Genomic DNA, 55228 nt, shown 5'->3' with positions numbered 1-55228 from the left:
ACCACAGCGGCCGCGCCACCCAGACCCGAGGCACCGCCACGGGCGCGGCATTGGCCGCTGGCCGACTTGCCTGCGCTGCGGGCGGTTTCGGCGGCGGGCACACACATGCCGCGGCGACGGTCGAACACCAGACGATGGACGTGCTTGTTCATGGCGGGAACCTGTGGAGAGTCGTTCAGAAAGCCTGGCGAACGCTGAGTTCCCAGCGTGGCTCACGGCGCGTCGCGCGTTCATCGCCGCCGCTGGAGGCAGCACGCACCGTTTCGTAGATGGGCATGGCGACATCCAGCGAGGCGTTCAGGCCCTCGCCGTTGCTCAGCCGCCAGCCCAGGCCATAGCTGCCCATGTGCACGCGGGCGCGCTGCCCCTCCAGCGCGTTCTTCAACATCAGGCTGCCGCGATCCACAAAGACCAGCGAGCCCAGGCGCCAGCTGCCCGACTGCCACAACGGCGGGCTGGCCCCTTCGACCCGCAGGCTCCAGCCCTGGTCACCGGCCTGCTCGTAGTCGTAGTAGCCGCGCACGCTGTCGATGCCGCCCAGCGCGAACTGCTCACCCGATGCGACCGGGCCGGAAGCCAGCTGGGCATCGGCACTCAGATCGACCTGCCAGCCGCCACCCACTGCGCGGCGGTGCGTCATGCCGAATCGCCAGACCAGAAAGTCGGGGTTGGCGCCTGCGCGCTTGCATTCGAACTGGTCGAGCCGGCGGCCATCGCAGTCGACTTCACGCCCGGCCCAGCTGCGGCTTGAGCCGGCCAGCGCGGTGCGCACGGTGCTCTGGTCGCCCCCACCGTGATCCCAGGCGAGGTCGTATGCCAGGTTGAGCACCGGGTACTTCAGCGCCGGCTTCTGTGTCGAGAAGCCGGATCCCGTCACCGACCGATCTCGGTTGTGCTTGCGGTCCAGCCCCAGCGACCAGCTGTGGCTGACAGGCCATTGCCATGCCGGCAGTTCGTGCCGCCACCGCAGGCTGTAGAAGGTACCGCGCGTGATCGTGACACCGCCCACCGAGGTGCCGGCACGCGTGTCACTGGCGCTGTTGGTCACAGCCAGGCTGAGGCTGTCAGCGCGGCTCAGCGGCAGGTCGTACACCGCCGAGACGACGTTGGCATCGCTCGGCCGGGTCGGCGCCACTTGCCAGCTCAGGCCGAGGCTGTGGCCGCGTTGAAAGAGGTTGCCGTACGACGCGACGGCTTCCAGCCGTCCGCGCTCGGTGTTGTAGGCCTGCCGGGAATTGAGCTCCACCGAGCCCTGAGCCGGCCGCTTGTCTTCGACCTTCAGTTCGACGTCGATGCGATCGGGTTGATCGCTGGCCCCGATCACCGGCGTGATCTGGCGCGCCGGGGTCTGCAATTCGGCTAGCTCATCCTGCACGGCCGGGAAGTAGGGCAGTTGTCCCGCCGCCAGACTGGGCACGCCTTCACGGATCCGGCTGGGCAGGTGATGCTTTGCCCCGGTGACGCGCACCTGCTCCACACGGGCCTCGGTTACCTCCAGCCTGACCTCGCCGGTGTCCACCCGCTGGTCCGGCAAACTCACCACCACCGACAGGAATCCGGCGTCCTGGTAAGCCTTCTCGAGCGCCTCACGGGCGGCTTCGATGTCCTTGAAGCGGCGGCCTGGGCCGAGGTAGGGCGTCAGGATCTGGCTCACCACCCCATCAGACAGCGCAGAATTGCCCTCCACGACGTACTCCATGACGTCGAAGACCGGTCCACTCCCGGCGTCCTGGGTTGCGCCCTGCGCCCATGCAACGGGCACATGGGCGATCACGCCCAGACTCAACAACACAGGGGCCCACGCACAGGACAGATTTTTCATTTCTACCAACAACAGAAAGCGACAGTCCCCTGGCGAGGGGACTGTCGTCATGCAAGGTGCCTGGCCCCGATTGGGTACCAGGCGTCAGGGCATGTCCCTCGATCAGCGACGGGTGTAAGGCACAGCCGAGTTGCCACCGCGGCCGTACTTCGACTCGACACCGGTCAGGAACAGGCCGGGGGTCGAAGCGCCAGCGGGCAGGGCGCCGTTCATCGCATCGACGATCGGGGCACAGGTGCCTTCGGGGCAGTACGCCACGGTCTCGTAGACGAAGTCGTAGCGGCCGGCGATGGCGCTGGCGGTCTGCGACGATTCGGCGACGCCTTCGGCGAAGGCCACGTCGTTGAGCTTCACGAAACGGTAGGTGTCGGTGCCGCCCAGCGGGTTGTTCTCGGCCGACAGCACGCCAAAGCGGAAGTCGGTGGAGGTGGCCGGGGTGGTGTCGTTCAGGCAGGCGCGCACGTTGCTTGAGCTGGCGTTCAGGATCGAGGAGTAACGCGAGCCGACGGAAGCGCCCGAGCTCACGACCTGCACCTTGCCGCCGACATCGGCCGTGGCTTCATAGTTCAGGAAGTACAGCTGAGCAGCCTGCTGCGTGCCCGAGGTCTGGGGGCGCATGCAGTAGCTGATTTTGGTGGTGTTGCCCGGGATCAGCAGGCCGCCGCCCAGCGACTTGGCGCCGCTCGCAGCCGTGTTGCTGTTGATGAGGGTGGCGATGTCAGCCTTGCTGATCGACGGCTGGCAGGCGGCCGTGGCGTTGCCGATGGCACACGAGGATGGCACCTGGCCGGTCGTCTTCTGGTACGTCTGCAGGGCTTCGTACAGGCGCTTGTTCACGGCCACGCCGAAGACCTGGCTGAAGCCGGCCGGCGTGAAGTCTCCCGCGTTGTAGCTGGGGTTGAAGTGGTTGCCTTCGACGTCCAGGTAGCCGCCGTCGGACGTGGCCGACTCGTTGGTGCCCGTGCAGTTGCGCATGCTGCCCGCACCCATGAAGGACAGCGAGCCCGTGCCGGCGCCGGCGATGGGGGTGCACGTTGCGGTGAGCGCATTGATGAAGCCAACCTTGACGTTGCCGCCTGCGGTGGCGTTGATGACGGCGTTCTCCGAGCCGCCCGACACGTTCACGCGGACTTCGTCCTCGCTGATGCCTTCGAAGTCGACATCGCACTTGCCGGTGAACACGTTGCCCAGCGAACCGGTGGAATCACCGATCTTGTAGAGGGTGTAGGTGCCGCCGGCGTTCTCGCACAGCACCTTGGCGGCACGCGCCACGTTGATGGAGGAAGCAGAGGCGCCGGTCAGACGGGCCGGGCCGGCCGCCAGGGCCTGGGACACGCCGCACACGGCCAGCGTGGCGATCATCAGCTTGGACAGGTTCATGATGGTTCTCGATTTCAGGAAGAAGCGGGCTTGACAAGACCGGGCGGGCAGGCCGCCCGGTCGACTGCTTTCAGGTTCTTATGCGAGCGTGATCGGACAAGCCGATCAGCGGGCAGCGCGGCGACGAGCCACGCCGACGGCCAGCAGGCCGATCAGGGCCAAGGCGTAGGTTTCGGGCTCGGGCACAGCGGCCGTGACGGTCGGCGTGGTCCAGCTCAGGGTGTTGTTCACTGCATCGAAGTGGAAGGTGCCCTTGTCGTTCAGCAGGTCGGCCTTGTTCTCGGCGTCGGCCTGGTTGCCGATGGCCCACTCGTCGCCTTCACCGTCCAGCAGCCACAGGTTGGTCTTCTTGTCCAGGGCCGTGCCCATCTGCCACTTCAGGTTGGCTTGCCAGTTAACGCCAAACTGGGCCATGCGGGGCACGAAGCCGGCGTCGGCGCCGTTGTCGGCGTAGTAGGAACCGTTGTCGATGCCCACGTTCGGGGCCAGCAGCTTGGCGGCCGCGTCAACCAGGTCCGAACCACGGGCGGCGGCGTTGCTGTTGAAGCCGGCATCCTGGCCATTCAGCTGAGTCTGGGTCGGCGTACCCGAGGTCAGCGCCAGGTCGGGGGCGATCAGGACTTCGCCTTCTTGATGTCGAATGCCTGCCGCGGCGATGCCCCAGCGCGCTTCATTCTGCTGGGTGCCGCCCAGGAAGGAGGACACGGCGGAGAAGTCGTTCTTCGCGGCCACGGTCTTGCCGTTGAAGGTGATCGTGTTGGCGCTGAAGTTCCAGACCACCGAGACATTGGTGCGCGACAGCGCGCCTTCGGCGATCGTCTGGCCGCCGGCGGTGGTGTAGCCCGGCACGAAGTCGCTCAGGTTGAAGCCGAGGTCCACAAAGGCCGAGCTCTTCGACGTACCGGTGTTGTCGAACGCAACGAACAGGACCGAGCTGTTGAAGTCGGTCCAGCCGGAATTCACCGAGGCCTGTGCGGCACCCGACAGGGCCAGTGCGGCCAGGGCGATCAGTTTGAGTTTCATGTGCTTGCTCCGTGAAAGGGTGGTTCCCGTTGATCGGGAGGGTGAAAGTCGACAAAGGTGCTGCGATCCCGTCTGCAGCCCCTTCAGCGCCAGCGCAGTATTCGGAGCCGGCGTGACACCGCGATGGGGGGCGCCATGAGCCGGAATGCACATGGCGCCGCGCCGATCGGGCCATCCATGAGCCAAGCGGCACAAGGGTCGGCACCAGGGCGCGGACCCCGAGTCGGCCCGCTGATCCGAACGGCCCATGCAACGGGATGCGCAGTGAAGACGACGGTCAGCAGCCCCCCCGGAAGCAAGGGGGTCCCAAGAAGCGACAAGCCCCGCGGGATGCGGGGCTTCATCAGGCAAACTGGCTTCCAGTGCAGACTACGGTGCGGTGGCCAGCTGCGGCAGGGGCTCACGCATCTGCGCCAGCAGCAGCGCGGTCAGCGGGCTGGTGGGGCGTGCGCCTTGTGCCATCAGCGCATCGGCCACATGCGCCTGCCGCCCAAGCGCCGCCGCATGCAACGCATCGCGTCCGTGCTTGTCAGGCGCCGTCATGGCCACCCCATGCTGCAACAGCAGCCTCACACCTTCCAGCCGACCGCGGTAAGCGGCCTCGGCCAGAGGGTGCCGCCCTTCGGCGTTGTAGAGCCGCTGCCATTGCGCGGCCGGCCGAGCGGCCAACAGCAGTTGCGCCGCCCCCAGCTGCCCTCCAGCCAAGGCCAGATGCAGCGGCGTCTGGCCGCGCTGGCTGAGCGCCATCGGCTCGGCCCCCTGCCGCAACAGCTCGCGCACCATGGTGTCCTGTCCGATGTAGGCCGCCAGCCCCAGCGGCGTCATCCCTTCATGGCCGCGCGATTCAATGGGTGCGCCGCGTCGCAGCATCTCGCGCACCAAGGGCACGTCGCCCAGCCGAATGGCCAGCGTCAGGGGTGTGCGCCACGCTTCGTCCACCACATCGAGTCGCGGGTTTGCCGAGCGCAGGTGCTTGAGTGCACCGGCACCGTCGCTGCGCAACAAGTGGGTCATCAGCGCCTGCTCGGCGGCCGGCAAACCCGCCGACCTCGGTGCTGTCAGCGGGCCGCCGCGCCCCACATCGGCCAGAGACGCATCGCGGGCCGCAAGGGGCGCCCCGGCTGCCGCCGCCCGCCCGCGCACAGCCACGCCATCGGTGGCATCGGACAGTGCATCGATCGATTGCGCCTGCGCGCACGAAACGCCCAGCACCGCGGGCAGCAGCACGCCGCGCGCGAGCGCGCAAAAACACAGCTTGTCTTTCATCGTCACACCGAAGAGCGAGGGTCTGTTGCGTCCCGCAATGGCATCGCATCGGCGCTGCCCTGTGTGGCGCCGAGCGCATTCATGCTCATCGCCTTGGCCACGGCCTGAGCCCGGTTGGCCGCACCCAGCTTGCGCAGGATCTTCTGCACATGGTTCTTCACGGTCAGCCCGCTGATGCCCAATTGCTCGCCGATCTGCTGGTTGCTCATGCCATCGCGCACCCAACGCAGGATCTCCCGCTCGCGTTCAGTGATGGCCGGCTGGCGCCCCGTCAGGTGGCCAATGGCCAGGTCCATGCCCGCCGGCACATCGCGGGATGGCGAGATCAACCGCTCGGTTACCGCTACGCGCTGATACGTCAGGTGCAGACACGGCAGCAGCATGCCGAAAGAGGCCACGGCGAAATCGTCGTAATCAGCTTCATGGCGCATCAGGATGAAGAGGCTTTCCAGCTCGTCCGCCCGTCCGGGCCGGGTCGTGCCATGCACCAGCATCTGCCGGTAGCCCACATCGCGAAGGCGCGCGCCCAACGAACCTTCCTGCAACTCGGCAGGCGTCGGGATGCTGACCTTGACCGCCTGCTGCTGCCCCCTTTGCCAGGCGTGCAGCGCCTGCTGAATCAGCACCGACCGCGAGTCCAGCAAGCCGACAATGATGTCGGCCGGCATCGGTAGGCTGTTAAACAGGTCAAACGACAGGGCGCGGGTTTCGCGGTCATATGCACCGCACAGCGCAATCGTGTGGGGCAGCCAGCGCTGAAGGTCGCCCTGGCTCCAGACAAAGAACTGGTGTCTGCGGCACACCTGAGGCGCGCCTTCCATGACACGCAGCAGGTACTCGGACTGCTCCGGCGCGAAGGGGTTGGGTTGCATGGCGGCCGTGTGAAGAATTCACAGCAGCATAGAGAGCGCCGATGACGATTTGTTGACTTCTGTGAACGGCATGTCGCGATCGGTACACAACGTGTCTCAAGGTGCGCTGATGTCGAACCGCCACGCTGCATAGCTCTCGATGCCGGCCGGCGCCAGCAGCGGGCGCTGCGTCGACAGACTGAAAACGCCCACGATGGCGCCGTCTCCCGGCTGGCGGAGCAGGCCCCACTCTCCCCGGGTCACGGGATCGGGCCACACGCGTCGCAGGTGGCGCACGGTCTGGCCCGTGCGCTGATCCTCCAGCAGATCCTCCAGCCGCAGGGGCAGACGCCGCACGCCGTCGGCCACCGGCACCTGGCTGTACGACGTCAGCGCAGCGCGGATCTGCTCACCGCGCCACTGAAGCTCGGTGTCAGCCTGCCGCCGTGCGTCCATGTGCCACGAGCGGCCCGCCGCGGCCAGCATGAAGCCACCGATGGCCACCCACCACAGCAGCAAAACATAGGTGAACCCCCGATCGCGCCGCAATGTGCACCTCACCACTGTCCATACGGCAGGCCATTCTGGCCCCGCCCGGTCGCGCCACTGCGCACATCGGCCATGCCCCCAGCCACCGCGCTGTCCGCAGGCGGCGGCAGCATCTGCCAGCTGTGGCGGGATCCGGTCAACGGGTCTTCGGGAATCTGCCGCAGGTAACCTCGCTGCACCAGCTCATCGAGTGATTCGGGATACTGGCCGCGGTCCGCGGTGTACTTGTCGATGGCATCACGCATGACATTGAGCGAGGTGCGCAGGCTCACTTCACGAGCCTGGTCCACCGTGCGGTGGTAGCGCGGCGTGGCGAGGCTGGCCAGCAACGCGATGATGGCAAACACCACGATCAACTCGATCAGCGTGAAGCCTCGCTGGCCTGGCATGCGGGAGTGTCTCACCATGATCGGTACGGCGTGCCATCCAGCCCGTTTCCGGGCGTGCGGGCGTAAACGTCGAACACATCGGTGCCCGGCATGGGCGCATCCGGCGGGCTGGCGTAGCTGCGCAGTCCCCACGTGCGCTCGGCCGGCACATCGGGTGCCGCAAAAGGGTCGCGCGGCAGGCGCCTGAGAAAGTAGATGCGCACCCCTTTCGGGTTGCTGGCATCCGGCACGCCCGTCACCAGCACCTCAAGGGAAGGGGGCCAGCCGGTGTCGTCGCTGCGCTTTTCGATGCGCCCCTGCTCCCACGCCCGGTGGTAGGCGTCAAGCGCCGAACGGAGGGTGCGCAGGCCTTCACGCAGTTCCGTCTCCTGCTGACGGCGCTTGTGCAGGGCCGCGAGCGGCATGGCCGCGCTGGCCAGGATGCCGGCAATCATCACGACCACGATCATCTCGATGAGCGTGAAGCCGCGCGCCGATGCGGGCCGGTGGTCAACGTTCATGGTCCGCATCGGCCGGGTCGTCCTGCGGGGCCACGGGCCCGGCCGATGCCGGCGCCACGGTGCCGCCCCTCACGCGCATCTTCAGCGGCGTGCCACCCAGATCCAGGCCGATCTCGGTGTCGGCCTGCCGCACGTCTTCCCGCACCTTGAAGGTCAGGGTCACCTGTTCCTGGCCCTGCAACGCGACGCCCAGGCCTCCCGTCTTCGTGGCGCCGACGGGCTCGACGACGCTCAGGTCCACCATCAGGTTGGCCGACAACGGCACCGCCCCGTTGTTGCGCACAGACACCGAGAACGTCGCCCCCGGCATCACCTCCTCCGGCCCGGACAGCTGGGCCGGCTCGGCCGCCATGCCGCCTCGGGAGGCAGCGCCCGACGGATCGTCGCGCTGACCCGCGGGCGCCCCCGACACGCCACCGCGACCGGTGGTGCCCCGGGCGTCCCCCTGACGCAGCATCAGCGGCACCGCGCCCGGCTGCGCCTCCGTGCCCGAAGGCATCAGCGCCGACGCCGACGCCGGCTGCACGATGTTGCGCAGCACGCGGGGCGTCACCAGCAGCACCACCTCGGTCTTGTCCCGCGTGTTGGAAACGGTGCCGAACAGATGGCGCAGCAGCGGTACATCGACCAACCCCGGAATGCCCGTCGCGCTACGGCTTTCTGAGTCATTGAGCAGGCCGGCCAGCACCTGGGTCTCTCCGTCGCGCAGGCGCAAGGTGGTCGAGGCCTGGCGCGTACCGACCTGGTAGGCCAGCGAACCATCGTTGCGGGTGGTCTTGTCGGTGACGCTGCTGACTTCCAGCGCCACCTTCATCGTCACATCTCCGTCAAGCTGCACCTGCGGCTCGATGTCGAGCTTCAGGCCCACGTCGATGTAGCTGACCGACGACGTGACGCCCACGTTGGCGGTGCTGGTGGTCGTGAAGACGGGCAGCTTCTCGCCCAGCAGGATCTTGGCCTTCTCCCGATTGCGGGCCCGGATCTTGGGGTTGGCCAGCAGGTTGGTGGCGCCCCGCGTCGCCTTCAGCGTGGCCAGCGCCAAGGGGTTCGCCGTGCTCCAACGCAGATCGGTCAACGAGGTGATGGAGGCCACACTGTCGGGCACGCCGTAGCTTGCGGTGGACGGCCAGCTCAGTCCCAGCTGGTCCACATCCTTGGCGGACACCTCCAGCACCTCCAGCTCCAGCATCACTTCCGGGTCCGGCACGTCCAGGTTTTCCACCAGCCGCTCGACGATGCGCATCACCTCCGGGGTGTCCCGCACGACCAGCAGGTTCAGGCGTTCGTCCACGAACACGTCCCGGGTCTTGGCGATCGTGCGGATCAGCGTCTGAGCCTGTTTCGGGTCGGCATTGACAAGGTAGAACGAGCGGGTGACAGTGTCCAGCAGGTCGCGCTGCTTCTGCTGTGTGCCGGGAAACACCAGCACCGTGTTGTCGTTCAGCAGTTTGGCCCCGAGCTGCTGCGTGCTGAGGATCACGCGCAAGGCCTCGTCGACCAGCGTCTGCCGCAGGAACAGCGTCACCTTCGCCTCGCTGCGCACGTCCTTGTCGAACACGAAGTTGACACCCGCCGCCCGCGACAAGGCCTCGAACACGTTCTTCAGCGGCGCGTCGCGGAACTCGAGCGTCACCGGCTGCGTGGCCGATGCGAGCGCCCGGGTGGCCTGCACCCGCGTCTGCGCTTCCCGTGCCGACTGGATGCGGGCCAGCAGGGCACGGGCATCCGAACGGGCCGGGTCCTCGGCCAGCAAGGCGCGCAGCGCAGCTTCTGCGCGCTCCGGTGCCTGCGCATCGAAGGCTGCCTGTGCCTCGGTCATCAGGCGCTGCTGACGCTGGCGTCGGCTCACTTCGTCGCGCAGGGCGGCCGTGCGTGGGTGCTCCGGCGCGGCCGCCTGCATGCGGCGCAGCACATCGGCCACCTCGTCCAAACGCCCCGCCTGGCGCGCCTTCTCGGCCTGCACCGCAAGCTGCGACACGGCCATCTCCCGCTGCTGGAACCAGGCCTGCCGCACGGACGAATCGCCCGGCGTGGCCGCAATGGCCGACTGCAGCAAGGTCGCTGCGGCCTCATGCTGCCCCGCCCTCGCCAGATCCTGGGCCTGCCTCACCACGGGGGTGGTACACGCGCCGAGCGCGACCAGGCCAGCCAGTGCCACGGTCAGCAGCGTCCGGCGGGCCGGCATCGGGGACATCACACACAGCTTCATGTTCATCTCATCGTGGTCGTCTGGGCCTGCATCAGCGGCAGGTAGGTCAGACGCAGGGTTCGGTCTTCGATGCGGTCCACCCGCCACTGACCTTCGATCAACTCGCCCTCGGACACCACCCAGGTCGACACAGGGCCGGCCACGATGGCGCGTTGACGCGCACGCGGCGCCGAAGCCGCGTTCACCGTGTCTTCGAAGCGGCCGATCCAGCGGTGAGGGAAGGGGGGCGCCTGCGGGGGCGGGGGCGCGGTCTCGGGTGGGGGCGGCGGAGGCGGCGGAACCACCGCCCGCCAGGCGCTGCCCGGCGTCTGGCCCGGCGCCGGACCCGACGCAGCCACCCGATGCTGCCAGCGCACCACCGCAGCCAGCAGGCGGGCATCGTCCGCAGACGGTGCCGAAGCTGTGCCAGCCGCTGCACGCGCCCGATCGGGGGCAGGACGTTCATTGCCGGGTCGGTCCACGGCCGGCTCGGCGCCCGGGGCGGGTGGCCGGCCGTCACCACGGGCCGCGGCGGGATCGCGCTGGCGCGCCGCCGGCAACGCCGCGTCATCGTCCTGCATCGACAGCCAGAGGGTCAGCCCCAGCACCACCGCCAGCACCCACATCAACGGCTGCCGCATCACGGTCTCCCCGCCAGGCGCCACCACAGCGACACGCTGACCTGAGCCTGCACCATGTCGCTGGCGGGATCACGCCGCTCCAGCGTCAAGGCATCGATCCCCACGGACGGCATCGGCTGCAGGCACGCAACCCATCGGCGCACCGCGCTGTACGGCCCCTGTATCGGCATCGCCATCCGCTGGCGCCACAAGCCCTCTGCCCCGGTGATGGGGACGCGCTCGCCACGGTATTGCAGGCTGTCGATCTGCAAGCCTTCGCGGGCGGCGCACTGCAGCACACCGTCCTGCAACGCCACCCGATCGGCCTGCACCGGCAGGGATTGCCAGAGCAGCGCCCACGCGGCCTCGGGCGCAGCGGGCGCCTTCGGGCCGCTCGTCTCGGCACCCGCTGTCGTACGTGAGGCAGACACCGTCTGCAGACGATGACGCAACGCCCGGTTGTCGGATGCGGCCTGATCCACTTCGGCCTGCTGTGCCGGCATCAGCGTGGACTGGGCCCACAACGCCCCCCCGATGAAAACGATGCCCGCGGCGCCGGGCAGCCCCAGCAAGGCCCATGCATCTCGCAACACCTTCATCGCCCCGCCTCCGGCCATGTGGCGTCCACCCGCCACACATGCTCGCCTTGCCCGTCGGACACCGGTTGGGGCAGTCGCTGGCGCCCCCGCAGCTGGGCCTGTGGCCCCAGACTGTCCACCCACCGCAGCGCCGTGCGGTCGTCCGGGACAGCCGCCTGCAGCTGCGCTGCGCCCGCCTCGCCCGCCCCTTCGGCACGCCCGACCTGCAGCCTCAACCCGGTGAGGACGACCCGCGCGCGGGTTGCCCGCTCGTCGGCACCATCCAGCGTGGCCAACCAGTCGTGCGCCAGCACCTCGGCCATCTCGGCGGCGTGCCGCCATTCGCTGCGCGACATCTGCGGCGCAGCGGACCGCGCCTGGCCAGTCGATGAGCCCGTGGGCGCTTGCATCTCAAGGCGTGCAGAGAGCTCGGCCTTGCGCACAGCGCGCCCCAGACGCTGGCCTTCCGCCTGCGTGTCGGCATGTGCCTGCTGCAGCGAGGCCACCTCGTCGCTCACTTGCAAGGCCATCAACAGCCCGACGCCCAGCAGGGCCCAACCCCAGACACTCGCACGGCGCCGAGGGCCCACAAAGTCGATGGCATCGGCCCAGGCGGGCCTCACATGCAGGAAGGACCACCGCGTCACGGCGCATCTCCCGCGGCAAACGGCAGCAGCCGTCCGCTGATCAGGCAGGTGTCGGCGTCCACACCCATCCGTTGCAACAGGTCGATGCCGGGTTCATGCCCCAGCCCGTCCGCGCACACGTCCTGCCGCTCGGACCAGACCGACCAGGCCGGCGGCGTCGTGTCCGTGCCCGCCTGCCATTGCCACACCGTCCTCAGGCCCGGCTCGCTCGCCACCCAGGTCACCGCCCCCCCGGGCGCGGCGATCACCGTGTCCGACCACGACTGCGCCGGCGCCACCCACCAGGGCACCAGGCGCTCGATGCGCACGCCATGCCGGGAAGCCATGTCGAGCAGCTCGTCCAGCACACGGCGCGGCAGCCCGCACACCAGCGAGGGGCCATCACCCGGCAAGGCTCGCCACAACAGCTCGTCCACCAGTTGCACCGGAGACAAGCCAGTGGCCTGAGCCCACACCTCGCGGGCCGCGTCGATGCGGTCCTGAGCCTCGCGCCCGGCATCAGGCCCCACCAGCGTCAGAAAGAAATGGCCAGACAAGGCCAGCTCGCAACGCGCACCCGGGTTGGCTGCACACCACGCGTGCCATGCGCTCAGCATGTCGGTCAGGTCCGGCATGGCCATCGCCCCGTCGCCCGTGCCTGCCGGCTCGGCAGGCCGTCTCATGGCCTGCGCACCGGGCCCCAGCCAGACGGCCTCGGGTCGCCAAGCCGTGCGGACCTGCCCGCGCGCTTTGCGCCACGACTGGCTCACCCACTGAGCGAGCCCGCCCGATCGCCCGGCCTCTTGTCCAAATGAAGACGACATGCCTACTCCGCCAGTGTCACGCGCTGCAGCTCGTCCAGCGTCGACTCGCCTCGCAGCACGCACGCCAGGCCCGACTCCCGCAGCAACCGGGTCCCGCGAGACCGCGCATGGCCCTTGATCTGCGTGAGCGGGGCCCGCGCCACGATGAGGTCGCGCAGGGTGTCGTCCATCAACAGGATCTCGGTGATGGCCTTGCGGCCGCGGTAGCCGGTGCCCCGGCAAGCCGGACACCCCACCGCGCGATGGAAGTGGCCGGCGGTGTCGGGTGGCAGGTGCGCCGCACGCAGCGCCACCGCGTCGGGCGGGCAGGGCACTGCGCACTGTGTGCACAGGCGCCGCATCAGCCGCTGTGCCACCACGCCATTCAGCGCCGACACCATGTTGTAGAGGTCCACCCCCATGTGCATGAAGCGGCCCACCACATCGAACACATTGTTCGCGTGGATGGTGGACAGAACCAAATGCCCCGTGAGGGCAGCCTGTGAGGCAATCTGAGCCGTCTCGGCGTCCCGGATCTCGCCCACCATCACCCGGTCCGGGTCGTGGCGCAGGACGCTGCGCAAGCCGCGCGCAAAGGTGAGGCCCTTCTTCTCGTTCACCGGAATCTGCACCACCCCGCCCAGCTGGTACTCCACCGGGTCTTCAATGGTGATGATCTTGTCCGTCCCATCGTTGATCTCCTGAACGACGGCGTACAGCGTCGTGGTCTTGCCACTGCCCGTCGGGCCGGTCACCAGCAGCATGCCGTAGGGCTTGCGCGCCAACGCCCGCACCACCGCGCTGTCCTGCGCATCAAAGCCGAGGCCTTCCAGGCTCAGCGACTGAGCCTCCTCAGTCAGGCGAGACCGGTCCAGAATCCGCAGCACGGCGTCTTCACCAAAGCTGCTGGGCATGATGGACACGCGGAAATCGACATCCCGCTCGCCCACATCGGCCGACTGCAGCACGCGCAGCTTGAAGCGCCCGTCCTGCGGCAGGCGGCGCTCGCCGATGTCCAGCTCGGCCATCACCTTCAGGCGGGACACCAACTGCTCGGCCACCTCCCGGGAGGGCACTTCGCCCACGCGGATCATCACACCGTCCAGCCGGTGCCGGATCACCATGCCCGTGGCCGTCGATTCCAGGTGGAGGTCGCTGGCCTGGGCCTTCAGCGCGTCGAACAGGGTCGCGTCCAGCAGCCGGATGACCGGGCTACTCTGACGGCTGATCGCCTCCACCGACAGCGCATGAGGCTGTCCGTCTTCCCGCGGCCCTCCATCGGTCGCCTGGTGTACGAACACGCCGCGTGCTTCAAAGGCCTGCTCGCCCCGTGCAAGCAGCACCCCCAGCGTCTCTTCATCCAGTGTGCGCCACAGCAGGGGCTGGCCGACAGATCGGGTCAGCAGCTCGCGGTGCAGTGGCTGTGGCTCGCTGGCTGAAAGAGCCCACAACGCGCCCGCACCGTCCTCTGCCACCACCACCTTGAGGCGCAAGGCCGAGGCCAGCGGCCACTGCGCCCAGCAAAGCCGCCAGTTGAGCGGCGAATCCACATCGGCCGCGACGGCCGCTTCCAGGCTGCCCGCTTCGTCGGGCTGCGACTGCAGGATGGCGTTCACTGAATCTGCTCCGCAACCTGGAAGATCGGCAAGTACATCAGCACGACGATGCCGCCGATCAGCGTGCCCATCACCAGCATCAGCACCGGGCTTACCACCTTGCCTACCCACTCGGTGAAGCGAGCCAGCTCCTCGTCATAGAACGTGGCAGCACGCTCCAGCATCGAGCCCAGCTCACCGGTCTGCTCGCCCACGCGCACCATGCGCAGCGACACGGGCGTGATCAGCCCGTGCTGCTGCATGGCATCCGAAAGCCGCATGCCTTCGCGCACGCGACGTGTGGCCTCACCCAGTGCGCGCCGAAAGCCCGGGCCCATCAGTTCGGCCGACGCCTCCATGGCGGGCACCACGGCCACCCCAGCCTGCAGCAGGAGGCCCAACGTGCGGTACAACGAGGCCAGCTCGATCAGCCGCAACCGCTCACCGATCACCGGCGCCTGCCACAGCCAGCGGCCCAGCGCAGCACGCACCGCGGGATGGCGCACCATGCCGACCACCGCAGCGGCCACCGCCACCAGGCCCAGTAGAGCGCCCCACGGATGCGCGCCCACCGCCCGTCCGGTACGCAGCAGCACGCCAGAAAGCCATGGCAGCTCACCGCCCATTCCCTCGTAGATCTCGGCAAAGCGGGGCACCACGAACACCGTCAGAAAGCCGATCACCAGCAGGCTGGCGCCGATCAGGATCGCGGGGTAGATGGCGGCACTCACCAGCTTGTCGCGCAGCCCGGTCAGCCAGGCCAGATAGGCCGCGTGCTGGCGCAACGCCTCCGGTGTCTGGCCCGTGCGCTGGCTCGCCTCGATCGACGCGATCAGCAGCGGACTGAAGGCCTCGGGGTGGGCGCGCATCGCCTGCGACAGCGTCTGCCCTTGCGACAGCGCCAGCGTCAGCCCACGCAGCACCTGTGCCACGGGCGCATGCGCCTCCTTTTCGCACAGCGTCTGCAAGGCCTCATAGAGCGGGATGCCGGCGTCCAGCAGCACCGCCAACTCCTGGCAGAACAGGCGTCTTGGAAACGCCACTTTGCGCTGCGCGCGCAGGGCAGGGCGGCCGGGCGGCACAGCGGGCTGCGACGCACCGCGGTGGTCAGGTCGGCTTGGGGTCATGGCTGCTCAGGCGCTCACCAGTTGGTGATGTCCTGATCCTCCCCTTCGCCCCCTTCGCGTCCGTCCTTGCCCAGCGAGCTGAGGTCGTAGTCTCCGTGCTCACCCGGTGCCTTGTAGACATACTCGCGGCCCCACGGGTCGCGCGGCGGCGCCTTGCGCAGATACGGCCCCCACCACCGGGTCTCGTCAGCCGGCTTGACCCACAGCGCCCCGAGGCCATGCTCGGTGCTGGGATAGCGCCCCGTGTCCAACCGATACTGATCCAGGGCCTTGCCCAGCGCATCGATCTGGGCGGCCGCGGCCTTCACCTCCGACTTGCCGATCTGCGAGAAGAAGCGCGGCCCCACATAGCCTGCCAGCAGCCCGATGATGACCAGCACCACCAGCAGCTCCAGCAGCGTGAAGCCACCGACCTTCTCCCACCTCTTGAACGGCACCCCGTCAAGGGACGCACCACAGCGCTTCATGGACTCCATACCTTTTCCGCTTCCGTCGATGTGACGCAGCGGGCGTGATCCTATTGACCTATCGCTGACAGGTTTGTGACAGTGATCCCCCTTGATCCGATGACCTCATGCCCCATCACGGTCCCGACACACAAGCCCGCGAGACTGCGCCTCGATCTTCTTCAGCCTCACTTGATCGGAGTCCTTTCGATGTTGAAACTGACCCTCAGCGCGGTCGCGCTCGCCCTGGTGTCCCTCACCGCCTCGGCCCATGGCCCCGCCCGTGACCACGACACGGCGGACACCCGGCCGTTGCTGATCGCCCACCGTGGCGCCAGCGGCTATGTGCCCGAGCACACCCTCGCCGCCTACTGGCTGGCCATCGAGCAGGGCGCCGACTACGTCGAGCCCGACCTGGTGAGCACCAAGGACGGCGTCCTCGTGGCCCGCCACGAAAATGCCATCGCCATCCTCAACGCCGACGGCAGCATCCGCGAAGCCACCACCGACGTCGCCGAACGCCCCGAGTTCGCCGACCGCAAGACGACCAAGACCATCGACGGCACCCGCATCACCGGCTGGTTCACCGAAGACTTCACCCTGGCCGAACTCAAGACCCTGCGCGCCCGCGAGCGCCTGCCCCAGCTGCGCACGGCCAACACGCGCTTCGACAACATGTTCGAAGTCCCGACCTTCCAGGAGGTGCTGGACCTGGTCGAGCAGGCCAACCTGCGTCGTCGCCAGCAGGCCCTGGCCACCGGTGGCGTGAAGGCCGCGCTGCGCGTCAAGCCCATCGGCGTCTACCCCGAGACCAAGCACCCGACCTATTTCGACGGCATCGGCCTGTCGCTGGAAGAGCCGCTGGTTCGCACCCTGCACCGCAATGGCTACCGCGGCCGTGACGCCGCAGTGTTCATCCAGTCCTTCGAGGTCAGCAACCTGAAGGACCTCTCGCGCATGACGCGCCTGCCGCTGGTCCAGTTGCTGAGCGCCTCGGGCAAGCCGTACGACTTCGTCGTCAAGGGAGACCCCCGCACCTACGTCGACCTCACCCAGCCCGCGAACCTCAAAGAGATCGCCACCTATGCGGTCGGCATCGGGGCCAACACCAACCTGATGATCCCGCTGAAGGGCGGCGTGCTGGGCACCCCGACCACGGTGGTGGCCGACGCCCATGCAGCGGGCCTGAAGGTGCACGGCTGGACCTTCCGCGCCGAGAACACCTTCCTGCCGAACGAGTTCGACAGCAGCAGCAACCCGGCTGAACTGGGCGACATGACCGGGCAGGTCAAGGCCTTCCTGAACCTCGGCATGGACGGCTTCTTCACCGACCACCCGTGGCTGGGCAAGCAGGCCATCGACGCCTTCGTGGCAGGCCAGTGACGGGGTGCCCTCAGGGCACGCTGTGCCTCGAGGGCCACCACAACACGGCCAGACCAGTCACGGCCGCACCCAGCGACGCGAGCAGAATGCCCAGTTTCGCCTCGTAAAGCTGGGTGTGGTCGAAGGCCAGGTTGGCGATGAACAGCGCCATCGTGAAACCGATGCCGGCGAGCAGCGAGCCACCCAGCATGTGGCGCCGGGCCAGGCCGGGCGCGCGCAGCGCCACACCGGAGCGCATGGCCAGCCAGGCAAACGCCAGGACGCCCACCGGCTTGCCAACCACCGCCCCCAGCACCACGGCAAGCGTCAGCGTGCCAGCCGACTGGCCTTCGCCCAGGGTCATGCCGGCGTTCGACAGCGCAAACAAGGGCAGGATCACAAAGCTGACCCACGGGTGCAATGCCATCTCCAGCCGTTCCACTGGCGAAAGCGTTTCGCGCGCGGCAATCTCCGCAATCTGCAGCGTCTCCCGGTCGCGGGTGTCGCCGCCATGCTCCAACGCAGTGGGGTGCGCCACGACCCGATCAAGGATCGCGTAAAGGCGGTCATCCGTGACCCATCGACGTGCCGGCGTCATCAGGCCGAGCACGACGCCGGTGGCCGTGGCATGCACGCCCGATGCATCGACCGCCACCCAGATGAAGCTGCCCAGCAGGAAGTACACCGGAAAGCCCCGTATGCCGGCCCAGGCCGCTGCCCGCAAGAGCACCAGGCCGGCTACAGCCCAGGCCAGTGCACGCCAGTCGATCGCGTCGCTGTACCCCAAGGCCACCACGAGCATCGCCCCGATGTCGTCCACGATGGCCAGCGACAGCATGAACATGCTCAGGCTTCTTGGCACGCGGGTGCCCAGCAGCGCCAGACAGCCGATCACGAAGGCCGTGTCGGTCGTCATCACGGTGCCCCACCCCTGGCTGCCCGGCCGGCCGGACATCACGGCCAGGAACAAGCCCGCCGGCACCAGCATGCCGCCGATGGCGGCGGCAATCGGCAAGGCTGCCATGCGGGGGTTGCGCAGGTCGCCCAGCACCAACTCCTTCTTCAGCGCCAGCGCCACCAGAAAGAAGAACAGCGTCATCGCCGCATCGTTGATCCATGCATGCAGCGACCGCGCAAACACCAGCGCTCCGGCGTGCACGCCGACCGGGGTCTCCCAGAAGGCCGCATAGGCATGGGCCCAGGGCGAATTGGCCAGGCCCAGCGCCACCAGAGAGCAAAGCAGCAGCACGCCGCCGCCCGCAGCGTGCACCTGGAAGAACAGCGTGAAAGGCCGCTTCAGGCGATCACTCAACTCGTGCGGCAATTGCCCCGCTGCTGAAGTGCCATCGCGGTGTTCTTTGGTCATCAGGCCAGTCTAGTGCGCTCACCCCACCCGTGTGCAGATGGGCCTCCCACCTGACCGACATGCTGGTCATGGGGTACCAGCCGGCATCGTCGCGTGCTACCGTGCCCACTAACTGCTCCTCAGGGGAATCGCCATGAGCTTCGATTTCGCAGAGGTCTTCACGGTCGCCGCGCGACAAGTTGTTCCTCTCGCTCGAAGCCAGGGCCTCTCCTTCACTTTTGACTGCCAGAGTGCAGGCGTGCGCATCGCCGGTGATCAGGCCGGCTTGCAAGGGGCCTTGCATCGCTTGTTCCTCGCTGTGATCGGTCTGTCGTCCGGCGGCTTGTTCGTCGTCTCAGCGAAGGCCGACCTCTCGCAGTCGCCCCCCTCGCTGCAGCTTCGCGCCGCCCTGGTGGGGTCGGACGTCACGATGGCCTCGGTCACGGCGGCCCACGATCACCTCGGCCTGGGGCGCTGTCAGGTTGGCTCGGTCGACCCCTGCACAATGGCCGCCTCCGGCGTCTGTCCCCATACGCAAGGCCAGGTCGAGATGACCGCCATGCCAGGACATGGCGCCCTGGTCACCCTGAGTGTGCCCGGCGTCGAGGCGCCCCTTGTCACGGAGATGCCTGAACCGCACGCGCAGGGTGCGCACGCCTGGCTGGTCAACGTCGACGATGCACTTGCCCGCAGCTGGGAAAAGCGCCTGGCCAGACTAGGCTGGACCACCACCCGAGTCCCATCCTTCGAGGACGCGACGGCGCGCGCCTGATCTACGCCGTTCAGGCCGGGTCTGCCAGCCTCCGTCACCCCGCGCACGTCAAGGGCTATGAGGTGCACGTCTACCCGCTGAGCCCACATGACCTCGACGAGATGACCCGCAGCCTGTCCTTCCCGGACGGCGTCGCCGACACCATCACGCCAGAACCCTTACACGGACCGCCTCCCGCCACCATCCTCATCGTCGACGATGGCCCGATGAACCTGATCGTGGGGCAGGGCTTCGCGGAAGCGCTGGGCTACGTCGTTCAGACCGCAACGGACGGCCAGGCCGCCATTGACGCCTGCATGCAGCACGCGCCGGACATGGTGCTCATGGATCTGCACATGCCCGTTCTGGGCGGGGCAGAAGCCACGATGCAGCTTCGTGCCATGCAGCGGCGAGGCGACATCCCGCCGTTTCCCATCGTGATCCTGACGGCCGGCTGGTCAGCCGAAGTCCGTCGGCAATGCATGGAGGCCGGCGCCGACGAGTGCCTGGCCAAGCCCCTGTCCATGGCGGACATGGACGCCGAGCTGGCCCGGCGGACCGGCCATCGGTGACGCAGCATTTCCACCGCACTGCCGTGGTATGAAAAACAAAGTTGGCACAAACGGCGTTTCGCTGTTAGAGTGTGACCACTTGCTGCAGCACCGCTTACCTCCGCAGCATCGTTGTCGCACTGCCCGCCACCACGGCGCTGCAGCTGCCCCATCGGCGATCACCTTATCGGCGTGATCAGCCCCTTCCAGGCAAGCGTCGCCTGGCTCTCAGAGCCTCTTTGCGTCACCCAACCCGCATCCGGGTGTGCAAAGCCACTCCTCCCATTCCGCGTGGCGTCCGACTGCATCGTGCAGCCTGGTTTGCGCCCGCCCTGCGGCCGCACCCCGAGTGTGCCCGCCCGAGATCTCTTGAAAAGCATCCCTTCCCATACACGCGCTGTCGGCAAGTTCCTCTTGTCACCGCTCAGCAAGCAGACGCCAAGCGGCCAATACGCCGCCTCGCTCTCCATTCGAAGCGGCCGGGGCTCCGGCACACACGATCGTGTGTTCCGCTTCATTCCCGTGTTTCCCACCCCCCAGGCCGCCATGCAGTACGCATTGGAGCAGGGGCTGGGCTACCTCCGTCTTTCCGGATTGCCTGCCTGAGCGGCAAATCCCGGCGCAAACATCAACGAGGCATCGCACATGGCCAAAGAAGAACTGATTGAAATGCGCGGACAGGTCGATGAAGTCCTGCCGGACTCGCGCTTCCGCGTCACCCTGGAAAACGGGCACACGCTCACCGCCTACACCGGCGGCAAGATGCGCAAGCACCGCATCCGCATCCTGGCCGGTGACAAGGTGTCGCTGGAGTTGTCGCCCTATGACCTGACCAAGGGCCGCATCACCTTCCGTCACCTCGAGCCCCGTGTGGGTGGCGCGCCGAAGCCGCCCCCCCGTCGTCGTTTCTGACCGCCCGACGTTCCGTCGCGCAACCCCCGATTCAACCCGTGCCGCAAGGCGTCTGCCTGGACGCGGCCATTTTCTGAAAGGTCCCTCATGGACAACAAGCTCTACGTTGGCAATCTGCCTTACTCCACCCAAGACGGCGATCTGCAAGAGCAGTTCGGCCGCTTCGGCGATGTCGTGTCCGCCAAGGTCATGATGGACCGCGACAGCGGCCGTTCGAAGGGCTTCGGCTTCGTCGAAATGTCCAGCGGTGCCGAAGCACAAAGCGCCATCAAGGGCATGAACGGTCAGTCGATTGACGGCCGCGCCCTTGTGGTCAACCTGGCTCGCCCCCGCGAAGAAGGCGCTGGCGGCTTCCGCCCGCGTCGTCCGAGCTACTGATAACCGGTACGCCGGTCGGGGCAGCCGAGGCCGCCCCACCTGAAGCGCCGCGCATCGGGCACACTGCCCTGATGTCGGCGCTTTTTCCATTGCTGGACGAGGTGCGCGCGTGCCGCGTCTGCGAGAGCGTGCTGCCCCTCGGGCCGCGCCCGGTGCTGCAACTGCACCCGCGGGCGCGCATCCTGATCGCAGCCCAGGCGCCGGGCCGCAAGGTCCATGCTACGGGCATCCCATTCAGCGATGCAAGCGGTGAGAGGCTGCGCCGTTGGCTCGGCCTGGATGCGACCGCCTTCCACGACCCACACCGCGTGGCCATCCTGCCCATGGGCTTCTGCTATCCGGGCACGGGCCCTTCAGGGGATCTGCCACCGCGCCCGGAATGCGCTGCACAGTGGCACGCCAGACTGCTGCACGAACTGCGCGACCTCCAGTTGAAGCTGGTCATCGGCCGGTATGCGCTGGCCCACCACCTTCCCGGCAACAGTGCATCGCTGGCCGAACTCGCGCGCCAGCAGCTTGCCGGGCACCCGGTGACGGTCGTATTGCCTCACCCCAGTCCGCGCAACAACCGCTGGCTGAAACAGCACCCCTGGTTTGAAGCGGAGCAAGTGCCCCGCCTGCAGACGCTCGTGCAACGCGCTCTGCAAGGTACATCGGCCTGACCGCTCGGGCACGAGGTTTGCCCGGATCGCCCCTGTGGCCACCGCTGCAAGTCACCCGTCGGGTGCGGGTGCCACGGGAGTCATGATCGATGGGTTCGGGATATGACCTGGGGGCGCTGGCTGAAGGCTCCCCTTTTCCACGGGGCGCCACGTACGATGGTCAGGGCGTCAACTTCGCGCTGTTCTCTGCGCATGCCACCAAAGTGGAGTTGTGCCTGTTCGACGAGTCGGGCGAGACCGAGTGGGCGCGCGTCACGCTGCCCGAGTACACCGATGAAGTGTGGCACGGCTACCTGCCCGGCATCGGGCCCGGCACCCGCTATGGCTACCGTGTCCACGGCCCGTACGAGCCTGATGCCGGCCATCGCTTCAACCCGAACAAGCTGGTCCTCGACCCCTACGCGAAGGCGTTCATGGGCTCCCTGCAATGGGGTCCGGCCTTGTTCGGCTACGAGATCGGCCACCCGGACGCCGACCTGAGCTTCGACGAGCGCGACAGCGCCCACCTCATGCCCAAGTGCGTGGTGGTCGATTCCCGCTTCCAGTGGCAGCAGAACGAACGGCTGCGCGTGCCATGGGACCGGACCGTGATCTACGAGACGCACGTGCGCGGCTACACGCAGCGGCACCCCGACGTGCCACACCACCTGCGGGGCACGTTCGCCGGCCTGGCAGAGGACGCCGTGATCGAGCGCATCCGCAAGCTCGGCGTGACCTCGGTCGAACTGCTGCCCGTCCAGATGTTCGTGGACCAGCCCTACCTGCTCGACAAGGGCCTGCGCAACCACTGGGGCTACGACACGCTGGGGTTCTTCGCCCTGCATCCGCGTTACCTCAGTGCACCGAGCATCGACGAATTCAAGTACATGGTCGAGCGGTTTCATGCGGCCGGCCTCGAGGTCATCCTGGATGTGGTCTACAACCACACGCCGGAGGGCAACGAGCTCGGTCCCACGCTGTCCTTCAAGGGCGTGGACAACGCCAGCTACTACCGGCTGATGCCGGACCAGCCGCGCTACTACATCAACGACACGGGCACCGGCAACACGCTGAATCTCAGCCACCCGCGGGTGCTGCAGACCGTCACCGACAGCCTGCGCTACTGGGCCACCGAGATGCGCGTGGACGGCTTCCGTTTCGACCTCGCCACCATCCTGGCCCGCGAGCCGCACGGTTACGACGAAGGCGGGGGGTTTCTCGACAGCTGCCGCCAGGACCCGGTGCTGTCGTCCGTCAAGCTGATTGCCGAGCCGTGGGACTGCGGGCCGGGCGGCTACCAGGTGGGCGGCTTTCCACCCGGATGGGCCGAATGGAACGACACCTTCCGGGACACGGTGCGCGCGTACTGGAAGGGCGATGAAGGGCAGGTGCCCGACCTGGCAAGGCGACTGACCGCATCGGGCGACAAGTTCAATCGCCGCGGCCGGCGCCCATGGGCCAGCGTCAACTTCATCACCGCCCACGACGGCTTCACCCTGCACGACCTGGTGAGCTACAACGACAAGCACAACGAAGCCAACGGCGAAGAGAACCGCGACGGCCATGCCGACAACCGCTCGTGGAACTGCGGCGCGGAAGGCCCCACCGACGACGCCGACATCGTGGCATTGCGCGAACAACAGAAGCGCAACCTGCTGGCCACGCTGTTGCTGGCGCAGGGCACGCCCATGCTGCTGGCCGGCGATGAATGCGGCCGCACCCAGGGTGGCAACAACAACGCGTACTGTCAGGACAACGAAACCTCGTGGTTCGACTGGGACATCGGCGAAGACGGGATGCGCTTGACGCGCTTCGTGCAGCGGCTGCTGGCATTACGGCAAGCCTTGCCGGTTCTGCGACGCAACCGTTTTCTCACCGGCGAATGGCGTGAGGCGTTCGAGTTGCGCGACTGTGCATGGCTGGACGAACAGGGAAACGACCTGACCGAAGAGCAGTGGCACGACCCGGGACGTCGATGGATCGGCATGCTGCTTGATGGGCGCGCGCCCTCGTCCGGCATTGACCGGCCGTCAGACGACGCGACCGTGTTCGTCGTCTTCAACGCCAGCCACGAAGAAATCGACTTCGTGATGCCGCACGTGTCGGAGGCGCAATCCTGGGAACTGGTGATCGACACGGCGCGAACAGCGACCAGCGAGGAGCATGCGCCGCTCGGCGCCGGGCAGACTCACCGCTCGGAAGCACGCTCGGTGCAGTTGCACATCCTGGTCACCGACGATGGCGACATCCATGCGCGGACGGTGAGAGAAGCGCTGGCCCCCTTCATGGAAGAGAGGGCCAGCGACTGATCAGAACGGCCCGGCTGGCAGCGCGCTCTGAACCGCTTGAGACAGCGGTGCCATCCGCAGGTCGGGTCTCGGCATGCGCTCCATCACATCGGCAGTGGCCTGCGTCCAGCCGGCCGCCGCGTTGACGGTGCGGTCCTGCCAGGCGCCCACGCGGTCAAGCTGGTCTCGCGCGCGCTGCCCCATCTGGTCCAGGCTCGTGCTCACCATCTCGGTGGCCCGAGCCGTCTGGTCCTGCAGCATCTGCGAGGTGTTGCGCTGCATTTCGCACGCCATGGCGTCGGCATGCTGCGCGGCCTGCACGAGCTGGTCCGTTCCGATGGTCAGCATGTGGCGGGTCTGCTCACTGCCCACCGCAATCATGGCCGACCAGTCCGGCAGGCCGACGGCGCCAGCCGCCTGCGCCTGTGCCTGCAGCATCACGCTCGTGGCAGCCACGTTCATCTGGCAGAACTGCTCGGCGGTGCGCAGCACCGTCTCGGCCAGATCGACCGGTCGGGCCAGCGCGGGGGAGGGGGTCACTTCAGCGGTATCCATGGTGTTCTCCTGGTTTGCCGGCCAGGTGGCGGCATTCAGTGCATCGCGCCATCGGCGCCCATCTCGCCCAGCAGTTCTTCCTTGCGGGCGGTCATCTGTTCGCCCAGTTCGTCGAAGTCCACATCGCTGCGGGCCTTCAGAACCTTGGGGAACATCTCTTCCTCTTCCTCCTTCACGTGGTGTTCGATGTACTCGCCCAGCACGGTCACCTTGGCGTCGTACAGCTCTTCATCGGGCTGCATGGCCTCGATCTGGCTGATGAGGTCCTTGGCGCTGGCGTGTTCGACCACCGCTTCATCAACCATGTCCTGTTCGATCAGTTCGCGTGCGGCGGGATAGAACAGTTCTTCCTCGATGGCGGTGTGCGCCTTCAGCATGGTGCAGATCTCGCTCACCAGGGCCTGCTTCTCGCTGCCTTCCGCCTCGTCCTTCACGAGCTTGGCATAGGCCTTGAACAGCTTGCTGACTTCCCTGTGGTCCTTCACCAGCAGCTTGACGGCTTCCGGCTGGCTCGCCGCCGTCTTGCCCTGCGAGGCAGAGGCCGACTTCGAACTGCTCGACTTGGAGCTGGTGGACTTGGATGTGGGCATGACGTTTTCCTTCGGGTCAGGCGGGACTTCTGAGCGCAGTCCGCCGGGGGTGTGGGGGCGCAGCGCTCGTGCGCTTGCCCTTCTTCCGGCAAACGGGGTGCCCGCTGCGGGTGTCTTGGGTGCCTGCTATGCTGGCCCGCTCTTTTCGCGCACCAGGAGCCCATGCATGAGTCCCACCGCCGCCGGCCCAGATGGCCTCGTCCGTTGCCGCTGGTGCCTGAGCACGCCCGCCTACCGCGCGTACCACGATGAGGAATGGGGCTTTCCGGTGGCCGACGACCGTCGCCTGTTCGAAAAGATCTGCCTGGAAGGCTTCCAGTCGGGCCTGAGCTGGCTGACCATCCTCAACAAGCGGGATGCCTTCCGGCGCGCCTTTGCCGGCTTTGATTTCCACCGCGTGGCCGGCTTTACCGAAGCCGACGTCGACCGCATGCTGCAGGACGAGGGCATCGTGCGCCACCGCGGCAAGATCGAAGCGGCCATTCACAACGCCGCCCGCGCGCTGGAGTTGGTGTCCGAGTGCGGCTCATTGGCGGCCTTCTTCTGGCGGTTCGAAGCGCCGCGCACGGACGAGGTCCTGTCCGCCCCCGTGGCCACGAGCGAAGCCTCGATCGCGCTGTCGAAGGAACTCAAGCGCCGCGGCTGGAAGTATGTGGGCCCGACCACCATGTACGCCTTCATGCAGGCCATGGGGCTCGTCAATGACCACGCCGCCGACTGCGCCGTGCGCGCGCAAGTGGCCGAGGCCCGCCAGCGCTTTCAGCCGCCGCAGTTGGGATAATCCGGCCGATGTGGATCGGAACCCTGTTTGCCCTCGTTGCCGGACTGGTGTGGGGGCTCGTCTTCGTCGCCCCGGTGTTGCTGCCGGAATACCCAGCGGCCCTGCTGTCCTTTGCGCGCTACCTGGCCTTCGGGTTGATCGCACTGCCTCTGGGCTGGCTTGACCGCACCAACCTCCGCCAGCTCACCGCCGCCGACTGGAAGGATGCGCTCAAGCTGGCCCTGGTCGGCAACGTGGTCTATTACTGCTGCCTGGCTTCGGCCATCCAGCTGGCCGGCGGGCCCCTGCCCACCGTCATCATCGGCACGCTGCCGGTCGTCATCGCGCTGTGCTCGAACCGGCGCAACGCCCGCCGAGACGGGCGGTTGCCCTGGCAACGGCTGGGGCCCTCGTTGCTGCTGATCCTCGCCGGCATCGGGCTGGTCAACCGCGCCGAACTGGCCCTGCTGACTGAGCGCGGCCAGCTTGACCTGGCGAACTACGCACTGGGCGCGGTGCTCGCGGTGTTCGGCGTGGCGTGCTGGACCTGGTATCCGCTGCGCAACGCCGACTGGCTGCGCGCCCACCCCGACCGCAACCCGCGCACCTGGGCCACGGCACAGGGCCTGGCCACCTTGCCCCTGGCGCTGGTCGGCTATGCCGGGTTCTGGCTCTGGAACGCAGCCAGCGGCTCGGCCTTCGCCATGCCCTTCGGGCCGCGCGCGCAGGCCTTCGTCGGCATCATGTTCGCCATCGGCCTGCTGGCTTCGTGGGTCGGCACCCTGTGCTGGAACGAAGCCAGCCAGCGGCTGCCCACAGCCCTGGTGGGCCAGCTCATCGTGTTCGAGACGCTGGCCGCGCTGGCTTACGCGCTGATGTTGCGGGGCACGGCGCCGGACCCGGGCACCCTGGTGGGCGCGGGCCTGCTGGTGGCGGGGGTGCTGTGGGCCTTGCAGGGCGGCGGGCTGCGGCCCGAACCCGAGGGCGTGCAAGGACACGCCTGAGCCGTCAGAAAAGCCGGTCAGGGGTCAGGCGCACGCCGAACGAAATCCACCGGCTGCTGTGCGGGCCGTTCACGCGCTCGCCCACGGTGGCATCGATCTGGACGCGATCCGGCACGAGGGCAAACCGCGCGCCGATCTGGAACAGCGGGCGGTGGCGGTGGTCACCGAAGGTTTCCACAATGCCGAGGACCCGGTCGGTCAGCCGGATCTCTCCGCCCAGGCCCCAGGTCAGGTTGTGCTCCCGGCTTGCGCGGTCTCGCAGCCAGCCGACGTTTGCATGCACCACCACCTGGTCGTCGCGCAACGAGAACGACATCGGCACATAGGCGTAGACGTTGCCCAGCAGGTTGGGGCCCGGGTTCACGCCGGGATGGCGAACGGTGCCGACCCCCAGGCCCCAGCCCCAGCCGTTGGTCTCCAGTGGCTTGAACAGCGTCTTGAGCTGATAGAGGTGATCGTGCGAGTCGGGGCGGCCCTCGATGCGCGCCGTGCCCATGCCGGCAGTGAACTCCAGATTGCCCCAGGGGTTGCACGCAGGCAGCGCCCAGAACTCGGTGCTGCCGCTTTCCGCCCGCGTCCAGGATTCGAGCTGGCAACTGCCGGCGGTGGTCAGGCGGGCGTCGTCGGTGATGAAGGGGCGGGCGGCCTGCGCAGGCAGAGCGGCGGCGAGCAGCAGGGCGAGGGCGGGGTGGCGGGCGAGCATGGCCGGATTCTCGGCGACGTTCGTGACGCTTGGGTGCGTCGCGTTCCAGGTGGAGCAGTTTCGATCGCTGAATCAGTGCGGGGATGGAGTGGCTTCGGCGCGGGGAACGGACAGTAACAATGTCCGGCTTGGTTGGGGCCTATACGGATGCAATGGGCGCCGGATTCGCGTGGAAAGTCTAGCTGGGACGCCTACTTAGGAGGGGTGCCGCAGTCGGGTGTCTCGTGTTACAAGACTGATAAATGGACAATGTAACCGGACGGTCGTGTCCGCTAAAACACAGTTAGGCCACTAGTTGCGAAGCAGCTCGCGCTTCAAACATGAAATGGAATCGAAGTGACGTTCTTGATAGATGCCTACGTGCAGCAGGCGCTGGCCAACCGGATTGACGCGGCGGTTGAGGAGGTTCTCAATGAACTACCGAATCACGGAAGTGAGGAAGGTATTACGCCAGTCCTTGGCCATGCTCTACGCCGTCAATCAGTAAGAGGTGATGGATTTCAGGTCAGGTTTAACTACCGGCAACTAAACAAGAACACAGAGGAGCCATCAGCGGGTGCCGATGGTGGTTTTCTTGTGACCGTCCAAACGCCCGACGCTAGCGTAAGTAAAACAGCACTCTTTCAAGCCAAGCTTCTGCGGGGCCACGAGCCTGTTCGCGAATTACGCATGTCCACGGCGGAGGCCGCGCGTCTTCAAGAGCAAGCTACCAACATGCTCACTCATACAGGTGAATCAGTCGCAATCTTCTACACTCGCAAGCAGATCTACGTTGTTGACGCGGCGAGCTTTCAATCCATCAGAACTCGAACGCCACTTGCGGAAAAGCATCGCCTCATTACTCTCGGCACATATCTTGGCAAATGGCTGCCGCGATGCACAAAAGGCGACAAGAGCCAAGATCTATTTAAAAGAGTCACGCACCTTGATGGCTTCAAGCGAGGTCTGACCATGGAAGTCATTTCAGAGCGCCCATCCATTGCTGCCACTCCAGAGCCAGCCGAGGTCTTATGGGGTGCTCGCCCAATAATGCACAGGAGAAAGCAATAAACATCAAGACTCAAGTGGAGTGGATGCACTGCAACTACGATCCACAGCGCGGATTCAAGTATGAAGTGCAACACCACAGTCCAAAATCCAGCGCCTAACTGGGCGGTCAAGCGGACGCCAACACTGGCCATGGCTTCGCCATTGTCATGGCCAGTGTTGGTGCCCTACGCACCTTCGGTGCTCCGGCGCCGCTTACCTTGAGCGTTAGGCCGCTCAACTTTTCGCCAAAGTAGCTTACAAAATCTGCAGGAACGAACACATGGCTTCAAACATTGACAGGTTCAAATCAGACTTGGCCGCACTCATCAAGCGTGGTGAAAAATTGCAAATGGCAATGCAGCTTGAATGTCATGGGGAAGCTTTCAAGAAAGCTGTCAAGGAGCAACTGAAGTCGAAAGCGGAGGCATATTTAAAGGACTTGCCGAGCTTCAGCAAAGAATACCAACGTTGGTACACCGAAGCCCAAGCTGTCATCCGACAGCTGATACCAGATCGTCTGGCAGACTTTATTCGCCACTACGAAAAGCCCAAGGCGCGCAAAAGCATTTCTTACGAAAGCTACCGTATCGAAGATTATCTTCAAAGCCTTCGAGTTACTCGCTTCGGCGACGAGGTTGTCGTGGACAGCAAAGCTGCCATCCCCCAATTCGACCAGCAGGTTGCAATTCTTAAGGCCGCAGAAGCTCGCTTTGAATCATCGCTAATGGAAATTCGGCAAGTGCTGCAAGCAGATCTATTCGACTCTGAACTTCAGGCAGCAGAACATCTAGCCAAGTTCAAGTTCTTTAGAGCAGCGGGCGCCTTGGCTGGGGTTGTCCTCGAAGGGCACCTCGCGCAGGTTTGCTCGGATCATCAGATCACAGTCGCAAAGAAGAACCCAACCATTTCCGACTTCAATGAGCTCTTAAAGACAAATGGTGTTATCGACGTGCCTCAATGGAGGTTCATTCAACACCTTGCTGATTTGCGCAACCTCTGCGACCATGCTCGCAAGCCAGACCCAACGCAAGAACAAATTGCGGACTTGCTAACTGGCGTGACCAAGGTAATCAAAACGGTTTTCTAACCACAGCATGCAAATTTTCAATCTACAGGAGCAACGCTGCACCTGTCACCAGCCTAACTGGTCGTTCAACGCGGACGCCACGGCAGGCCATGCCTTCGGCATTCTCATGGCCTGCCGCGGTGCCCTCCGCACTTCGTGCTCCGGCGCCGGTTAACTAGGGCGTTAGGCCTCTTCAATACGTCCTCAGCCCCAAAAAATGAACACAAAATTCGACCTCACCACGAAAGAGGGACTGCTTGAGGCAGCCAGGCAAATCAAGGACAAGGACTTGCCGCTACTTATTGTGCCAGGAATAGGCCCGCTGGCCTACCTTGGTAAGAAAGCGATTGATGCTGGCGAAAAGCTGTTTGCGCCAACAGAAGCGACAATCGAGCAACAGAAGCGAGCAGCAATCGAGATCATTAAAGCAGGAAAGGAATCTGGGGCTGAAAGCCTCGAAGTAACGTTGTCTCAACAAGTCGGCCTCGACTTTGGTAGCAATATCGAAGGAGTTCCAATTAAGGTAATGGTCGGCAAGTCGGGGAACATGACTTTGAAGGTCAAGTATGCGAAGACCTAACTGTCGGTTCAACGCGGAGGTGGAGTCGATGTTGTTCTTCGCAACGGCGAAAATCAATATACCGCTGTTCAGGTCAAGCGGCACAAGAATGCAATAGAAGTCTCGTCCATACGGGTAGCTTTTGGGAACCATGGTACTGAACGGATATACCAAGGGCGCCTTTGTAACAACCTCCAGATTTCAGTCTGGCGGTGCGGAGGTAGTGGCCACTGCCTCATCAAAAGGCCTATTTATCGAGCTAATAGATGGTCAGCGCTTTCTTGATCAACTTAAGATCGCGCAACTGAACGATTTTTCGCAATATCCAGAGCTAATCAGTAGCGATTTTTTAGGCACCTTAGAGTTGGAACTTGGCAATGAGCTTCATTGCCGCCCTCTATAGCTTGGCACCCTCTGCACCTTCGGTGCTCAAGCGCTGCTTACATGGGGCGTTAGGTCACATCAAACAACCGACCTCGCTATTCGTTAGGCGTTCGAAGGAGTGAACTAGATGCATCGACTTGCCATATTCGCGCGAAATCATCGCGCGTACATTGAAGAAGCCGTTGAACGCGCAAAGGTGAGTCCCAGCGAACCGATCACGTTTCGCTCATCCGTTCGCTGGACTAACGCGAAGAAAGCATTGGACAAGCAGGAGACTCTAAAGATCTACCTTGCCGCCATTGGAGACGCACCGGTCGTTACCCACGAGGCGACCCTAAAAATTCTTATTTTGGACCCTAAGACAGGTAGCCACGACACTGAGGCGTGGCTTAAGTCCGCGCCGGCAAGCACCGAGACTGAAGGCCTCTGGGAAGAATCCGATTCCGCAGTTAAGTCCCTATACGTTATTAGCAACTGTAAGCCCGTGATATGCAAGTTCCCCATCTCTCGCCTCCTAAAGGCCTCTGATGGAAAGCCAGTCTCTGAGAGCTATGGGTATAGCTACATTCCAGTCCTCGAGCTTCAGGACGGAGCGGAACTCTTCTCAGGCCCAGAGGAGCTCTCTCCTTCACAGACCTACACAGAAGGAACAGCAAAGTCCGTCCTCGTGAATGCTTACGAGCGCAGTCCGATTGCGAGACAAGCCTGCCTAGCACATTACGGGTTAAGCTGTTCCGTTTGTCAGATGAACTTTGAAAAGCAGTATGGGGCAATCGGGCACGGCTTCATTCAGGTTCATCATTTAAAACCTCTTTCCACGATCAAGGCTGCTTACCAAGTTGATCCAATTGCCGATCTCCGCCCGGTCTGCCCGAACTGTCATGCAATGCTTCACCGACGGGAGCCGCCATACTCAATTGCTGAGCTCCAAGCGGCGTTCGCGAAGCCCTAACACCTCGCTAGTTCGCGCTGTCGGATGGGCCCTACTTGCATTGCTGACCTATCGCATGGGAGCCATTCCATTGGGCACTTGGCTCTGCGTCATCACATGTCATGGGACGAAGCGCCGACCAATGGCGGCGTACTTCAACGGCACGCAAGCGATCGAAGGCAAGGCCCTCATGCGCGAACCCAGGTTCAGCAACGCACTCCGACCAAGTCACCACAAACCCGGTCTCCTTACCCATCTCAAACGCACATGAAAAAACTCCTCCCAACCCTCCTCCTTGCCACCCTCGTCTCCATCACCGGCTGCGCGAGCTACAAACCCATCCCTCAGAACTACACCGGCCCCATAGCCACAGTGAGCGACAGCGGCATGGCCGAAGACGGCAGCAAGGCGCAGATCTTCGCGCTCACGGCGATCGATGGGCACAGCATCCAAGACAGCTTCCTGACCACACGCCAAGCCAGCTACGGCAAGGGCGCCACCATCCGGCTCGAAGTCACCGAGCGACTCATTCCGGCTCAGGCCATGAAGGTCAAGCTGCGCGGCAGCCATATCACGGGAATGCCCATTCATGAAATCGCCAGCCGCGCCATGGGCACCTTCTTCGAGGTGGAAGGCGTGGTGGACTTCACCCCGCAGGCCGACAAGCGGTACCGCGTCGTCGGTATCCTCTCAAAAAGCGACTCCTCGGTCTGGATCGAAGACGAAGTCACCCGCCAGCCTGTGACCTCGAAGGTCTCGGCGCAGAAGTGAAGGACACCACCGTGAAAGCCAAGCTGCTCCTCACCTGCGCGGCCCTCATTGGCCTGGCCGGCTGCACCACGCCGCCCACGGCCTACGTGACGCACCAGTTCGCCACCATCGAGCCGCAGCAAATCGTCGCCGCCCAGGAGCCCCTCCGCCTGCAAGTGGTGACCCGCCGCTACCGCGGTGAGGAGCTGTACAACGACGCCAGCCCCTGGGTGTACACCGGCGCGGTGGCGGCCTTGAAGAAGACGGGGGTGATCCAGCCCTCCCCGCAGGGCGAGGACGGCAAGGTGCTCGTTGTGGTTAAGGAGGTAGATTCCACGGCTGGCGACACAGCGCGGGGCATCGCTCACGGCGTGCTGGGCGGCCTGACCCTCGGCGCCATTGGTTTCACCGCCAAGGGCGAATACGACGTGTCGCTGCAAATCACTACCAAAGACAAGGTGGTGGCGCACCCGCCGGTGCGCGTGGATGTGAACATCCGCTTTGGTAGCGATTCGGCACCGCCAGGCTTGCAAACCTACCGGGATAACAACGACGCTCTCAAGCAAGCCCTGTCAGACGCCATCCTCTGGACGGTGTGGGACATGCAAAAGCAGGGCCTGATGCCCTTGCAGTGACGATGCGCCTTTCGAGGCAGGGATGTTCATTGTTCCAGTCACGACGATAGGTATGGTCTCCATCGCCGCCTTTTGGTTCGCGGCGCACTTGGTCTCGCTTTGATCGCCGTGCTCGCTGTCAACCGCTACAGGCCTGAGGAAGGGCGCAAAGCTTGAAGTCTCACTTCCGTCAGGATCAAGTCACGCATATTGCACCGCCACCTCGCTGCGGCAGAAGCCGAACAGCTGCAGACCACCCCGCCGCGCCAGATCCACGCCCAGGCTGGTGGGCGCCGAAATGGCAGCGAGGGTGCCCACTCCCAAGCGAACGCATTTGCTGACCATCTCGTGGCTCGCCCGGCTCGAGACCAGTGCGAAGCCCTCAGGCAGGGCCTCGCCCTGACGCACCAGGGCGCCGATGAGTTTGTCGAGCGCGTTGTGACGGCCCACGTCTTCGCGCACCAGTTGAATCTCGCCCTGAACGTTGCTCCACGCCGCCGCGTGGCATCCGCCCGTCTGGGCCTGCAAGGGTTGCAAGGCCGGCAAGGCAGCGAAGGCCCGTGCGATGGCAGCGGGGCCGGGGAGGGCCCCCGTGCGCTGGGTCTCGGTGCTCGCAGGCAAGGCCTCGTGAAAGGCCTGCAGGCTGTCCACGCCACACAGCCCACAGCCGGTGCGCCCGGCCAGATGCCGGCGGCGGTCCTTGAACCGGGCAAAGGCGCGGGGCGAAACCTCGATCTGCACCGTCAGGCCCATGGCGCCGGGTTGCACGGTCAGGTCGCGCACTTCATCCACCGAGTTCAGCAGTCCCTCGGACAAGGAGAAGCCAAGCGCGAAGTCCTCCAGGTCGAGCGGCGTCGCCATCATCACCACGTGCGACAGCCCGTTGTAGACGAGTGCAACCGGTCGCTCGTCGATGACGACATCGGCGCGCGGCTGCGTGTGGCCGCCATCGTGACGGACCACGTCGAAGGGAACGACACCCGGCATGGCGGGCCCCGTATCAAACACCGGGTCGCGGTTCAAGCGGCCTCCGTCACCGCCCGCGACGGACGCAGGCGGACGGGAATGGATTTGGACGTGGGCGTGCGCGCGCCGACTGCGTGGCTGCTCAGCGGCACCAGCACGTTGGTCTCGGGGTAGTAGCCGGCCACGCACCCGCGCGGAATGTCGTAGTCCACAAGCCGGAAGCCTTCGGCCTCGCGCACGCGGTCGTCGTCCGGTGCGGCGCCAACCAGGTCGACCCAGGCGCCTTCCGGCAGGCCGAGCCGCGCGCGGTCTTCGGCGTGGATGAACAGCACGCGCCGCTGGCCGAAGACGCCTCGGTAACGGTCGTCGAGGCCATACACCGTGGTGTTGTACTGGTCGTGCGAACGGACGGTGGTCAACGTGAACACCATGCCGGCCAAGCCTTCACCACTGGCAACGGCCTTGGCACGGTGCACGGCGGTGTCGGTCGGGATGGCGTGTACATGGAACTCGGCCAGACCCGACGCCGTGGCCCACACGCGCTCACCCGCAGTGTTGCGCAGGCGAAATCCCCCCGGCTGGCGGACCTTGTCGTTGAAGCCCTTGAAGTCATCGAACACCGCCTCGATGTGGTCGCGGATGCGGTCGTAATCCTCCACCAGCCACATCCACGGCACGCGGCTGTCGGGCAAGGTGGCAGCGGCCAGCCGCGCCACGATCATCGGCTCCGACAGCAGGTGCGGCGAGGCGGGCGCGTTGATGCCAGCCGACAGGTGCACCATGCTCATCGAGTCTTCCACGCTGACATGCTGGATGCCATGTGCCTGCTCATCGATCTCGGTGCGGCCCAGGCAGGGCAGCACCAGCGCCTCGCGGCCGATCACCGTGTGGCTGCGGTTGAACTTGGTGGCCACGTGCACCGTCAGCGCGCAGCGTTGCAGTGCGGCCCAGGTGGTGGGCGTGTCTGGCGTGGCCGCTGCGAAGTTGCCGCCCATGGCAAAGAACACCGACGCGCGCCCATCGCGCATGGCTTCGATGGCCCCCACGGTGTCGTACCCCTCGGCACGCGGCGGCTCGAACCCATACACGGCCTGCAAGCGATCCAGGAAAGCGGCCGATGGCTTCTCGTAGATGCCCATGGTGCGATCGCCCTGCACATTGCTGTGGCCACGAACCGGACACAGCCCGGCACCGGGCCGGCCCACCATGCCGCGCATCAGCAGCAGGTTGGCAATCATCTGCACTGCGCCCACGCCGTGCCGATGCTGGGTGATGCCCATGCCCCAGCAGGCGATCACCTTGTCAGAGCGAGCAATCACCTCGGCCGCATGGCGCAGCCGCTCGGCGCTCAGTCCCGACTCGCGCTCGATCAGGGCCCACTCTTCCGCTTCGATGTCGGCACGCAGGGCCTCGAAGCCGACGGTGTGCTCGGCAAGAAAGGCGGTGTCGAGCACGCGCGCTTGCCCGCTGGCCAAGGCTACGTCATCGAGCTGCAGCAGGTGCTTGATGATGCCCTTGAGCAGCGCGATGTCGCCGCCCACCTTGAGCTGGAAGTAGTCGGACGAGATGGTGATGGCGCCGCCGCAGAGCATCTCGACCGGGCTTTGCGGATCGGCAAACCGCTCGAGCCCCCGCTCGCGCAGCGGGTTGAAGCTGAGGATGCGTGCGCCGCGTCGGGCCGCCGCACGCAGTTCACCGAGCATGCGCGGGTGGTTGGTGCCGGGGTTCTGCCCGAAGATCAGGATGCAGTCGGCCAGCTCGAAGTCGTCCAGCGTGACCGTGCCCTTGCCGACGCCGACACTGCCCTTGAGGCCCATGCCGCTGGGCTCGTGGCACATGTTCGAGCAATCCGGAAAGTTGTTGGTGCCGAACTCGCGCACGAACAGCTGATAGAGGAAAGCGGCTTCGTTGCTGGTGCGGCCCGAGGTGTAGAAGATCGCCTCGTCGGGCGAGGGCAGGGCGCGCAGGTGGCGGGCCACGATGGCGAAGGCTTCGTCCCAGCCGATGGCGCGGTAGCGGTCGGTGTGCGCGTCGTAGACCAGCGGCTCGGTCAGGCGGCCCATGGCCTCCAGCGCGTGGTCGCTCCAGCCGCGCAGCTCCGTCACGGTGTGGCGGGCGATCACGTCGGGGGTCGCGCGGTCGGCGGTGGCTTCGGCCGCCACGGCTTTCACGCCGTTCTCGCAGAACTCGAAGCTGGAGGCATGCTGACGGTCGGGCCAGGCGCAACCGGGGCAATCGAAGCCATCGGGCTGGTTGGCCGACAGCAGCGTGCGCGAGCCCTTGGCAGCGATGCGATGCTGCAGCAGCTGGCGCGCCACGCTGCGCAATGCGCCCCATCCCCCGGCGGGGCCTTTGTAGAACTGGATCTTTGCTTCGCTCATCGGTGCGCTCGCTATGTTTATGCCAGAACAGGCATGTTCCTCCGCCTGGCAGCGAGGCCGCCATCCATCAGCCGCAATGTAGAGAAGCCGCCCGGCTGTGGCAATAAGCTGCCGACAGCCGATAACATATGCCGCATGCAGCATATGAAGCCTCTGCACGTTCACATCGACCCAGCCTGGCAGGTGACCGGCCCCGGCGGCGCGCCGTTGCCGCCCCGAGTGATGACCTGGTTGCTGGCGATCCAGGCACACGGCAGCCTCTCGGCCGCCTGCAAGGCACACGGCGCGTCGTACCGCCACACGTGGGAGCTGGTGCGCGAGGCCGAGGCCGCCATGGGCGCGCCGCTGGTGGTGATGGCGCGCGGCAAGGGATCTGAGCTGACACCACTCGGTCAGGCCCTGGTGTGGGCGCAGCGGCGCTTCGAGGCCCGTTTGCGGCCACAGCTCGACAGCCTGGCGTTCGAGCTTCAGGCCGAGCTGCACCGCGTGCTGCGCGATGCCGAGCGCCCACTGCGCGTGTGTGCCAGCCACGGCTTTGCCATCGAGACGCTGCAGCGCCTGCTGCGCGACGCCGGTGAGCCGATGGACTGGCGTTACACCGACAGCAGCCAGGCGCTGGCCGCGCTGAACGGGGGATCGGCCGATGTGGCCAGCCTGCACCTGCCCACCGGCCCGGTGCAAGGCGAGGTGCTGCGTGAATACGGCCGATGGCTCGCGCCCGGTTCGATCTACGTTCACATGGTGACCCGCCGGCAAGGCCTGATGGTGAAGCCCGGCAACCCGCTGCACATCGACCGGCTGGCCGACCTGTTGCGACCCGAAGTCCGCTTTGTGGCCCGTGCGCCGGGTTCGGGCACGCGCCTCCTGCTGGAGACGCTGCTGCGCACCGAAGGGCTGGACCCGGCCCCGCTGGCCGATGGCACGCCGGGCGAGCACACGCATTCGGCCGTGGCCGCCCACGTGGCCAGTCACATGGCCGATGCGGGCTTCGGGGTCGAAACCTCGGCGCGCCGGTTTGGCCTGGAGTTCATCCCGGTGCAGACCGAGCGCTACGGCCTGCTCATGTCGGCCAGTACGCTGGAAACCAAGGGCGCACAGCGGCTGCTGGGCATGCTGCGATCGCCGGCCTGCCAGGCGGCGTTTCAGGCGCTGGAGGGCTACCGGCCGGAGTTGTGCGGCAAGGTCGAGCCAGCCTGCGAGGCGTTCCGTGGCTGGCCGGTCTGACCGGTCGCGTCACACGCCGTTCGCCGCGTAGGGCAGCAAGGCCTTCGCCGCCTCGATGCGCAGCGCCATGTCGACCCGCTCGTCATTCATCACCTGCAGCAGAAAGCGATGCGGTTCGCTCTGCGGGCCCGATGCAGCAGGGGCGCGATCCGGAGACCCAGCGGGTTGAACCGCCTGAGCGGCCGCGTCCTCACGACGTTCGCCCCCGAGGGACGCCACCGCCTCACGGAGTTGCTCCCCGCCGACCGACTTCAGGCCACTCAACAGATCGGCCTGGCCGTCCTCGCCGGGCGGGATGTCGAGCCACGGTGTGTCGGCAAACACGGGGGCCAGCCCCGGAGAGACAAAGGCCGACCACTGCCCGCCGGGATGCTCGCGAGGCACCAGATCCACATGGCGCCAGGCCACGCCGCTTTCTGCACGACCGGGCCACTGGGCCACCCGCTGCGCGGGCACGTCGGCCAGGTAGCGCGCCACCAGCGCAGCAAGCAAGGCCCCGGCCTGCGCGGCCGTCACCGGCTCTGCGAGTGACACCCACAGCTGAAAGCCGTCCCGGCCATTGATCGCGATCGACGGGGCGGGCCAATCCAGATCGGCCTGCAGGCCTTCCCAGAGCCGGGCGAGCGCACCCCAGTCCGCGGGCCGTGCCAGCTCGATCACCAGCGTGCGGGTACGCCCTTCGGCGTCGATGAGCGTGGGGGTCGTGGCAGAGGCCGGTCCTGCATCGAGGCCATACAGACGGCGCAGTTCGGAGAGAAGTCGGGACATGGGCGATCAGGCACATCAAGCGGCAAGAGAGCCGCTATGTTAGGCAGGTTCCGCCTGCGCGGCACGTCACCCGATCCGGCCCTCATCGGGCCAGAGCGGATCAGGCGAGGTCGAAGCGGTCCAGGTTCATCACCTTGGTCCAGGCCGCCACGAAGTCCTGCACAAAGGTCTTCTCGGCATCCTGAGAGGCATAGACCTCGGCCAGCGCGCGCAATTGCGAGTTCGAGCCGAAGATCAGGTCCACCACAGTGGCGGTCCACTTCACTTCACCGGACTGCCGGTCGCGGCCTTCCAGCACGCCCGGCGCCGTGGCCGACCGCTTCCAGGCGGTGCGCATGTCGAGCAGGTTGACGAAGAAGTCGTTGGTCAGCACACCCGGGCGGTGCGTGAACACGCCGTGGGCGCGCTGGCCCGTGTTGGCGTTCAGCGCGCGCAGGCCGCCGATGAGCACGGTCATTTCCGGCGCGGTCAGCGTCAACAACTGTGCCTTGTCGATCAGCAACTCGGCCGCCTGCGCCTCCGATCCCGTGCGGGCATGGTTGCGGAAGCCGTCGGCCACCGGTTCGAGCACGGCGAACGACTCGACATCAGTCTGCTCTTGCGTTGCGTCGGTGCGCCCGGCGGCGAACGGCACCGTCACATCGTGGCCCGCCGCCTTGGCTGCCGCCTCGATGGCGGCCCCACCCGCCAGCACGATCAAATCGGCCAGCGACACCTTCTTGCCACCGGTCTGCATCGCATTGAAGTCCGTCTGGATCGCAGTCAACACGCCGAGCACCTGTGCCAGTTCATCCGGCTGGTTCACGGCCCAGTCCTTCTGCGGCGCGAGGCGGATGCGGGCCCCGTTTGCGCCACCGCGCTTGTCACTGCCGCGGAAGGTGGATGCCGAGGCCCACGCCGTGCGAACCAGCTGCGGCACCGACAGGCCGGACGCCATCACCCTCGCCTTGAGGGCCGCCACGTCGTTCGCGTCGATCAGCGGGTGGTCTGCCGCGGGCACCGGGTCTTGCCAGATCAGCACTTCCTGCGGCACGAGCTTGCCGAGGTAGCGGGCACGCGGGCCCATGTCCCGGTGCGTGAGCTTGAACCAGGCCCGGGCAAACGCGTCGGCGAACTCGGCCGGATTCTGGTGGAAGCGGCGCGAGATCTTCTCGTAAGCCGGGTCGAAACGCAGCGACAGGTCGGCCGTCGTCATCATCGGCGGGTGCTTCTTGCTCGGGTCGTGGGCATCTGGAATCAGGTGCTCCGGCTTGCAGTTCTTCGGCGTCCACTGGTGGGCGCCAGCCGGGCTCTTCGTCAGTTCCCACTCGTAACCGAAGAGCATGTCGAAGTAGCCGTTGTCCCACTGGGTCGGGTTGGGCTTCCAGGCGCCTTCGATGCCGCTGGTGGTGGTGTGCACGCCCTTGCCGGTGCCGAACTGGTTGATCCAGCCGAGGCCCTGTTCTTCGACGGGCGCCCCTTCCGGCTCGGGCCCGACCAGCTTCGGATCGCCCGCACCGTGCGCCTTGCCGAAGGTGTGACCGCCGGCCACCAGCGCGACGGTTTCCTCGTCGTTCATGGCCATGCGGGCAAAGGTCTCGCGCACATCGCGGCCCGAGGCCACCGGGTCGGGGTTGCCGTCCGGACCTTCGGGGTTCACGTAGATCAGGCCCATCTGCACGGCGGCCAGCGGGTTGGCCAGCTGGCGGTCACCGCTGTAGCGGCTGTTGGGTTTGTCGCTGGTGGCGAGCCACTCGCTTTCGGAGCCCCAGTTGATGTCGAGCTCGGGCTCCCAGATGTCCTGGCGGCCGCCGGCAAACCCGAAGGTCTTGAAGCCCATGGATTCGAGCGCCACGTTGCCCGCCAGGATCATCAGGTCGGCCCACGAAAGGGTGCGGCCGTACTTCTGCTTGATCGGCCAGAGCAGTCGGCGCGCCTTGTCCAGGTTCCCGTTGTCCGGCCAGCTGTTGAGGGGCGCGAAGCGTTGCGAACCGTTGCCGGCACCGCCCCGGCCATCGTGGATGCGGTATGTGCCGGCAGAGTGCCAGGCCATGCGGATGAACAGGCCGCCGTAGTGGCCCCAATCAGCGGGCCACCAGTCCTGCGAGTCGGTCATCAAGGCATGCAGGTCTTTGACGACGGCGTCCAGGTCGAGCTGCTTGAAGGCTTCAGCGTAGTTGAAGTCGGCACCCATGGGGTCGGACAGCGGGGAGCGCTGATGCAACACCGACAGGTTGAGTTGCTCGGGCCACCAGTCGTGGTTCCGGCGGGCCTGGGCGATGGGGGCGGCGTACGAGCCGGCCGCGAACGGGCATTTTGCTTCGGTAGACATCTCTGGACTCCTGTTTCTTTCCGCAACGTGTTCGAAAGTCTAGAAGCCGAGGACGCGAGGAACAACGCAAGATTTCCTATCACCGCCATAGCGACGCGCAGCCGGGCACAGCGGCTGCTCGAGCCGGCCGATGGCCGCTGCTCCTTCCCCGCACCGAGATCTGGCGACGCTGGGCGCCTGGGTGATGCTGGGTGCAATTTTTACCGCCGTGGCGACTCTCCCCTTGGCACATGGCGCGCAGCTTCTCCTGGCCGCGCCCTTGCTCGGTGTGCTCATGCTGGCGGTGAGCCTCTCGGGACGGGCCCGGACCCTGCGGATGAAGTCCTTGCTGCGTCTGACGGTCATCGCGGTCAGCACGTTCCTGTTTCTTCGCTACATGCAGTGGCGCGCGTTCGAGTCACTGCCCCTTCAGTACGGGCTGCTGTCCATGGTGTGCGGACTCCTGCTCTTTCTGGCGGAGGGGTGGAGCTTCATCAACACGCTCTTCGGCTTCGTCATCAACAGCGAGCCGTTCTACCGGCGTTCCGTCCCGCTTCCTTCGGACACCGCAACGTGGCCCCACGTCGACGTCTACATCCCGACCTACAACGAAGACCCGCTGATCGTGCGCCCGACGCTCATTGCGGCCACGCAGTTGCGCTATCCCGCCGAGAAGCTGCACGTCTGGCTGCTCGACGACGGCGGGACGGCGCAGAAGCTGAATGACGCCGACCCCGCTCGTGCGGCAGCCGCCGCCGAACGGGCCACCACGCTGCAGGCGCTGGCCCAGCGGGCCGGGGCGGGCTACCTGACGCGGGACCGCAATCTGAACGCCAAAGCCGGCAACATCAACAGCGCCCTGGCGCATACGCGAGGTGAGCTGATCCTGGTGCTGGACTGCGACCACATTCCCGCGGAGGACTTCCTGACCCGGTGCGTCGGCTTCTTTCTGGCCGACCCGAAGCTCTTCGTGCTGCAGACGCCGCACAACTTCGTCAGCCCGGATCCCATCGAACGCAACCTCGAAACCCACCAGGCCTCGCCATCAGAGAACGAGCTGTTCTACGACGTGATGCAGCCGGGTCTCGACTTCTGGGGCACGTCGTTCTTCTGTGGCTCCGCGGCCATCCTGCGTCGCGCGGTGATCGATGAGCTGGGCGGCATCTCGGGCCGCACCATCACCGAAGACGCGGAAACCACGCTCGATGCCCTTTCGCTCGGTTACCGTTCGGCTTACTACAACCGCCCCATGGTGTCCGGCCTGCAGCCCGAGACCTTCTCGGGCTTCATCGTGCAGCGCGTCCGTTGGGGGCAGGGGATGATGCAGATCTTCCTGCTGAAGAACCCCTGGTTGCAGCCGCGGCTGAGCTTCATGCAGCGCATGCTCTACACGAACTTTGCCGTGTACTGGGGCTTTGCGGCATCCCGGTTGATCATGCTGCTGGCCCCCCCGGTCTACCTCTTGTTCGGCATCACGCTGTGCGACACGACCGCTGACCAGTTGCTGGCCTATGCCGGGCCGGCGCTGCTGGCCTCGCTGTGGTCGACCCAGTTTTTCTATGGCCGCGTGCGGTGGCCCTTCGTGTCGCAGCTGTACGAGGTGGTGCAGTCGGTCTACGTGGTGTCCGGGCTGTGGAAGGTACTGCGTCAGCCGCAGGCCCCGACGTTCAAGGTGACCCCGAAAGGCGAGGTGCTGGACCAGCAGTTCGTCTCGGCGCTGGCTTGGCCGTTCTACATCCTGCTGGCCCTCACGGTGATGGCCATCATCGTGGGCGCCGAGCGCTATGCAGACGCCACCTGGCAGCGTAGCGGCATCGCCTTCGTGCAGTTCTGGGCGGTGGCCGACCTGGTGCTCCTGCTCGGCGCACTGGGCATCACGCTCGAACGCCGCCAGTTGCGTGCCGAGCCGCGCGCGCCGCACAGGGAGTCGGCCGGCGTGCTGCTGGACGGCCAGTCATGGCAGGGCCGGACTGTCGACGCTTCGGCATCCGGCGCGGGCCTGGTACTTGAGCAATGGACAGGCAACCGGCCTGTGGAGTCGTTGATCGGCCTGCCGGTGTGGGCCGAGTTCCTCGGGCGAGGCGTGGAGTTGGAAGGCACGGTGCAGGCGGCGCGGGTGCGCCCCGACGGACTGGTGGCACTGGGCGTGCGATACCGGTTCCGCTCGCTGCAGGATGAACGACTGGCCGTCTCCATCGCCTTTGGCTCCAGCTCGGTTCTGGTGGACAACAACCGGCATCGCCACGGGGGGCAATCGATTCTTCGATCGGTGTGGCGGCTGCTCCGGCACGCCGGGCACCATGGCATCGACCACCTGGTGCATGTCGAGGCCGACCTCATGCGCGTCGGCCACCGTTGGTGGCAATCCCTGCAGCGCGGCGTGCGAAGGCGGCCGTCGCAGGCGGGCACTTCGCTTGCTGACGGCACGCGTCAGGATCGCGGAAAGGCATGATGCATGTGGTGGCCAAGAAGCAGTGCGCTGTGGGGCGCGGGGCTCCTCAGTTGCGTGATGGCGCTCACGACAGCACGGGCAGAGCCCTTGCCCACGGAGCGGCAGATGTCCTTGTCAGCCATCATGGGATCGACTGCGCCGCTGCGATTGCGGGGGGTGGAGGGCGAGGCCGGCGTGTCTCTGCCGCTGCCGCCGAACTGGACCGTTCAGCAGCTGCGCCTGCGGCTGCGCGCCACGGCCTCGTCCGCGCTCACGACGGGCTCTCTCGCCGTGTCGGTCAACGGCCACGTCGTCGGGCAAGTGCCACTGGATGGCCGATCCCCGCGGGTTGAGGCCGATCTGGACGTGCCTCCCGATGTGCTTCGTCACGGGTACAACGATGTGCGCCTTCAGGCCGTTCAGCACCACACGGACCGCTGCGAGTATCCGCTGGCACCGGAACTCTGGACGGACGTGGACCTGACCGGTTCCAGCTTCTCGGTGAAGCACACCCTCACCGCGCCCCCCACCCGGCTGGACAGACTGGAAGACCTGTTCTCCCGCCTGACCTGGGCGCCTCGCGTCGTACTGCCTGTGCTGACCCCTCGCCCTGCAAGCGCCGAGATGCTCACGGCGCTCAACCTCGTGGCGCAAGGCGTGGGCCAGCGCCTCGACTACGTCCCGGTTCAGCTGCGCACCGGACGCCTGCCGCCGGGCCTTGCCTCACTGGCCACCAGTCTGCCCGCCGACGCACCGGGCATCATCGTGGCCGGGCGCTTTGCCGATCTGGCCAGCGTCCTGCCCCCGAACGTGCCCCGCAACCGGGGCCCCATCGTGTCGCTGCAGCACGTGCCCGGCGATGACACCCGCTTCATGGTGGTCTTTGCAGCAGAAACGGAACAGGACCTGCGGCTGGCGGCCGCCGCGTTTGCCATGCCGGCCATGCCCTGGCCCGACACGCCCTGGGCTGCGGTGGCCTCGATCCGGATGCCGCCCCTCGGCTCCGTCACCGGGGTGGCGGCCTCGCTGAAGCCCTCGACCCAGGCTTATCCCTTGAGCGCGCTGGGCTACCGCACCGCCACGTTGAAGGGCCTGCAGAGCGGTGGCACCACGCTTCGCTTGTGGCACGACGCCTGGCAGGGTCGCATCCAGACGCGCGTCCATGCCAGCTACACCGCGGGCATGGCGCCCCAATCGGCCTTGAACATCGTGGCCAATGGGGTGGTGCATGGCTCCATCCCCTTGAGCGAACCCGCAGGCGGCAGCTATGACAACTACGCGGTCAGCCTGCCCGCAGGGGCCTTGCGCCCGGGCTGGAACACGCTGAGTTTCGAGCCGGCTCTCGTCCCGCAAACCCGCGGGGGAGAGTGCCAGCCGTTCTTTCCCGGCAATCTGGCGGTCACGGTTTACGACGACAGCACCATCCAGACCTTTGGCGGCAGCCCCATGCGTCGGCCAGATCTGGCGCTGCTTGCACAAAGCGGGCGCCCCACGCCCGGCGCACCGGTTGGCGTCGGCATGGCGGTCCAACTCGCTGCCGGAGACGACGCCACGGTGGGGGCCGCCATGACGCTGATGGCCAAGCTCACGCAGGTGTTCAAGGGGCCGCTGCTGCGCACGCAGATGGCCATCGGGCCCGTCGAGGGCGTCCGGCACGGCATCTGGGTCGGGGCGCTGGGACAGCTCCCCGCCGCTGTCCGCGATGCGGCCGGCATCGGCTCGGAGGGCGAACTGGTCGATGCGGTCCCCTTGATCCAGTCGTCGTCGGTGGCCGTGCTCGAAGGCGGCGACACCCTCCAGGCGCTCAGGCGCCACATCGAGGACTTCGACGCCGCCCCTTCGGTGCTGTCGGCCGGTGTGACGTTGCGGCCCGGCCCCAGCAACCGTGCGCTTGCGGCCACGGCCCTGGTGCGCGACGCCCCCATGACGGTGTTCACGGCGCCCACGCCCGCCACGCTCGAAGCTGCCATTGGCACCCTGGTCGCACACGGGCCATGGAGCCAGCTGAAAGGCGACCGCGCCACGTGGCGCCCCGGTGAAGAGACGGTGCAGACGCATTCCGCGGAAGATGCGCCGTTCACGGCGTACTCGCTGCGCGGGGGGCTGGGCCTCTGGATCTCGCAGTACCCGTGGACCTCGCTTTTCCTCCTCATCGTCCTGCTGGCCCTGCTCGTCTGGTTCACCCGCAAGGCGCTGGACATCTACCGCCGGCGGCACCTGCCGCCCCAGCCGGCGCAGCGTCGGGACGATGGAGCCCGCTCATGAACAAGCTGGTGCTTGCACTGATCGCCCCCGCCATTGCTGCGGGCAGCCCTGAAGCCCGGGCCCAGTCTGCCGCGACAGCAGAGGCACCGTGGCTGGCCTTCGGGGGCGCACAGTTCTCGGGCAGCAGCGCTTACACCTACGCTGGCGCGGTGCGCTTCGATGCCGGGCAGCTGCTCGGCAGCGGGCCCTTCTCGCGGGCTGTGGTCAGCATGCTGCGCTATCGCTATGACACCGAGCAGAACGGGCAGCGCGTTCGAGTGCACGCGCATGCACCCGGCATCGAGTTCGCGCGCGGCCATGCATGGTCGACCGGATCAAGCCAGATCGAACTGGCGCTGGCCGTGGGCGCGCGGCACAGCCGGCTCGACCCCCAAGGGCTCGACGACAGCGTGGAAGGCACCCGGGCTTCGGTGTCGCCGCAGGCGGCGCTGATTCAACAGCTTGCGGATGGCTGGACGCTCGAAGCCAGAGCGGCGTACAGCCTGGGGCCCCGCGACCACCATGTCCGACTGAGAGGCCACCGACCGGTCGGTGGCGCCTGGGTGGCCGGGGCAGAAGCGGCCTACCAGGCAGGACGGCGCTATGCCGATGCCGCTGCTGGTGTGGTGATCGGGCGCAACTGGGATCACGGGGTCCAGACCACGTTCAGCGCAGGCCAGCAGCGAGACCGGGACGGCCGCACGGGGACTTACCTCACCTTTGGCATGTCGTGGGTGCCCTGATGCTCACGACCGCCAAACGGTCCACAAGCTGCCATCGGCTCGGAAGCCATAGCGGCGTGCCATGAAGCCCGTACCGAACAAGGCCAGCACCTGGTCGTAGTAGGTGGGCGGCTGCTCCGGCTGCGCCAGCAATCGGGCAGATGGTGCCACCGCATCAGGCAGCGCACCCGCCGGCCCCTGTCTGGCCGTCCGCGCGGCGTTCACAATGGCCGCCATCGCCTGCGCCTGAGCTGCGTCGCCCAGCGCATGAAAGCAGGGCAGCAGCGCTGCCGCAAAGCCGGAGGGCGCGGTCCCGCTGCCTGTGCCATCGCGTACGTTCACGTGCTGAGGCGGCACGCCACCTCGTGCCCGGATCACGCCCGCCATCCCTCGCAGCGAGGCCAGCAACGGCGCCCGCAGTGGGTCGCCTGCATGCGTCAGCCCCGCCCAAAGGTAGCAGCGAATGGCGTCATAGCTGCCGACATCGGGGGCGGTGCTGTCCGGCAGCCAGCGCCCGGCGCGCAAGCGCACCCAATCCGGGGCCAGACCCCGTGGTGCCGCGCCCTGCACGCAGCGCACCGTATCGAATGCCAGATCGCGCCACGGTCCATCAGGCTGCTCGGCCGCAAAGCGCCGCAGTTGCGGAAGCACGAGGTAGCTGGGGTTGAGCCGCACGGTGTCCTCATCCAGCCGGAAGCCCAGCGGCCCGGGCAGGAGGACCGTCAGGCCGCCCGCCCGGACGACCTCTGCCTCGCCGCTCAGCGCGAGCACACGGCGCCCCAGGCGGCGCCACCCTGGCTCGCGCCACAGCCGGCCGGCTTCCAGCAGCGCGTAGGCCAACCAGAGGTCTGCATCGCTTGCCGCGTTCGCATCCACCAGCCCCCATTGCCCATCGTCGTGGCGGCCCCACCGCCAGCCCGGCAGGCGGGCGCCCAGGTCGCCCCCCGCCAGGTGGTCCCGCGTCCAGTCGAGCAAGGTCTCGAACCGGGTCCGATCCCCCGCCACCAGCGCAAAAAACAGGCTGTAGGCCTGTCCTTCCGATGTTGTGTATCGTGTGGCGTGCTGGTCATCGATCACCCGGCCGTCGCGCTGGATGAACGCTGCGGCGTAGGCCTCCCATTGCGGCCAGGACGCAGAAAGACCCGTGCGCGACGCAGCAGCAGCCCCCGGCAAAGCCAGGCCCAGTTGCAGGAGCGCGCGGCGCGTGAACATGAGAGCCATTGGACCAGTGATTCAGGCAGCAAAGAAAGACGATCGAGCCATGAGCGACACCACGATTTACCACAACCCGCAGTGCGGCACGTCCCGCAACACCCTGGCGCTGATCCGCAACGCGGGCATCGAGCCCCGGGTCATTCACTACCTCGACACCCCGCCGACACGGGCTGAACTCGTCCAGCTCATCGCCGACTGCGGCGTGGCCGTGCGCGACGTCCTGCGCAACAAGGGCGAGGTCTACGATGCCCTCGGCCTGGCCGACCCGAAGTGGTCCGACGACGAGCTGATCGATTTCATGGTGGCGCACCCCATTCTCATCAACCGCCCGATCGTCGTCACGCCGAAGGGCACTGCGCTGTGCCGGCCCTCCGAGAAGGTGCTCGACATCCTTCACCAACCGCAACAGGGCCCGTTCAGCAAGGAGGACGGGGAAGTGGTGATCGACGCGCAAGGTCAACGCCGTGTCTGACGCCACGCCTGATCTCAGCGACCTGCCGCAGATCGCAGCAGAGCACTTCCGCGTGCCGGATCCGGCCATGCTGCGGGCCAGCACGCCGTCGGCCCATCCGCCGCGCATCCTGATGTTGTATGGCTCACTGCGTGAGCGAGCCTTCAGCCGCCTGCTGACCGAGGAAGCGGCGCGACTGCTGCGCGCCATGGGCGCCGAAGTCCGCATCTTCAATCCGAGCGGACTGCCGTTGCCGGACGACGCTCCGGACACCCATCCCAAGGTGCAGGAACTCCGTGAGCTGACCCTCTGGTGCGAAGGCATGGTGTGGTGCTCGCCCGAGCGCCACGGGGCCATGACGGGCACCATGAAGGCGCAGATCGACTGGATCCCGCTGAACGCGGGTGCGGTGCGGCCCACACAGGGCAAGACACTCGCCGTGATGCAGGTGTGCGGCGGGTCGCAGTCCTTCAATGCCGTCAACCAGATGCGGGTGCTCGGTCGCTGGATGCGGATGCTCACCATCCCCAACCAGTCGTCGGTGGCCAAGGCCTTCATGGAGTTCGACGAGCACAACCGCATGAAGCCCTCTAGCTACCTCGACCGCGTGGTCGACGTCATGGAAGAGCTGGTCAAGTTCACCTTGTTGACGCGCGACATGGCACCGTACCTGGTCGACCGCTACAGTGAACGCAAGGAATCCGCCGAGGAACTGATGCGCCGCGTCAACCAGCGCGCGCTGTAATCTGCAGGGAGCCGCACGTGACACTGTTCGACCAACCCACCCGATTCGTCTTCTTCACCGGCAAGGGCGGCGTGGGTAAGACCTCGCTGTCCACCGCCACCGCCATCCAGCTGGCTGACCGTGGCCTGCGCGTCCTGCTGGTCAGCACCGACGCGGCCTCCAACCTCGACGAGATGCTGGGCGTGCCCTTGCGCAACACGCCGACGCCGGTGCCCGCCGTGCCCGGCCTGTCCGTGCTGAACATCGACCCGGATGAGGCGGCCGAAGCCTACCGCCGGCGCGTGATCGCGCAGATGGGCGACGACACCACCGACGAGGCCCGCACCACGGTGCGCGAGCAGCTTTCCGGCGCCTGCACCACCGAGATCGCCGCCTTCGACGAGTTTTCGAGCCTGCTGGCCGGCGACGCCGCCCACTTCGATCACGTCGTGTTCGACACGGCCCCCACGGGCCACACCTTGCGGCTGCTCAGCCTGCCCAAGGCCTGGAGCGGCTTCCTGAAGGACAACGACCGGGGCGCCTCGTGCCTGGGCCCGCACTCGGGCCTGAAGATGCAGGAAGCCCGCTTCAATGCCGCACTGGCCGCGCTGACCGACCCGGCGCAGACCATGGTGGTGCTGGTCACGCGCCCGGAGAAGGGCGCCCTGCAGGAGGCCGGCCGGACTTCTGTCGAACTGAACGCGCTGGGATTGCAGCGCCAGATGCTGGCGATCAATGGCGTGTTCCGGGCCAGCATCGCCGACGACCCCATCGCCCAAGCGATGGAAGCGTGGGGCCACGCCGCGCTGGCCGACATGCCGGCGGCCCTGCAAGCGCTGCCGCGGGCCTCGGTGCCGCTGCGCGCCTTCGACACCGTGGGGGTGCCTGCCCTGCGCGCCCTGCTGGACGACGCCGCCGCGCAGGCTCTGCAACCCACGGCCGTGCCAGCAGACACCTCGCTGCCCGCCGCGCCCCTGCAGCGCCTGGTGGACGATCTGGCCACCGCCGGCAAGGGCCTCATCATGGTCATGGGCAAGGGTGGGGTGGGCAAGACGACGCTGGCGGCCGCACTGGCCGTCGGCCTGGTGCAGCGAGGCCATGCCGTGCACCTGAGCACCACCGACCCGGCCGCCCACCTCGCCAGCACGCTCGATGGCCAGTTGCCGGGGCTGGACGTCAGCCGGATCGACCCCAAGGCCGAAACGCAGCGCTACATCGACAAGATCATGGCCAGCCGCGGGGCCGGCCTGAGCGACGACGAGCGGGCGTTGATGCTGGAGGACCTGAAATCGCCGTGCACCGAAGAGGTGGCGGTGTTCCATGCCTTTTCGCGCACGGTCGCGTCGGCTCGCAGCGCATTCGTTGTGCTGGACACCGCACCGACAGGCCATTCGCTGCTGCTGATGGATGCCACGGGGGCCTATCACCGGCAGATGACCCGCGAATTCGAGGGCAGCGGGGGGGCCGCACATCTGATCACGCCGCTGATGCGGCTTCAGGATCCTCAATACACGCACATCGTCCTTGTGACGCTGCCCGAGACGACGCCGGTTTCGCAGGCCGCGGCGCTGCAGGCCGACCTGCGGCGGGCGAAAATCGAACCCTATGCCTGGGTCGTGAACCGCTCGATCCTGGCCGCGGGCACGCGCGACCCGCTCCTGACCGCCCGCCTGGCAGGCGAGCGCAAGCAGATGGCCCGCATCGCCGATGGTCTGGCGCGTGAGGTGTTTGTCGTGCCCTGGACGGCCAAGCCGCCCGTGGGCGTCGAAGGGCTGCAGCAGTTGCTGCGCGCCTGAATGCTCAGCGCGCAACCACCAGCCGCAGGCCGAGCGCCATGAAGACGCCGCCTGCCACACGGTCCAGCCACGGGCCAACTTGCGGGCGTCTGGCCAGCCACTGGCCCACGCGCCCGGCAAAGTATCCCAGCGCGCCGAACAGCACGGCCGCCTGTACGGTGAACACAAGCCCCAGCGCCCCGATCTGACCGGCCGCTGAACCGTGGTCCTTCGCCACGAACTGCGGCAGGAAAGACAGGAAGAACAACCCGACCTTGGGGTTGATCGCGTTGGCCAGCATGCCCTTGAGGAACAGTCGCCCCAAGGGCGTGTCCTCCATCGCGGAGGCACCCGGTACAGGGGTCGGGCCACGGCTGCGCAAGGCCTGCCAGCCCAACCACATCAGGTACAGCCCGCCGCCCGTCTTCAAAGCCGTGAAGGCCACCGGGGAAGCGGCAATCAGCGCACTGACGCCCAGCACGGCCAGGGCGGTGTGACTCAGGCAGCCCACTGCACAGCCCAGACCGAACACCATACCCTGGCGGCGGCCCTTTGACATGCCCAGCCCCAGCACCATCAGGTTGTCCGGACCAGGCGTGGCCGTGACCAGCACGGCAGCGAACAGAAAGGCGGTGAACTGATCGGGGGTGAGCATGATGGGAAGGTTACAGCCCCAGGGCGCCACGCACGACCACGGTGGCCGCGGCAGCGAGCAACCACACCCCGACGCGCTTGAGCAGCGCGGTGTCCAGCGTGCGCCCCGACGCCTCGGCGGAACGGCCAAAGCCAACCACAAAAGCATGGGCCGGCAAGGCGATGACCAGGAGGGTAGACACGATCAGTTCGACGCCGCCTGCAGCGGTCGGGCCACCGAACCGGGCCCACAGAAAAGGCCATGCCAGTGCAGCAATCACGCCGGCCAGCGCGGCGGTCAAGAGAGTGGGGCGAATGGGAAGGTCCTTACTTGTTCTTCAACTTGCCCTTGGGCAGCACGGACGTGGTCGGCGCAATGGGCCGGGTGGAGGTGGCGGTGGATTCCTTCGGAGGACTGGTGTCTTTCTTCGGTTTCTTGGCCATCTTGTTGCTGCGCTGTTCGCCTTTGGGCATGTTGTGGTCCTCTTGAAGGTGTGGCCTCGCGTCCGGGGGCTCAACCAGGCAGGGGCTCACCCTGGGGGGCAGGCATGTCGGGCGATGGCGCTGCCGGTTCGGCATGCGCCTTGCGCTGGGCCTTCTCGGCCTTCTTCAGCTTCTTCTGCTGTTCGCGCTGCCGCTTTTCGAACTGGTAATTGGGCTTGGCCATGGCGGGTGCTTTCTGAATGGTCTGTCCGTTCACCTTAACACCAAAGCGTTCCCATCGCGCTCGCCCGCAAACCACTGCCCCAAGGCTTCATGGAAGCACGAGCCGGCCGGGCTGACCGCGGCGAAGAGCGTGACGCAGGAGTGAAACTTCCTTGCGTCGATGTCCCCAAAGATCGCCACGGGCGAGGTGGCCTTGTGCGTGAGCGCGGCCTCGACACACTCGATGAGCCGAGGGCCCAACTGCGGGTGATTCAAATACGCCTCGGCCTCGGGCAGCCCGGAAATGCCATATCGCCAGGCCATCTCGCTGTGTCCCAGGCCCCGCAGTTGCGGCAGGATGTACCACATCCAGTGCGAGCGCTTGCGGCCGGCGCGCAGTTCTGCCAGAGCAGAAGCGTAGCTGTGCTCTTGCGCGTCGAGGAACCGCTGGAGATCATACGGGTCGGTTGCCATGAGCGCCTCCGCTTTTCGGCCGCCGCTCCCATACTCATGCGCACTCAGGAGCACACCATGGAAACGCAGGAACTGCATCGCGGCCGGCTGATTGATCACATTCAACTCGTTGTACAGGATCTGCCGGCCAGCAGGGTGTTCTACGAGGCGGTGCTGGGGGCACTGGGCATCCCGCTCGGAGGCGAGGCCGACGACTACTTCTGGGCGGACGAACTGTTTGTTTCAACGGCCGAGAGCGCCGCGGCGCAAGGCGCACTCACCGGACGGCATCACCTGGCGTTCCAGGCCCGTGACCGTGCCATGGTGCAGGCGTTCCACGCGGCGGCGCTGGCGCATGGCGGCCGCGACAACGGCGCCCCCGGGGAGCGCCCCTACCACCCCGGCTATTACGCCGCCTTCGTGCTGGACCCGGACGGCAACAACATCGAAGCGGTCTACCACGGTGAGGCAAACAGAAGCGCCGCGTCGGTCCGCATCACGTTCTGACGCCGGGAAATGCCGCGGGCTGGCCGCGCAGGAGATGAGCTGATGCTGCACCCCGAGCATGAGGTGGGCTCGATCACCGATCACCCAGGATGCAGGCCCGCCTCGCCCCCAAGAATTGCTGACCGACCTTCAAGCCCTGGCAGATCTGCTGGCGGTAGGCGACATGGATGCGGCCGATGCGTTGGAACGTCTCGCCCATGGCAAGGCGCTGACAACCGCGCGGGACGTCCTCTCAAGCCTCAATGCATCGCAGGCCTGAAGGTCAGGGCGGGCTCACTCCGCCTCGTGGCACACGGCCTCGACGTTGTGCCCATCCGGATCCAGCACGAACGCGCCGTAGTAGCTCGGGTGGTAATGCGGCCGCAGGCCAGGCGGCCCGTTGTCCACCCCACCCGCTGCCATTGCCGCCCGATGGAACGCATCGACTTGCGCGCGCGACATGACGCGGAAGGCGATGTGCACCGGCGGCTTGTTGGGTGTGCCGCTGCTGAGCCAGAAGTCCGGCTTCGGCGGTTCGCCAAATCCCGCCACATCGGCATGGCCGGTGACAGAGGCCGGGATCTCCATCATCAGCGCGTAGCCGATGGGCTGAAGCGCCTTTTCGTAGAACGCCTTGCTGCGCGCCATGTCGCTCACGACGACACCGGTGTGGTCAATCATTTTCTCTCCCGGGTTTCACAGATAGGGGCGTTGAGAAGACCGCTCTTCCACGATCTGATCCTCACTGTGCCACGCACGCTCTGCCATTTCTCTTGAATCGAGTTTGCCAGAGACGGGCACAAACCGCCCTGCTCACAGCAAGAAACGGAGTGCCACGCAACGCCGAAACCCGAAGACTCGCCCCTTCATCCACCAAGGAGAGAAACATGACGCAGTTGAATGGGAAGGTCGCCATCGTGACCGGGGCCAGTTCGGGCATCGGCCGCGCCGCGGCCCGGCTGATGGCACAACAGGGCGCGCGGGTTGTCGTGACGGCGCGGCGCGAGGCGGAACTGGCCGCACTCGTCTCTGCGATCAGGGAGCAGGGCGGGGACGCCGTCGCCCTGGCTGGCGACATTCGCGACGAGCGCCATGCCGAGGCCCTGGTGGCCCTTGCCGTCCGGACGTTCGGCGGACTGGACATCGCCTTCAACAACGCCGGCACGCTCGGCGCGATGGGCCCCACGCCGTCGGTCACGTTGCACGACTGGACAGAGACGCTGGCAGCGAACCTGACCAGCGCATTCCTGGGGGCCAAGCACCAGATTCCAGCCATGCTGAAGAGGCAGGGCGGCAGCCTGATCTTCACGTCCACCTTCGTGGGATACACCGCCGCCTTCCCAGGCATGGCGGCCTACGCGGCCAGCAAGTCCGGGCTCATCGGCCTCACACAGGCGCTCGCGACCGAGTTCGGCCCCAGCGGCATCCGCGTCAACGCGATCCTGCCGGGTGGCACCGACACGCCGATGGGCCGCGAGGTGGCCAACACGCCGGAAGCGGAGGCCCACGTGAAGGCGCTTCATGCTCTGAAGCGCATGGCGACCCCGGAAGAAATCGCCCAGTCCGTGCTTTACCTCGCGTCCGATGCCTCGACCTTCACGACCGGCGCCGCCCTGCTGGTGGACGGCGGTGTGTCGATCAGCCGAGCCTGACTGTGCGGGCCGGGCGCGTCAAGCAGCCGGCTTCGGTAACCGTTAGAGCGAACATAGTTTGTTGCCGTCTAGGTCTCTGACGTAGGCCAAAGCGCCCATATTGCTGCGCCCCACCAAAAAGGCGCAGCCCCGTGCCAGCGACTACTCGTACGCCCTGTTGTAAGCTAAATAGTATATGGTTTTCCCCCTTGAAGCGGGTGGGTGGAGCACATATCCTCCCTGTTTTAAAGTGGGTGGCGGTAAATTGGGAAATCCGGTCTTCATGGCGGCCAGTAGCGAAGGGACGGCTATCTCTCTGGCTTTACACAGGAAGCTGTCACCCTCGTTAGACGTTACCTTGTGGTCCTGGGACATTGGCAGCCTGAACCGATTTTCGGTAGGCAGTGCCAAGAAGCTTATTACATTGGCTGAAGTAGCAGTCTTTGTATCGTCTCCGGCGGACGCTGCATGCATGCGAGCACCTAGTGCGCGCGCACGTCAAAGGATGGACGAAACACTGTTTCTGGCAGGCCTCATGGTAGGGGCGCTTGGGCCTGATAAGGTCTTTTGGATAATGCCGGACGAGGAGGGGGCGCCCTCTGCTGTTGCACATCGTCTGGGGATAAACAAGTTTTATTTTGACGGTCACCGCCGTGACATCAATGCTGCACTTTCGGACGTTACTTTTTCACTGCAGGAAGCGGTAAAAGAGTTAGCGCCTCAATTTGCTCAACGGGCAAACAAGGGGGCGCACGACTTGCTCGACGCTTGGCTGGGCAGACCTGAAACCACGGGGAAATGACAAGATCCGTTGCACATTAACGGTGAAACACATCCATGTGCGCCGAGGGCAGCAGTGTCTTCCTTGGTCTGCAAAGAGCGAAGAGCTGCACCACTGCGGTCGCAACCTCGCGAAGCCCTTGACCTCGAATTCAGTACACATATGGCTCATCAGAGGCGGGTCCGTAACCAAGGCGACCTCCGTTTGCTGACCGCATGTCGAAGCGGATCATCGGTGACCGAATCCCAAACTCGCCTGTTGGGCTATACGCGCAGCTCGGATAGGGGTCAGCGAGCAGCAGAGATGCGCACCATATGTGACAAAATGTTTGCACTGCCCGTGAGCGGTCTCGACTGAGCCGATGCGGTTGCTTGCTGAACAATGAAACAAGAAGTCACGGCTCTCGTCATTCTCTGCCTCGCCACGGCTGCAGGCGCCCAGACCGCCGCAGGCCTGACCGAAGCGGTCCAGA

The 55228-nt window shown here is 66.3% G+C and carries 59 protein-coding genes and 1 pseudogene (1 of these 60 cut by a window edge); 28 read left to right on the top strand and 32 right to left on the bottom strand.

Annotated features, from left to right (window positions below; all coding sequences use genetic code 11):
- From Q0Z44_RS08075 to gspG, 17 genes are all read right to left on the bottom strand, one after another.
- On the bottom strand, positions 1-152 hold part of the coding region annotated (locus Q0Z44_RS08075) for a filamentous hemagglutinin N-terminal domain-containing protein (RefSeq protein WP_298011656.1) (this coding region is incomplete at its 3' end). The annotated region extends 1694 nt beyond the left edge of the window; 152 of 1846 annotated nt are visible.
- Between the two features lie 23 nt (positions 153-175).
- Positions 176-1699 carry a POTRA domain-containing protein gene (locus Q0Z44_RS08070; RefSeq protein ID WP_298011657.1) on the bottom strand — a complete coding sequence of 508 codons (1524 nt, stop codon included), beginning with the start codon at positions 1697-1699 and terminating at the stop codon, positions 176-178.
- 225 nt (positions 1700-1924) lie between these two features.
- Positions 1925-3202, bottom strand: coding sequence for a hypothetical protein (locus Q0Z44_RS08065; protein ID WP_298011655.1), 1278 nt, complete (start codon positions 3200-3202; stop codon positions 1925-1927).
- Positions 3203-3307: 105 nt separating this feature from the next.
- Positions 3308-4225: a PEP-CTERM sorting domain-containing protein gene (locus Q0Z44_RS08060; RefSeq protein WP_298011654.1), complete on the bottom strand. Its 918-nt coding sequence runs from the start codon at positions 4223-4225 to the stop codon at positions 3308-3310.
- Positions 4226-4594: 369 nt separating this feature from the next.
- Positions 4595-5491, bottom strand: coding sequence for an ankyrin repeat domain-containing protein (locus Q0Z44_RS08055; RefSeq protein WP_298011653.1), 897 nt, complete (start codon positions 5489-5491; stop codon positions 4595-4597).
- A gap of 2 nt (positions 5492-5493) precedes the next feature.
- Entirely contained in the window at positions 5494-6363 is an 870-nt protein-coding gene (epsA, locus tag Q0Z44_RS08050; protein ID WP_298011652.1) for an XrtB/PEP-CTERM-associated transcriptional regulator EpsA, read from the bottom strand.
- Positions 6364-6459: 96 nt separating this feature from the next.
- Positions 6460-6903 (bottom strand): type II secretion system protein, encoded by a 444-nt coding sequence (locus Q0Z44_RS08045; protein ID WP_298011651.1) that lies wholly within the window; start codon positions 6901-6903, stop codon positions 6460-6462.
- Positions 6900-7280, bottom strand: coding sequence for a prepilin-type N-terminal cleavage/methylation domain-containing protein (locus Q0Z44_RS08040; protein WP_298011649.1), 381 nt, complete (start codon positions 7278-7280; stop codon positions 6900-6902). Before Q0Z44_RS08040 ends, Q0Z44_RS08045 begins: the two co-directional genes overlap by 4 nt.
- Positions 7281-7291: 11 nt before the next feature.
- Positions 7292-7780: a type II secretion system protein gene (locus Q0Z44_RS08035; protein WP_298011648.1), complete on the bottom strand. Its 489-nt coding sequence runs from the start codon at positions 7778-7780 to the stop codon at positions 7292-7294.
- Positions 7770-9989: a secretin N-terminal domain-containing protein gene (locus tag Q0Z44_RS08030; RefSeq protein ID WP_298011647.1), complete on the bottom strand. Its 2220-nt coding sequence runs from the start codon at positions 9987-9989 to the stop codon at positions 7770-7772. The genes Q0Z44_RS08035 and Q0Z44_RS08030 overlap by 11 nt, the downstream gene beginning before the upstream one ends.
- A 2-nt stretch (positions 9990-9991) precedes the next feature.
- Positions 9992-10609, bottom strand: coding sequence for a hypothetical protein (locus Q0Z44_RS08025; RefSeq protein ID WP_298011646.1), 618 nt, complete (start codon positions 10607-10609; stop codon positions 9992-9994).
- Entirely contained in the window at positions 10609-11187 is a 579-nt protein-coding gene (locus tag Q0Z44_RS08020; RefSeq protein WP_159099057.1) for a hypothetical protein, read from the bottom strand. The genes Q0Z44_RS08025 and Q0Z44_RS08020 overlap by 1 nt, the downstream gene beginning before the upstream one ends.
- The gene (locus tag Q0Z44_RS08015; protein WP_298011645.1) at positions 11184-11813 is read right to left on the bottom strand and encodes a hypothetical protein; all 630 of its coding nucleotides are present in this window, start codon (positions 11811-11813) and stop codon (positions 11184-11186) included. The genes Q0Z44_RS08020 and Q0Z44_RS08015 overlap by 4 nt, the downstream gene beginning before the upstream one ends.
- Positions 11810-12475 (bottom strand): hypothetical protein, encoded by a 666-nt coding sequence (locus tag Q0Z44_RS08010; RefSeq protein WP_298011644.1) that lies wholly within the window; start codon positions 12473-12475, stop codon positions 11810-11812. The genes Q0Z44_RS08015 and Q0Z44_RS08010 overlap by 4 nt, the downstream gene beginning before the upstream one ends.
- 143 nt (positions 12476-12618) lie before the next feature.
- Complete coding sequence (locus tag Q0Z44_RS08005) at positions 12619-14211, bottom strand: GspE/PulE family protein (protein WP_298011643.1); 1593 nt, start codon at positions 14209-14211, stop codon at positions 12619-12621.
- On the bottom strand, positions 14208-15317 hold the full coding sequence (locus Q0Z44_RS08000; protein WP_298011642.1) for a type II secretion system F family protein: 1110 nt from the start codon (positions 15315-15317) through the stop codon (positions 14208-14210). The genes Q0Z44_RS08005 and Q0Z44_RS08000 overlap by 4 nt, the downstream gene beginning before the upstream one ends.
- 14 nt (positions 15318-15331) lie before the next feature.
- On the bottom strand, positions 15332-15784 hold the full coding sequence (gspG, locus tag Q0Z44_RS07995) for a type II secretion system major pseudopilin GspG (RefSeq protein ID WP_179950643.1): 453 nt from the start codon (positions 15782-15784) through the stop codon (positions 15332-15334).
- A 189-nt stretch (positions 15785-15973) separates the two neighbouring features.
- On the opposite strand from gspG, the gene Q0Z44_RS07990 reads away from it, so the two are divergent.
- Positions 15974-17146, top strand: a complete 1173-nt coding sequence (locus Q0Z44_RS07990; protein WP_298011641.1) for a glycerophosphodiester phosphodiesterase — start codon at positions 15974-15976, stop codon at positions 17144-17146.
- A 10-nt stretch (positions 17147-17156) separates the two neighbouring features.
- Here Q0Z44_RS07990 and nhaA read toward each other — a convergent pair whose 3' ends face one another.
- The gene (nhaA, locus tag Q0Z44_RS07985) at positions 17157-18491 is read right to left on the bottom strand and encodes a Na+/H+ antiporter NhaA (RefSeq protein WP_298011640.1); all 1335 of its coding nucleotides are present in this window, start codon (positions 18489-18491) and stop codon (positions 17157-17159) included.
- Positions 18492-18624: 133 nt separating this feature from the next.
- Between nhaA and Q0Z44_RS07980 the strand changes: the two genes are divergently transcribed.
- From Q0Z44_RS07980 to glgX, 6 genes are all read left to right on the top strand, one after another.
- A complete protein-coding gene (locus Q0Z44_RS07980) occupies positions 18625-19242 on the top strand; it encodes a hypothetical protein (RefSeq protein WP_298011639.1) in 618 nt (205 codons plus the stop codon).
- 62 nt (positions 19243-19304) lie between these two features.
- Positions 19305-19793 carry a response regulator gene (locus tag Q0Z44_RS07975; RefSeq protein ID WP_298011638.1) on the top strand — a complete coding sequence of 163 codons (489 nt, stop codon included), beginning with the start codon at positions 19305-19307 and terminating at the stop codon, positions 19791-19793.
- A 624-nt stretch (positions 19794-20417) separates the two neighbouring features.
- A complete protein-coding gene (infA, locus tag Q0Z44_RS07965) occupies positions 20418-20684 on the top strand; it encodes a translation initiation factor IF-1 (RefSeq protein WP_298011637.1) in 267 nt (88 codons plus the stop codon).
- A gap of 87 nt (positions 20685-20771) precedes the next feature.
- A complete protein-coding gene (locus Q0Z44_RS07960; protein WP_298011636.1) occupies positions 20772-21062 on the top strand; it encodes an RNA-binding protein in 291 nt (96 codons plus the stop codon).
- A 71-nt stretch (positions 21063-21133) separates the two neighbouring features.
- Positions 21134-21724, top strand: coding sequence for a uracil-DNA glycosylase family protein (locus Q0Z44_RS07955; RefSeq protein ID WP_298011635.1), 591 nt, complete (start codon positions 21134-21136; stop codon positions 21722-21724).
- Between the two features lie 89 nt (positions 21725-21813).
- A complete protein-coding gene (gene glgX / locus Q0Z44_RS07950; RefSeq protein ID WP_298011634.1) occupies positions 21814-24012 on the top strand; it encodes a glycogen debranching protein GlgX in 2199 nt (732 codons plus the stop codon).
- Here glgX and Q0Z44_RS07945 read toward each other — a convergent pair whose 3' ends face one another.
- Together Q0Z44_RS07945 and Q0Z44_RS07940 are read right to left on the bottom strand one after the other, a co-directional pair.
- Positions 24013-24546, bottom strand: coding sequence for a hypothetical protein (locus tag Q0Z44_RS07945; RefSeq protein ID WP_298011632.1), 534 nt, complete (start codon positions 24544-24546; stop codon positions 24013-24015).
- A 35-nt stretch (positions 24547-24581) separates the two neighbouring features.
- On the bottom strand, positions 24582-25136 hold the full coding sequence (locus tag Q0Z44_RS07940) for a hemerythrin domain-containing protein (protein WP_298011631.1): 555 nt from the start codon (positions 25134-25136) through the stop codon (positions 24582-24584).
- Positions 25137-25302: 166 nt separating this feature from the next.
- On the opposite strand from Q0Z44_RS07940, the gene Q0Z44_RS07935 reads away from it, so the two are divergent.
- Positions 25303-25917 (top strand): DNA-3-methyladenine glycosylase I, encoded by a 615-nt coding sequence (locus Q0Z44_RS07935; protein WP_298011630.1) that lies wholly within the window; start codon positions 25303-25305, stop codon positions 25915-25917.
- Positions 25918-25925: 8 nt separating this feature from the next.
- Positions 25926-26900: a DMT family transporter gene (locus Q0Z44_RS07930; protein WP_298011629.1), complete on the top strand. Its 975-nt coding sequence runs from the start codon at positions 25926-25928 to the stop codon at positions 26898-26900.
- Between the two features lie 4 nt (positions 26901-26904).
- Here Q0Z44_RS07930 and Q0Z44_RS07925 read toward each other — a convergent pair whose 3' ends face one another.
- Complete coding sequence (locus tag Q0Z44_RS07925) at positions 26905-27603, bottom strand: hypothetical protein (protein ID WP_298011628.1); 699 nt, start codon at positions 27601-27603, stop codon at positions 26905-26907.
- A 336-nt stretch (positions 27604-27939) separates the two neighbouring features.
- Between Q0Z44_RS07925 and Q0Z44_RS07920 the strand changes: the two genes are divergently transcribed.
- The 8 genes and pseudogenes from Q0Z44_RS07920 (at position 27940) to Q0Z44_RS07895 (ending at position 32957) form a co-directional block, all read left to right on the top strand.
- Entirely contained in the window at positions 27940-28653 is a 714-nt protein-coding gene (locus Q0Z44_RS07920; protein WP_298011627.1) for a hypothetical protein, read from the top strand.
- 259 nt (positions 28654-28912) lie between these two features.
- Positions 28913-29719 (top strand): hypothetical protein, encoded by an 807-nt coding sequence (locus Q0Z44_RS07915; RefSeq protein WP_298011626.1) that lies wholly within the window; start codon positions 28913-28915, stop codon positions 29717-29719.
- A 196-nt stretch (positions 29720-29915) separates the two neighbouring features.
- On the top strand, positions 29916-30278 hold the full coding sequence (locus tag Q0Z44_RS07910; protein ID WP_298011625.1) for a hypothetical protein: 363 nt from the start codon (positions 29916-29918) through the stop codon (positions 30276-30278).
- Positions 30279-30416, top strand: a pseudogene (locus tag Q0Z44_RS18300) (restriction endonuclease); the annotation flags it as partial. It lies immediately after the preceding gene.
- Positions 30409-30660: a hypothetical protein gene (locus tag Q0Z44_RS18295; RefSeq protein ID WP_366517588.1), complete on the top strand. Its 252-nt coding sequence runs from the start codon at positions 30409-30411 to the stop codon at positions 30658-30660. The pseudogene Q0Z44_RS18300 and the gene Q0Z44_RS18295, both read left to right, overlap by 8 nt.
- Before the next feature lie 108 nt (positions 30661-30768).
- The gene (locus Q0Z44_RS07905; RefSeq protein WP_298011624.1) at positions 30769-31593 is read left to right on the top strand and encodes an HNH endonuclease; all 825 of its coding nucleotides are present in this window, start codon (positions 30769-30771) and stop codon (positions 31591-31593) included.
- A 246-nt stretch (positions 31594-31839) separates the two neighbouring features.
- Complete coding sequence (locus Q0Z44_RS07900) at positions 31840-32343, top strand: hypothetical protein (RefSeq protein ID WP_298011622.1); 504 nt, start codon at positions 31840-31842, stop codon at positions 32341-32343.
- A gap of 11 nt (positions 32344-32354) precedes the next feature.
- A complete protein-coding gene (locus tag Q0Z44_RS07895; RefSeq protein ID WP_298011621.1) occupies positions 32355-32957 on the top strand; it encodes a hypothetical protein in 603 nt (200 codons plus the stop codon).
- A 180-nt stretch (positions 32958-33137) separates the two neighbouring features.
- Here the strand turns inward: Q0Z44_RS07895 and fdhD are convergent, their stop codons facing one another.
- On the bottom strand, positions 33138-33923 hold the full coding sequence (gene fdhD, locus Q0Z44_RS07890) for a formate dehydrogenase accessory sulfurtransferase FdhD (protein ID WP_298011620.1): 786 nt from the start codon (positions 33921-33923) through the stop codon (positions 33138-33140).
- 32 nt (positions 33924-33955) lie between these two features.
- Positions 33956-36283 carry an FdhF/YdeP family oxidoreductase gene (locus tag Q0Z44_RS07885; RefSeq protein ID WP_298011619.1) on the bottom strand — a complete coding sequence of 776 codons (2328 nt, stop codon included), beginning with the start codon at positions 36281-36283 and terminating at the stop codon, positions 33956-33958.
- Between the two features lie 144 nt (positions 36284-36427).
- On the opposite strand from Q0Z44_RS07885, the gene Q0Z44_RS07880 reads away from it, so the two are divergent.
- Positions 36428-37507, top strand: coding sequence for a substrate-binding domain-containing protein (locus Q0Z44_RS07880; RefSeq protein WP_298011618.1), 1080 nt, complete (start codon positions 36428-36430; stop codon positions 37505-37507).
- 9 nt (positions 37508-37516) lie between these two features.
- On the opposite strand, the gene Q0Z44_RS07875 is transcribed toward Q0Z44_RS07880, so the two are convergent.
- Positions 37517-38275 carry a hypothetical protein gene (locus Q0Z44_RS07875; protein ID WP_298011617.1) on the bottom strand — a complete coding sequence of 253 codons (759 nt, stop codon included), beginning with the start codon at positions 38273-38275 and terminating at the stop codon, positions 37517-37519.
- Between the two features lie 100 nt (positions 38276-38375).
- Positions 38376-40586 (bottom strand): catalase/peroxidase HPI, encoded by a 2211-nt coding sequence (katG, locus tag Q0Z44_RS07870; protein WP_298011615.1) that lies wholly within the window; start codon positions 40584-40586, stop codon positions 38376-38378.
- 130 nt (positions 40587-40716) lie between these two features.
- Here katG and bcsA point away from each other — a divergent pair, with 130 nt between their 5' ends.
- From bcsA to bcsS, 3 genes are all read left to right on the top strand, one after another.
- Positions 40717-43017, top strand: a complete 2301-nt coding sequence (bcsA, locus tag Q0Z44_RS07865) for a UDP-forming cellulose synthase catalytic subunit (RefSeq protein ID WP_298011613.1) — start codon at positions 40717-40719, stop codon at positions 43015-43017.
- 105 nt (positions 43018-43122) lie between these two features.
- Complete coding sequence (locus Q0Z44_RS07860) at positions 43123-45261, top strand: cellulose biosynthesis cyclic di-GMP-binding regulatory protein BcsB (protein WP_298011612.1); 2139 nt, start codon at positions 43123-43125, stop codon at positions 45259-45261.
- A complete protein-coding gene (gene bcsS, locus Q0Z44_RS07855) occupies positions 45258-45983 on the top strand; it encodes a cellulose biosynthesis protein BcsS (RefSeq protein ID WP_109038545.1) in 726 nt (241 codons plus the stop codon). The genes Q0Z44_RS07860 and bcsS overlap by 4 nt, the downstream gene beginning before the upstream one ends.
- Before the next feature lie 3 nt (positions 45984-45986).
- Here bcsS and bcsZ read toward each other — a convergent pair whose 3' ends face one another.
- Positions 45987-47174, bottom strand: coding sequence for a cellulose synthase complex periplasmic endoglucanase BcsZ (gene bcsZ / locus Q0Z44_RS07850; RefSeq protein WP_298011609.1), 1188 nt, complete (start codon positions 47172-47174; stop codon positions 45987-45989).
- A gap of 49 nt (positions 47175-47223) precedes the next feature.
- Between bcsZ and arsC the strand changes: the two genes are divergently transcribed.
- From arsC to arsA, 3 genes are read left to right on the top strand one after another with little or no spacing between them, the layout of a single operon-like run.
- Positions 47224-47649, top strand: coding sequence for an arsenate reductase (glutaredoxin) (gene arsC, locus Q0Z44_RS07845; protein ID WP_109038543.1), 426 nt, complete (start codon positions 47224-47226; stop codon positions 47647-47649).
- Complete coding sequence (arsH, locus tag Q0Z44_RS07840; protein WP_298011607.1) at positions 47642-48373, top strand: arsenical resistance protein ArsH; 732 nt, start codon at positions 47642-47644, stop codon at positions 48371-48373. Before arsC ends, arsH begins: the two co-directional genes overlap by 8 nt.
- Positions 48374-48390: 17 nt before the next feature.
- On the top strand, positions 48391-50148 hold the full coding sequence (arsA, locus tag Q0Z44_RS07835; protein ID WP_298011606.1) for an arsenical pump-driving ATPase: 1758 nt from the start codon (positions 48391-48393) through the stop codon (positions 50146-50148).
- A gap of 4 nt (positions 50149-50152) precedes the next feature.
- On the opposite strand, the gene Q0Z44_RS07830 is transcribed toward arsA, so the two are convergent.
- From Q0Z44_RS07830 to Q0Z44_RS07810, 5 genes are read right to left on the bottom strand one after another with little or no spacing between them, the layout of a single operon-like run.
- Positions 50153-50782: a LysE family translocator gene (locus tag Q0Z44_RS07830; protein ID WP_298011605.1), complete on the bottom strand. Its 630-nt coding sequence runs from the start codon at positions 50780-50782 to the stop codon at positions 50153-50155.
- A gap of 10 nt (positions 50783-50792) precedes the next feature.
- A complete protein-coding gene (locus Q0Z44_RS07825) occupies positions 50793-51062 on the bottom strand; it encodes a hypothetical protein (RefSeq protein ID WP_298011603.1) in 270 nt (89 codons plus the stop codon).
- A 25-nt stretch (positions 51063-51087) separates the two neighbouring features.
- Positions 51088-51234 (bottom strand): hypothetical protein, encoded by a 147-nt coding sequence (locus Q0Z44_RS07820; RefSeq protein ID WP_298011601.1) that lies wholly within the window; start codon positions 51232-51234, stop codon positions 51088-51090.
- Positions 51235-51274: 40 nt separating this feature from the next.
- Complete coding sequence (locus Q0Z44_RS07815; RefSeq protein WP_170119687.1) at positions 51275-51427, bottom strand: hypothetical protein; 153 nt, start codon at positions 51425-51427, stop codon at positions 51275-51277.
- A gap of 29 nt (positions 51428-51456) precedes the next feature.
- A complete protein-coding gene (locus tag Q0Z44_RS07810) occupies positions 51457-51879 on the bottom strand; it encodes a DUF1810 domain-containing protein (RefSeq protein WP_109038778.1) in 423 nt (140 codons plus the stop codon).
- A 57-nt stretch (positions 51880-51936) separates the two neighbouring features.
- On the opposite strand from Q0Z44_RS07810, the gene Q0Z44_RS07805 reads away from it, so the two are divergent.
- The gene (locus tag Q0Z44_RS07805; RefSeq protein WP_298011599.1) at positions 51937-52365 is read left to right on the top strand and encodes a VOC family protein; all 429 of its coding nucleotides are present in this window, start codon (positions 51937-51939) and stop codon (positions 52363-52365) included.
- A gap of 115 nt (positions 52366-52480) precedes the next feature.
- Positions 52481-52624, top strand: coding sequence for a hypothetical protein (locus tag Q0Z44_RS07800; RefSeq protein WP_298011598.1), 144 nt, complete (start codon positions 52481-52483; stop codon positions 52622-52624).
- Positions 52625-52638: 14 nt separating this feature from the next.
- Here the strand turns inward: Q0Z44_RS07800 and Q0Z44_RS07795 are convergent, their stop codons facing one another.
- Positions 52639-53025 carry a VOC family protein gene (locus Q0Z44_RS07795; RefSeq protein WP_298011597.1) on the bottom strand — a complete coding sequence of 129 codons (387 nt, stop codon included), beginning with the start codon at positions 53023-53025 and terminating at the stop codon, positions 52639-52641.
- A 206-nt stretch (positions 53026-53231) separates the two neighbouring features.
- On the opposite strand from Q0Z44_RS07795, the gene Q0Z44_RS07790 reads away from it, so the two are divergent.
- A complete protein-coding gene (locus Q0Z44_RS07790; protein ID WP_298011596.1) occupies positions 53232-53996 on the top strand; it encodes an SDR family oxidoreductase in 765 nt (254 codons plus the stop codon).
- A gap of 484 nt (positions 53997-54480) precedes the next feature.
- The gene (locus tag Q0Z44_RS07785) at positions 54481-54777 is read left to right on the top strand and encodes a hypothetical protein (protein ID WP_298011595.1); all 297 of its coding nucleotides are present in this window, start codon (positions 54481-54483) and stop codon (positions 54775-54777) included.
- Positions 54778-55228: the final 451 nt, after the last annotated feature.

The organism is uncultured Aquabacterium sp. (assembly GCF_947366995.1).
Lineage (GTDB): Bacteria > Pseudomonadota > Gammaproteobacteria > Burkholderiales > Burkholderiaceae_C > Aquabacterium.
The sequence above is the reverse complement of the archived record's forward strand: the minus strand, read 5'-3'. Positions and strand labels throughout refer to the sequence as shown.

What these genes read in the sequence shown, in the direction of transcription:
- Q0Z44_RS07900 (WP_298011622.1), top strand. Translation starts at nt 31,840, where the DNA reads ATGAAAAAACTCCTCCCAACCCTCCTCCTTGCCACCCTCGTCTCCATC.
- Q0Z44_RS07795 (WP_298011597.1), bottom strand. Translation starts at nt 53,025, where the DNA reads ATGATTGACCACACCGGTGTCGTCGTGAGCGACATGGCGCGCAGCAAG.
- Q0Z44_RS07905 (WP_298011624.1), top strand. Translation starts at nt 30,769, where the DNA reads ATGCATCGACTTGCCATATTCGCGCGAAATCATCGCGCGTACATTGAA.
- katG (WP_298011615.1), bottom strand. Translation starts at nt 40,586, where the DNA reads ATGTCTACCGAAGCAAAATGCCCGTTCGCGGCCGGCTCGTACGCCGCC.
- Q0Z44_RS07945 (WP_298011632.1), bottom strand. Translation starts at nt 24,546, where the DNA reads ATGGATACCGCTGAAGTGACCCCCTCCCCCGCGCTGGCCCGACCGGTC.
- Q0Z44_RS08020 (WP_159099057.1), bottom strand. Translation starts at nt 11,187, where the DNA reads ATGAAGGTGTTGCGAGATGCATGGGCCTTGCTGGGGCTGCCCGGCGCC.
- bcsA (WP_298011613.1), top strand. Translation starts at nt 40,717, where the DNA reads ATGGCCGCTGCTCCTTCCCCGCACCGAGATCTGGCGACGCTGGGCGCC.
- Q0Z44_RS08060 (WP_298011654.1), bottom strand. Translation starts at nt 4,225, where the DNA reads ATGAAACTCAAACTGATCGCCCTGGCCGCACTGGCCCTGTCGGGTGCC.
- Q0Z44_RS07785 (WP_298011595.1), top strand. Translation starts at nt 54,481, where the DNA reads ATGGACGAAACACTGTTTCTGGCAGGCCTCATGGTAGGGGCGCTTGGG.
- Q0Z44_RS07935 (WP_298011630.1), top strand. Translation starts at nt 25,303, where the DNA reads ATGAGTCCCACCGCCGCCGGCCCAGATGGCCTCGTCCGTTGCCGCTGG.
- Q0Z44_RS07960 (WP_298011636.1), top strand. Translation starts at nt 20,772, where the DNA reads ATGGACAACAAGCTCTACGTTGGCAATCTGCCTTACTCCACCCAAGAC.
- Q0Z44_RS07955 (WP_298011635.1), top strand. Translation starts at nt 21,134, where the DNA reads ATGTCGGCGCTTTTTCCATTGCTGGACGAGGTGCGCGCGTGCCGCGTC.
- Q0Z44_RS07810 (WP_109038778.1), bottom strand. Translation starts at nt 51,879, where the DNA reads ATGGCAACCGACCCGTATGATCTCCAGCGGTTCCTCGACGCGCAAGAG.
- glgX (WP_298011634.1), top strand. Translation starts at nt 21,814, where the DNA reads ATGGGTTCGGGATATGACCTGGGGGCGCTGGCTGAAGGCTCCCCTTTT.
- Q0Z44_RS07980 (WP_298011639.1), top strand. Translation starts at nt 18,625, where the DNA reads ATGAGCTTCGATTTCGCAGAGGTCTTCACGGTCGCCGCGCGACAAGTT.
- Q0Z44_RS07815 (WP_170119687.1), bottom strand. Translation starts at nt 51,427, where the DNA reads ATGGCCAAGCCCAATTACCAGTTCGAAAAGCGGCAGCGCGAACAGCAG.
- Q0Z44_RS07940 (WP_298011631.1), bottom strand. Translation starts at nt 25,136, where the DNA reads ATGCCCACATCCAAGTCCACCAGCTCCAAGTCGAGCAGTTCGAAGTCG.
- Q0Z44_RS07990 (WP_298011641.1), top strand. Translation starts at nt 15,974, where the DNA reads ATGTTGAAACTGACCCTCAGCGCGGTCGCGCTCGCCCTGGTGTCCCTC.
- Q0Z44_RS18295 (WP_366517588.1), top strand. Translation starts at nt 30,409, where the DNA reads ATGGTACTGAACGGATATACCAAGGGCGCCTTTGTAACAACCTCCAGA.
- bcsZ (WP_298011609.1), bottom strand. Translation starts at nt 47,174, where the DNA reads ATGTTCACGCGCCGCGCGCTCCTGCAACTGGGCCTGGCTTTGCCGGGG.
- nhaA (WP_298011640.1), bottom strand. Translation starts at nt 18,491, where the DNA reads ATGACCAAAGAACACCGCGATGGCACTTCAGCAGCGGGGCAATTGCCG.
- gspG (WP_179950643.1), bottom strand. Translation starts at nt 15,784, where the DNA reads ATGAAGCGCTGTGGTGCGTCCCTTGACGGGGTGCCGTTCAAGAGGTGG.
- Q0Z44_RS08035 (WP_298011648.1), bottom strand. Translation starts at nt 7,780, where the DNA reads ATGAACGTTGACCACCGGCCCGCATCGGCGCGCGGCTTCACGCTCATC.
- Q0Z44_RS08030 (WP_298011647.1), bottom strand. Translation starts at nt 9,989, where the DNA reads ATGAAGCTGTGTGTGATGTCCCCGATGCCGGCCCGCCGGACGCTGCTG.
- Q0Z44_RS08000 (WP_298011642.1), bottom strand. Translation starts at nt 15,317, where the DNA reads ATGACCCCAAGCCGACCTGACCACCGCGGTGCGTCGCAGCCCGCTGTG.
- Q0Z44_RS07790 (WP_298011596.1), top strand. Translation starts at nt 53,232, where the DNA reads ATGACGCAGTTGAATGGGAAGGTCGCCATCGTGACCGGGGCCAGTTCG.
- Q0Z44_RS07860 (WP_298011612.1), top strand. Translation starts at nt 43,123, where the DNA reads ATGTCCTTGTCAGCCATCATGGGATCGACTGCGCCGCTGCGATTGCGG.
- Q0Z44_RS07875 (WP_298011617.1), bottom strand. Translation starts at nt 38,275, where the DNA reads ATGTCCCGACTTCTCTCCGAACTGCGCCGTCTGTATGGCCTCGATGCA.
- infA (WP_298011637.1), top strand. Translation starts at nt 20,418, where the DNA reads ATGGCCAAAGAAGAACTGATTGAAATGCGCGGACAGGTCGATGAAGTC.
- Q0Z44_RS08070 (WP_298011657.1), bottom strand. Translation starts at nt 1,699, where the DNA reads ATGGAGTACGTCGTGGAGGGCAATTCTGCGCTGTCTGATGGGGTGGTG.
- Q0Z44_RS07915 (WP_298011626.1), top strand. Translation starts at nt 28,913, where the DNA reads ATGGCTTCAAACATTGACAGGTTCAAATCAGACTTGGCCGCACTCATC.
- Q0Z44_RS08040 (WP_298011649.1), bottom strand. Translation starts at nt 7,280, where the DNA reads ATGCCAGGCCAGCGAGGCTTCACGCTGATCGAGTTGATCGTGGTGTTT.
- Q0Z44_RS08010 (WP_298011644.1), bottom strand. Translation starts at nt 12,475, where the DNA reads ATGAGACGGCCTGCCGAGCCGGCAGGCACGGGCGACGGGGCGATGGCC.
- Q0Z44_RS08065 (WP_298011655.1), bottom strand. Translation starts at nt 3,202, where the DNA reads ATGAACCTGTCCAAGCTGATGATCGCCACGCTGGCCGTGTGCGGCGTG.
- Q0Z44_RS07805 (WP_298011599.1), top strand. Translation starts at nt 51,937, where the DNA reads ATGGAAACGCAGGAACTGCATCGCGGCCGGCTGATTGATCACATTCAA.
- Q0Z44_RS08025 (WP_298011646.1), bottom strand. Translation starts at nt 10,609, where the DNA reads ATGCGGCAGCCGTTGATGTGGGTGCTGGCGGTGGTGCTGGGGCTGACC.
- Q0Z44_RS07930 (WP_298011629.1), top strand. Translation starts at nt 25,926, where the DNA reads ATGTGGATCGGAACCCTGTTTGCCCTCGTTGCCGGACTGGTGTGGGGG.
- Q0Z44_RS07910 (WP_298011625.1), top strand. Translation starts at nt 29,916, where the DNA reads ATGAACACAAAATTCGACCTCACCACGAAAGAGGGACTGCTTGAGGCA.
- Q0Z44_RS07830 (WP_298011605.1), bottom strand. Translation starts at nt 50,782, where the DNA reads ATGCTCACCCCCGATCAGTTCACCGCCTTTCTGTTCGCTGCCGTGCTG.
- Q0Z44_RS07880 (WP_298011618.1), top strand. Translation starts at nt 36,428, where the DNA reads ATGAAGCCTCTGCACGTTCACATCGACCCAGCCTGGCAGGTGACCGGC.
- epsA (WP_298011652.1), bottom strand. Translation starts at nt 6,363, where the DNA reads ATGCAACCCAACCCCTTCGCGCCGGAGCAGTCCGAGTACCTGCTGCGT.
- Q0Z44_RS07885 (WP_298011619.1), bottom strand. Translation starts at nt 36,283, where the DNA reads ATGAGCGAAGCAAAGATCCAGTTCTACAAAGGCCCCGCCGGGGGATGG.
- Q0Z44_RS07925 (WP_298011628.1), bottom strand. Translation starts at nt 27,603, where the DNA reads ATGCTCGCCCGCCACCCCGCCCTCGCCCTGCTGCTCGCCGCCGCTCTG.
- fdhD (WP_298011620.1), bottom strand. Translation starts at nt 33,923, where the DNA reads ATGCCGGGTGTCGTTCCCTTCGACGTGGTCCGTCACGATGGCGGCCAC.
- bcsS (WP_109038545.1), top strand. Translation starts at nt 45,258, where the DNA reads ATGAACAAGCTGGTGCTTGCACTGATCGCCCCCGCCATTGCTGCGGGC.
- Q0Z44_RS08055 (WP_298011653.1), bottom strand. Translation starts at nt 5,491, where the DNA reads ATGAAAGACAAGCTGTGTTTTTGCGCGCTCGCGCGCGGCGTGCTGCTG.
- Q0Z44_RS07820 (WP_298011601.1), bottom strand. Translation starts at nt 51,234, where the DNA reads ATGCCCAAAGGCGAACAGCGCAGCAACAAGATGGCCAAGAAACCGAAG.
- arsC (WP_109038543.1), top strand. Translation starts at nt 47,224, where the DNA reads ATGAGCGACACCACGATTTACCACAACCCGCAGTGCGGCACGTCCCGC.